This window comes from Pseudomonas sp. fls2-241-R2A-110 (genome assembly GCF_030209165.1).
Taxonomy (GTDB): Bacteria; Pseudomonadota; Gammaproteobacteria; order Pseudomonadales; family Pseudomonadaceae; genus Aquipseudomonas.
The window spans coordinates 173,015-229,624 of record NZ_JARVSN010000007.1 but is presented as its reverse complement, the minus strand read 5'-3'; the positions used below and the strand labels follow the sequence as shown (position 1 = coordinate 229,624).

The window sequence follows — 56,610 nt, the reverse complement described above, 5'->3', positions numbered from 1 at the left end:
TCCAAGGAGATCGCCAAGCGTCTCGGCGTCGAAGCCAAGTTCATCACACCCGATTGGGATGTGATTACCGCAGGCAAGTGGAACGGTCGCTGGGACGTGTCGGTCGGCTCGATGACCGCGACCAAAAGTCGTGCACGGATTCTCGATTTCCCCGGGACTTATTACTACGTGCCCTATGTGTTTGCGGTGCACAACAAATCCATGGTCAACGATCACAAAGCACTGAATGGCAAAACCATCGGTGTCGAAGGTGGCACTACGTCCGAGGATTACTTCAGTCAGGCACTGGCCATCGAAACCACTGACGTGCCCCCTGTCGTTTACGACGTAAAAACCGAAAAAATGAAGACCTACGCTGGCTCTGTCGGACCGCTGGACGATCTGCGTCTGGGCGACGGAACCCGACTGGACGCCATCCTCACCCAACGCAGCACGCTGGATGCGGCCGTCAAGAAAGGCTACCCGCTGCGGGCCGTCGACAACGCCGTGGTGTTCTATGAGCCACTGGCTGTTGCCACCGACAAGGGTGACCCACAGTTGAACGCCAAATTGAGTGAAATCATCGGCCAGATGCACAAGGACGGCACGCTGACCAAGCTCTCGGACAAGTGGTACGGCGTCGACTACTCGACTATCAAGTAAACGCCGCCCTCCTCTGTGGGAGTGAGCCTGCTCGCTCCCACAATGACAACTTTCAAGGATCGACCATGTCCTTCCCCAACACCTGGTATTCCCAAACCTCGCTACCCCGCGCGACCCGGTCCGAGTTGAACACGGACAAAACCTGTGACGTGTGCATCATCGGTGCCGGCATCGCCGGCCTCACCGCGGCCCTGGAACTGACCCGGCGCGGCAAACGCGTGATCATTCTCGAAGCCCACCAGGTGGCTTGGGGCGCGTCAGGTCGCAATGGCGGCGTGGTCTCTCCGGGCTGGGCCGAAGGGTCTGGAGCGATCCGCAAGAAGCTGGGGTTGGAGCACGCCAAAGCGTTGTTTCAGATGTCGGTCGAAGGTGTGGAGATTGTTCGCCGCAACATCACCGAATTATCCTTGAGCGGCTGCGCGCCGTCTGCCGGCACGATCCGGGTCAAGCGCTATGACGACAGCGCGGGTGTGAAAAACCATATCGATACCATGCGCCGTGACTTCGGCTACGAACTCAACTTCCTAGAAACCGCTCAGGTGCGGGAACGGGCGCACACACTGCGCTATTTCCAGGGTGTCGAAGACCCGAACGCGCTGCACTTTCATCCGTTGAATTACTGCCTGGGCCTGGCGCTTGCGATTGAAAAGGCCGGAGGGCGAATTTTTGAAAACTCAAAAATGCTCGCCTGGCGTCGTGAAGGGGCCTACAAAATCGTCCAGACCGCCCACGGCAGCGTGCGCTGTCAGGACCTGGTGTTCTGCGCTGGCGGCTACGGCGGCCCGGAACTGCAAAAACTCAGCCGCGCTTACCTGCCGATCGCCACTTACGTGGTGTTGACCGAGCACCTGGGCGATTCGATTAAAAACGTGCTCGATTGCGCGGCGGCATTCTCCGATGACCGTCGCGCGTCGGATTATTACCGTATCGTCGAAGGCGATCGCCTGCTGTGGGGCGGACGCATCACCACCCGTAATGAACAGAATGAAAAAGCCCTGGCGGCGATGCTGAAGGCGGACATGGTCTCGGTTTACCCGCAACTGGCCGCGGTTAACATCGTACTGGCCTGGTCGGGCCTGATGGGTTATTCCACCAACAAAATGCCCAACCTGGGACTGCTGGAACCCGGCGTATGGGCCTGCACCTCATTCGGCGGTCATGGGCTGAACACCGGCTCGATTGGCGGCCGGGTGATCGCTGAAGCAGTGTGTGGGGAAAGCGTGCGACATGAGTTGTTCAAGCCGTACTTGCTGGACTGGAACGGCGGGCCGTTCGGGCGGGTTGCGGCCAATGCGATCTATCAATCGTTGAAGGTCATGGACTTCGTGCAAGAGCGGTTTCGCGGTTGATCGATATTTCCGCAAACCCTGTTAACCCTGTGGGAGCTTGCAGGCTAGCTCCCACAAGGGTTTATGTTGACCGCTCTTTCTGTGGGCACAAAAAAACCGGCCGAAGCCGGTTTTTTCATTTCAACGATTTCAGAACTTGACGTTCTGCAGATCGTCCAGGTAACGCTCGGCGTCCAGTGCCGCCATGCAGCCGGCGCCAGCCGAGGTGATGGCCTGACGGTAAACGTGGTCAGCCACGTCACCGGCGGCGAAGATGCCTTCGAGGTTGGTTGCGGTAGCGTTGCCGTCACGGCCGCCCTGCACCACCAGATAACCGTCTTTCAACGTCAGCTGACCTTCGAACAACGAGGTGTTCGGGGTGTGGCCGATGGCGATGAACACGCCGTCGACTTTCAGCTCGTCGAAGCTGCCGTCGTTGTTCTTCAGGCGGGCACCGGTCACGCCCATGTTGTCGCCCAGCACTTCGTCCAGGTTGGAGTTCAGCTTGAGGATGATCTTGCCTTCGGCCACTCGTGCGTTCAGCTTGTCGATCAGGATCTTCTCGGCGCGGAAGGTTTCGCGGCGGTGGATCAGGGTCACGGTGCTGGCAATGTTGGCCAGGTACAGCGCCTCTTCGACAGCGGTGTTGCCGCCACCGACCACAGCCACTGGCTTGTTGCGGTAGAAGAAACCGTCGCACGTTGCGCAGGCCGAAACGCCTTTGCCCATGAACGCTTCTTCCGACGGCAGGCCCAGGTAACGGGCACTGGCGCCGGTCGCGATGATCAGGGCGTCGCAGGTATACGTCGCGCTGTCGCCAATCAGGGTGTACGGCTTGGAGGCGAAGTCCACGGCATTGATGTGATCGAACACGATCTCGGTTTCAAAGCGCTCGGCGTGCTCTTTCATGCGTTCCATCAGCGCCGGGCCGGTCAGGCCGTGGACATCGCCCGGCCAGTTGTCGACTTCAGTGGTGGTGGTCAGTTGACCGCCGGCTTGCATGCCAGTGATCAGCAATGGCTTGAGGTTGGCACGGGCGGCATAGACCGCGGCGCTGTAACCGGCAGGGCCGGAACCGAGAATAATCACTCGCGAATGACGGACTTCAGACATGACCTGCTCCTGTTGACCGGCCCGAAACACCTGGCGCGGAACGCCGGGTTGCCGGCGGGAATAAAAAAGGACCGTTGAAAGCACTTGGGGAAGGCTTGAACTCGACAGTCCTGTAAAAAGAATGGGTGCAGCGTATCGAGGGGGCGAAGATTAAGGAAATACGGTTTAACAATCCAGCTCATAGGCGGTCTCTATCCGGTCACGATGGATTTATAGGCGCCTTTGTTACAGTTAATGTCGATGTCGCTGCCGCGCTTTCGCCCGTCAGGCAAAGCCGGTAAGGTCGGCGCGTTTACCCTTTGCTCGGAGCCCGTTATGCCCGCCCCCGTTCTGTCCGGCCCGCAATACCTGCGCGAAGGCCTCAAGCTGGTCCTGAGCCCCAGCCTGCGTTTGTTCGTCTTGTTGCCGCTGGCAATCAACCTGGTGCTGTTCGTCGGATTAATCTATCTGGCTGGCCACCAATTCAGCCTGTGGGTCGATACGCTGATGCCGTCCCTGCCCGACTGGCTGAGTTTTCTCAGCTATATCCTCTGGCCGATTTTTGTCGTGCTGGTGGTGCTGATGGTGTTCTTTACCTTCACGATGCTCGCCAACGTCATCGCCGCGCCGTTCAACGGCTTCCTGGCGGAAAAAGTCGAAGTGGTGGTGCGCGGCACCGACGACTTCCCGACCTTCAGCTGGGGCGAACTGATTGCCATGATCCCCCGCACCCTGTCCCGGGAAATGCGCAAACTCGGCTATTTCCTGCCGCGAGCCATCGGGCTGTTCATCCTCTCGTTCATCCCCGTGGTGAACATCATCGCCGCGCCGCTGTGGCTGCTGTTCGGGGTATGGATGATGGCGATCCAGTACATCGACTACCCGGCCGACAACCACAAACTGGGCTGGAACGAGATGCTCGCCTGGCTGCGGCAGAAACGCTGGCAGAGCATGAGCTTTGGCGGGATTGTCTATCTGGTGCTGCTGATTCCGGTGGTCAACATTTTGATGATGCCTGCCGCGGTGGCCGGAGCGACCCTGTTCTGGGTACGTGAGCGTGGTGCTGACGCGCTGGAAAAAAGCGCCGCCTGAACATCTCCAGCTTTAGCCGTTTTGTATAACCGGCCATTGCTGACAGTAGCCAATATCAGGAAAGACATCTCCAATAGATGATGAGGCCCACCTGCATGAATTCTCATGCGTTCAAGGAAGAGACGTGACCTCATTTCATGGAGATTTTGTTCAATGTTAATACCCGCCAGCCCACCGCTCTCATCTGCCGCGAAGGCAATCCCCCCGACTGCAAACACACTCAGCGAACGCTTTGCCTGGACCGGCCTGAGTCCGGCGGTACGACATGCCCAGCCTGTTGCCGGCGCCGCCTGCACCCTCAACGAAAGCACGCGTATTCTCATCGACGATGAGCGCATTCGCCCGTTGGCAACACGGTTGGCATTCGGGCTTGCCGTTGCTGCCGGTCTCAGCAAATCACCCGTCGTAATGCTCGCCTCAGGCAGTCCGCAACAGAGTCGTGGTGATGTCGTGTTGAATCTGTCTGCGCCAGATACTGCGCAAGTGCCAATACCCGCCAAAGGTCTGAACGAGGCCTACCGCATCGACATTACCGACGCCATTCGCGTCACCGCAAAAACCCTGGAAGCCATGGCCCGGGCGCTGACGACCTTGCATAAAGCGGTACGTGTTTGCACCACACTTGCCCCCGGCGTGGTCATTGATGCCCCCACTTATGCCGAGCGCTCTGTTCTGCTTGATGTCGGGCGCAAGTATTACAGCCCTGAATGGATCAAAAACCTGCTGCGCGAGATGGCGTGGAACCAGCTCAACACGCTGTATCTTCACCTCACCGACAATGAGGGGGTGCGGATTGTCTTCCCGTCTCATCCAGGCCTTTCCAGTGCGGATGCCTGGAGCGCAGAGGAGCTCAAAGAGATACTCGACACCGCCGCCTCGTACCACATCAACGTCATTCCCGGGATTGAATCGCCTGGGCATATGAAATTCATCTTGCGCAACAGGCCCGAATTTCAACTGCACCTGAGCGATGGCAGCGTTGTGCCCAAAGCGCTGGATTTCAGCATTCCGGCCGCACGCCGCTTCGTCAAAGAACTCCTCAAGGATGTGTTCGACATGTTTCCAGACAGCACCCATGTCAATCTGGAAGCCGACGAGTATTTCCTCTCTCCGATCACCTCCTACAACACACCACAACTGGCTGTATACGCACGGCAGGCCTCGGGAAAGCCCGGCGCCAACTCGCGCGATGGCGTCCGACAATTCGTTAATGAGCTGGCGAGTTTCGTACGCGAGAACGGCAAGATTGCGCGCATGTGGAACGATGCTGTCGTTCAGGACAATCAAGTGATCGAGGTCGATACAGCCGTTGAAATACTTTGCTGGAGTATCTGGGGCAGCGTTCGCAGTGAGAAAAACGTACAAGCGCTGATCGACGCCGGGTACACCGTGCTCAATGCCCACGGCGACTTTTACTTTGTCATCCAATCCAACTGGAGCAATCTGGTGGATCGCAAACACTCGCCTTATGGACTTTACGATGTCTGGCGCCCCAACCATTTCATGGACAAGGCCGGTCAGAGCGTGACGATCATTGACGCAAACCACCCGGCGATGAAGGGCGCAGGCATACAAGTCTGGGCCGATGAACCCGATTACCTGTCAGCCGAGAAAGTCTGGTCGCATCTGATTCAATGGATGCAACCGACGGGGCAGCGTTTGTGGGGCTCACTGCACGCGGCCAACACGATGAAGGAGGTAAAACCGATAACCCGTTCGGTTGCCTTCGCTCCACCGGAACGGTGATGACTGGCGCTATCTGCCGCCCCTAAGGGCCTCATCGTCATAAATCCATCATCAAAGCGCCACAATGACGACATGGCCCCAGCCGACACTGAGGTCATGACGACAGCTCTGCATATCACTTTGATCACCGAAACCTTCCCACCGGAAATCAACGGGGTGGCCAATACCCTTGGCCGCTTGTGCGATGGTTTGCGCGCGCGCGGCCATCAAGTGGAGCTGGTGCGACCCCGTCAGGGTGGCGATCTGCTGGCGGCCAGCGATGACGAGTTGCTGCTGTGCCGGGGCTGGCCGCTGCCGGGTTATCCCGGCTTGCAATGGGGTCAGTCGTCGATGCACAAATTGCTCAGGCGCTGGAAGCGGCATCGCCCGGACGTGCTCTACATAGCCACGGAAGGACCGCTGGGATTGTCGGCGTTGCGTGCGGCGCGGCGCTTGGGAATCTCCGTGGTCAGCGGCTTTCACACCAACTTCCAGCAGTACTCCAGCCAGTATGGGCTCGGTTTGCTCACTCGCCTGCTGACCCACTACCTGCGCTGGTTTCACAATCGCTCGACGCTGACACTGGTGCCAAGTGTCAGCCAGCGACTGGAGCTGGAACGTCGGCATTTCGAGCGCCTGGCGCTGCTCTCCCGAGGGGTCGACAGCCAATTGTTTCATCCCTCCAAAAGACTGACGTCACTGCGCGAACAGTGGGGATTGGGCGAGGACGATATTGCCGTACTTCACGTAGGACGTTTGGCCCAGGAGAAAAATCTGGGTCTGCTCAAGCGCTGTTTCGACGCGCTGAAAGCCACTTATCCGCAGCGCACGTTGAAAATGATTGTGGTCGGCGACGGACCACAGCGAGCGATTCTGGAACAGGAACTTCCTGACGCGATTTTCTGCGGCTCACAACGCGGCGAAGCGTTGGCCAGCCATTACGCATCGGGAGACGTGTTTCTGTTTCCGAGCATGACCGAAACTTTCGGCAACGTGGTGCTAGAGGCGCTGGCCTCGGGGTTGGGTGTGGTGGCTTACGATCAGGCGGCTGCGGCTCAGCACATTCGTCATGGCTACAACGGCGTGCTGGCGATGCCCGGGGATGAGGAGGCGTTCTGTGATGCGCTGTGCTGGTTGCTGGAAGAAAGGGAAACCTTGCGTTGCGTGCGCCTGAATGCGCGCCAGCATGCGAGTCGACAGGGTTGGGCGGCGATTATCGATCAGTTCGAAGGGCAGTTGCGGGGGGCTTGTGTGCGGGAGCAGGTGGTGCCGACTGCATCGACTGTCCCCTGAGCTTTCGTTGATTTTAAGTCAGTCATCGCGAGCAAGCTCGCTCCCACAGGTTTTGTGATCGACACAGAACCATCGTGGGAGCGAGCTTGCTCGCGAAGGGGCCCTTCCAGTCGCCGCTTAAACCAAGGTCATCAACGCTTCACGGCTGAACGGCAAGATGTCTTCCTCACGCCCGTCGCGCACTTTCTGCGCCCAGTCCGGGTCCACCAACAGCGCACGCCCTACCGCCACCAGGTCGAACTCGTCGTTGTTAAGGCGTTCCAGCAGTTTTTCCAGGCTGGCCGGCTGCGCGATCTTGTCGGTGTTGACCATGAACTGCAGGAACTCGCCATCCAGGCCCACGCTGCCCACGGTGATGGTCGGCTTGCCGGTGAGTTTGCGCGTCCAGCCGGCCAGGTTCAGTTCGGAGCCATCGAACTCCGGCTCCCAGAAGCGGCGCGTCGAGCAGTGGAAAATATCCACACCGGCATCGGACAACGGCTTGAGAAACTCGCCCAACGCTTCTGGGGTTTGTACCAGGCGCGCGGTGTAATCCTGCTGCTTCCACTGCGAAAAACGGAAGATGATCGGGAAGCCTTCGCCGACCGCGGCACGCACCGCCTGGATCAGCTCAATGGCAAAACGCGAACGACCAGCCAGGTCGCCACCGTATTCGTCGGTGCGCTGGTTGCTGCCTTCCCAGAAGAACTGGTCCACGAGGTACCCGTGGGCACCGTGGATTTCAACGCCGTCCATGCCAATGCTCTGGGCATCTTTGGCGGCTTGGGCGAATGCGGCGATCACGTCCTGGATATCTTGTTTGGTCATGCCATGAACCACGACCTGACCGTCCTTCAGTTTTTCAGATGGACCATAACCCGGCACGCTGGCGTCCGGCTCGGTGCCGATGCGACGCACGCTGCCGACATGCCACAGCTGTGGAACGATCTTGCCGCCCTCGGCGTGGACCGCATCGACCACTTTCTTCCAGCCGGCCAGCGCAGCTTCACCATAGAAATGCGGCACGTTAGGGTAGCCATTGGATGCCTTGTGGCCGACGGTGGTGCCTTCGGTGATGATCAGGCCCACACCGGCAGCGGCGCGACGACGGTAGTATTCGATCACTTTGGAGTTAGGAACGCCGCCCGGCGAAAACGAGCGGGTCATCGGCGCCATGACGACGCGGGTCGGCAATTGGAGAGTGCCGAGATGGAACGGTTTAAACAGGGCTTTGACTGGCATGAGGCACTCCACGAAAACGCTATCGGCGGGACATAAATTTTATGACGGCGATAATATGCGCAGATGCAGAGGATGCACAGCACTATTGATCTGGGTGATTAAGGGTCAAAAGGCAGGCATAAAAAATCGCAGCTCGAAGGCTGCGATTTTTTTTGCGACTCAGCTCAGCGCTTTTTCAATCGCATGAACGATCGTCGGATCATCCGGCGCCGTGCGTGGCGAGAAGCGGGCCAATACACGCCCGTCCTTGCCCAGCAGGAATTTCTCGAAGTTCCAGGTGATGTCTCCCGGAAACTCCGCGCCCTCGCCCGCCAACAGACGGTACAGCTGATGACGATCGTGCCCGTTGACTTCCAGCTTGCTGGACAACGGAAAGGTCACGCCATAGTTGAGGCTGCAGAATTCCTGAATCTCCTGCTCGGTGCCCGGTTCCTGACCGGCAAACTGGTTGCACGGCAGGCCCAGCACACTGAAACCCTTGTCCTTGAATTGCTGGTAGAGGTTTTCCAGTGCCGCGTACTGTGGGGTCAAACCACATTTGGAGGCAACGTTGACCACCAGCACGACACGCCCCTTGAAAGGCGCCAGGGGTAGCTCCTGACCATCCAGGGCTGTCAATTTAAGGTCGTGAAAAGCACTCATGACGAACTCCAAATTCCCGTGTTCTACTCGAAACAGCCACTTGGCGAAGTCACCAAGGACAGCCGCGGACTAAAAAGGCGCCCTCGGGCGCCTCTCCAGTTCTCTGAGCTTAGCGCAGAAAATCAGTGGTGATGGCCACCTTCGCCATGGACGTGACCATGAGCGATTTCTTCCTGGCTGGCATCACGGATGTCGATGATCTTGACCTGGAAATTCAGGCGCTGACCGGCCAACGGGTGGTTGCCGTCGACAGTGACTTCGTCGCCGTCCAGATCACGGATGGTAACAATCTGCATTTGACCATCTGGAGCGGAGGCGTGGAACTGCATGCCCACTTCCAGTTCGTCGACACCTTCGAACATGCTGCGGCTCAGGGTGCTGACCAGTTCGGCAGCGTATTCGCCGTAGGCATCTTCAGGTTCAACGGCCACTTTCAGCTCGTCGCCGACTGCTTTGCCTTCCAGAGCCTTTTCCAGGCCCGGAATGATGTTACCTGCGCCTTGCAGGTAAACCAGCGGCGCGCCGCCGGCGGAGCTGTCGATGACCTCACCAGCGTCGTTGGTCAGGGTATAGTCGATGGAGACAGCCTTATTGGCGGCGATCAGCATGGGGCGAGACCTTTTGCATAAGAATGAAGAAAGACCAAGTTTAGCGAAGCAATCGCCCGAAAGCGAACACAACCCGGACAGACGGATGGCGGCGAAAGGTTCGACGGTCACAGGTTTTCATCAGGATGACGACGGACATTGGGTTGCCGAGCTTTCCTGCGGCCACACTCAACACTTGCGTCACCAGCCGCCGTGGCAATCACGTGCCTGGGTCCTGGACCCCGCGCAACGTATTGAAAAAATAGGCCAGCCCTTTGATTGTGGTTGGTGCGCACAAGGCTCGGTTAGCGATAACCTTGGCGACTGAATTTCGGTAGATCGTCAGCCATAGATGATCGCCTTTGCCATGCTCCCTCAGAGAATTCGCATGCAAACTTTTTTTATCGCACCCACCGATTTTGGTGTGGGTCTGACCTCCATCAGCCTCGGGCTGGTGCGCACCCTTGAGCGCGCCGGCCTCAAGGTCGGCTTTTTCAAACCGATTGCCCAGCCACACCCCGGCGACACCGGGCCTGAACGTTCCACCGAACTGGTGGCGCGCACTCACGGCTTGAAGCCGCCTCAACCGCTGGGCCTGGCCCACGTCGAGCGTATGCTGGGCGACGGTCAACTGGATGAGTTGCTCGAAGAAATCATCACCCTTTATCAGCAAGCGGCCATTGGCAAGGATGTGCTGGTCGTCGAAGGCATGGTGCCGACCCGCAGCGCCAGTTATGCCGCGCGGGTCAATCTGCACCTGGCCAAGAGCCTCGATGCCGACGTGATTCTGGTCTCCGCGCCGGAAAGCGAAGCCCTGACCGAACTCTCCGGCCGCGTGGAGTTGCAGGCGCAATTGTTTGGCGGCCCCAAAGACCCGAAAGTCCTCGGCGTGATCCTCAACAAGGTCAAGACCGACGAGAGCATGGAGGCCTTTGCCTCGCGCCTCAAAGAACACTCGCCGTTGCTGCGCAGCGGCGATTTTCGCCTGCTCGGCTGCATCCCGTTCCAGCCGGAACTGAACGCGCCGCGCACCCGCGACGTCGCCGACCTGATGGGTGCGCAAATCCTCAATGCCGGCGATTACGAAACCCGGCGCATGACCAAAATCATTATCTGCGCGCGCACCATGCGCAACACCGTGGAGCTGCTCAAGCCCGGCGTGCTGGTGGTGACGCCTGGCGATCGTGACGACATTATCCTCGCGGTCAGTCTCGCAGCGATGAATGGCGTGCCGTTGGCCGGCCTGTTGCTGACCAGCGACACCCTGCCCGACCCACGCATCATGGACCTGTGCCGTGGCGCGTTGCAGGCTGGTCTGCCGGTGCTGTCGGTGAGCACGGGTTCTTACGAAACCGCCAACCAGTTAAACGGCTTGAACAAGGAAATCCCGATCGACGACCGCGAGCGCGCGGAAATCATTACCGATTTCGTCGCCAGCCACCTCGACGCCAACTGGCTGCACCAGCGCTGCGGCACGCCACGGGAAATGCGCCTGTCGCCCGCGGTGTTCCGTTATCAATTGATCCAGCGCGCCCAGGCCGCCAACAAACGTATCGTCCTGCCCGAAGGCAGCGAGCCGCTGACCGTGCAAGCGGCGGCGATCTGTCAGGCGCGCGGCATTGCCCGTTGTGTGTTGCTGGCCAAACCGGAAGACGTCGAGGCTGTGGCTCGCGCACAAGGCATCGAGCTGCCGCCGGGACTCGAGATTCTCGACCCGGACCTGATCCGCGAACGCTACGTCGAGCCGATGGTGGCGCTGCGCAAAAGCAAAAGCCTCAACGCGCCGATGGCCGAGCAGCAACTGGAAGACACCGTAGTGATCGGCACCATGATGCTGGCGCTGGATGAGGTCGATGGCCTGGTGTCCGGGGTTATTCACTCCACCGCCAACACCATCCGCCCGGCCCTGCAGCTGATTAAAACGGCGCCTGGCTGCACATTGGTGTCGTCAGTGTTCTTCATGCTGTTTCCCGAAGAAGTGCTGGTCTACGGCGACTGCGTGATGAACCCGCACCCGAGCGCCAGCGAGCTGGCCGAGATTGCCTTGCAAAGCGCCGACTCGGCGGCAGCATTCGGCATCACTCCGCGCGTGGCGATGATCAGCTACTCCAGCGGTGAATCGGCCAGCGGTGAAGAAGTCGAGAAAGTTCGCGAAGCCACGTTGCTCGCCCACGAGCAACAAAACTCGCTGCTGATCGACGGTCCATTGCAATACGACGCCGCCGCCAACGAAACCGTGGCACGGCAGCTGGCACCAAACAGCCAGGTTGCCGGTCGCGCCACGGTGTTCGTGTTCCCGGACCTGAACACCGGCAACACCACCCACAAAGCCGTGCAACGCAGCGCCGACTGCGTCAGCCTGGGGCCGATGCTGCAAGGCCTGCGCAAACCGGTGAACGATCTGCCGCGCGGCGCGCAAGTCGACGACATCGTCTACACCATCGCGTTGACCGCGATTCAAGCTGCCAACCGACCTTTGGATCTTTAAATGCTGGATTTTCTACCTGCACCCGTGCGCGGCGTGATTGCCTCGCTGCTGTTGGCTCTGAACACGATTCTGCTTTGCTCGTTCCTGTTCCTCGTGGCGATTTTCAAAGTGCTGCCGTTTGCCCTCACCCAGCGGTTCACCCGCTGGCTGATGAGCCATACCCATGAAGCCTGGATCAGCAACAACAAAGCCTGGATGAACCTGGTCTGCCGCACCCGCTGGCACCTCAGCGGCCTGCAAGGCCTGGACTATCAGCACTCGTACCTGATCACCAGCAACCACCAGAGCTGGGTCGACATCATGGTCCTGCAATACGTGCTCAACCGGCGCATCCAGCCGCTGAAGTTCTTTCTCAAACAAGAGCTGATCTGGGTGCCGGTGATTGGCCTGGCCTGGTGGACCCTGGGCTTTCCGTTCATGAAGCGCTACTCCAAGGCCTACCTGGAAAAGCACCCGGAGAAGAAAGGCAAAGACCTGGAAACCACCCGCAAGACCTGCGACAAGTTCCGCAGCAACCCGGTGGGGATTTTCAATTTCGTCGAAGGCACGCGCTTCACCGAGGGCAAGCATGCGCAGCAGAAATCGCCGCTCAAATACCTGCTAAAACCCAAGGCCGGCGGCATTGCGTTTGTGCTGGATGCGATGGGTGAGCAACTGGAATCGATCGTCAACGTGACGATTCACTATCCGGGCGGGCGTCCGGGGTATTGGGATTTGCTCTGCGGGAATGTGAAGGATGTGGTGGTGCACTTTCAGGAATTGAAGATCCCGCCACAATTCATCGGCAAGAACTACGACCAGGATGGCGAATATCGGTTGCAGTTTCAGGGCTGGATCAACCAGCTGTGGGATGACAAGGATGCGTTGCTGACGCAGATGCACCGCGAGTATCCCGCCAAACACTGATCCCCTGTGGGAGCCAGCCTGCTGGCGATAGCGGGTCCCATTCAGCAAATTTATTGCCTGAATCACCGCAATCGCTAGCAGGCTAGCTCCCACAGTTGACCGAGTTGACCCACAAAAAAACCCGCCGATGATCACTCATCGGCGGGCTTTTTATTGGAGCGGCGAAGGCTTAGATCGCGCCGCGTTTACGCAGCAGATCCAGCACTTGCTTGACGCTTTCTTCTACCGACAGCGACTGGGTGTCGACCACGAGGTCGGCGTCCAGCGGCACATCGTACGGGAAGGAGTCGCCCGGGATGTTATCCCCGGCTGCCGCGTACAGGCCTTGCGGGTCACGCTCGGCACAGACCGTTGGTGAGGCCTGGACGTAGACCGTCAGCAGACGCTCCTTGCCGATCAGTTCCCTGGCTTGCTCACGACCTTCGGCACTTGGTGCAACGAACGCGGCCAGCGTCAACAGACCGGCTTCGTTGAACTGACGCGCAACGTGCGCCGCACGACGCCAGTTCTCGGTACGACCGGCGCGATCCTGTGGCAGACCTTTATTCAGGTCGTGACGCAGGTTCTGGCCATCGAGTACGAACACTGCACGGCCCATGTCGAACAGCTTGCGTTCAACCGCGTAGGCCAGGGTGCTTTTGCCCGCGCCCGACAAGCCGCTGAACAACACGGTGGCCGGTTGCTGGCCGAAGCGCTGGGCGCGTTCTTCGGTGGCGACGTGGGCCAGTTTGCCGTGGTGCGTGCTGCTGCCATGCGTCAACGGCTGGGCGATGATCATGCCGGCCGCGACAGTGCCATTGGTCAAGCGATCGATAACGATGAACGAACCGGTGGTGCGGTTGCTTGCGTAACCGTCCAGGGCGATGGCGGCGTCGAGGCTGACCTTGACCCGGCCAATCTCGTTCAGGTTCAGCGAACTGGCCGGACCTTCTTCCAACGTGTTCACGTCAACGCGATTGACGATGCTGGTGATCGAGCCCGGCACGTAGGACGTGGCGCGCTTGATGTCGTATTTCTTGCCCGGCAGCATCGGCTCTTCAGCCATCCACACCAGCATGGCATCGAACGCGTCAGTCACTTGCGGCAGGTTGTCGGCGTGCACCAGCAAGTCGCCGCGAGAGATGTCGATCTCGTCTTCCATGGTCAGCGTTACCGCCTGACCCGGGCCTGCGTGTTCCAGTTCACCTTCGAAGGTGACGATGGATTTCACGCGGCTGCTCTTGCCCGACGGCAGCACAACGACTTCGTCGCCCTTGTGCACGATGCCGCTGGCCAGGGTGCCGGCGAAACCACGGAAGTTCAGGTTCGGACGGTTGACGTACTGCACCGGGAAACGCAGGTCGGTGTAGTTGCGGTCGTTGGCGATCTCGACGGTCTCGAGAATTTCCATCAGCGACTGGCCGGTGTACCACGGCGAGCGCTCGGACTTGTTTACCACGTTGTCGCCCTTGAGCGCCGACATCGGCACGAAGGCCATGGTGGTCGGCTTGAAGGCAATGCCATCGGCGAACTTCAGGTAATCGGCCTTGATCGACTCGAAGACGGTTTCGTCGAAGCCATTGAGGTCCATCTTGTTGATGGCGACCACGATGTGTTTGATGCCCAGCAACGAGGCAATGAAGCTGTGGCGACGGGTCTGGGTCTGCACGCCGTAACGGGCGTCGACCAGGATGATCGCCAGGTCACAGGTGGACGCACCAGTAGCCATGTTGCGGGTGTACTGCTCATGGCCTGGGGTGTCGGCGATGATGAATTTGCGCTTGGCGGTGGAAAAGTAGCGGTAAGCAACATCGATGGTGATGCCCTGCTCACGCTCGGCCTGCAGGCCGTCGACCAGCAACGCCAGGTCGATGTCTTCGCCGGTGGTGCCGACTTTTTTCGAGTCGCGGGTGATGGCTTCCAGGTGATCTTCGTAGATCATCTTGGAGTCGTGCAGCAGGCGCCCGATCAGGGTGCTCTTGCCGTCGTCGACGTTGCCACAGGTCAGAAAGCGCAGCATTTCCTTGCGTTCGTGCTGGCCCAGGTAGGCGAGGATGTCCTCGCTGATCAAATCAGATACGTGCGACATGACAACCCCTTAGAAATAACCCTGACGTTTCTTTTCTTCCATCGAGCCTGCGCCATCGTGATCGATGACCCGGCCCTGGCGTTCGGAAGTTCGCGTCAGGAGCATTTCCTGAATGATGTCGGTCAGGCTGGTGGCCTCGGACTCGACCGCACCGGTCAGCGGGTAGTCGCCGAGCGTACGGAAGCGGACCTTCTTCTTGACGATGCGCGCCTTGTCTTCATCGCTCAGGTGATTGAGCAGGCGTTCGTCGTCGATCATGATCCAGGTGCCATTCATCTCGATGACGTCGCGCTCGGCGGCGAAATACAGCGGCACGATCGGGATGCCTTCGAGATAGATGTACTGCCAGATGTCCAGTTCGGTCCAGTTCGACAACGGGAACACACGAATGGATTCGCCCTTGTTGACGTTGCCGTTGTAGACGTTCCAAAGCTCCGGGCGCTGGTTTTTCGGGTCCCAGCGGTGCTTGGTGTCGCGGAAGGAATACACGCGCTCTTTGGCACGGGATTTCTCTTCGTCGCGGCGCGCGCCACCGAAGGCGGCGTCGAAGCCGTACTTGTCGAGAGCCTGCTTGAGGCCTTCGGTTTTCATGATATCGGTGTGCTTGGCGCTGCCGTGGGTCAGCGGGTTGATGCCCTGCGCGACGCCATCGGGGTTGACGTGCACCAGCAGGTCAAGGCCGAGCTCTTCGACCATGCGGTCGCGGAACGCGTACATCTCCTTGAACTTCCACCGGGTATCGACATGCATCACCGGGAACGGCAGTTTGCCCGGGAAGAATGCCTTGCGCGCAAGGTGCAGCATCACGGCGGAATCTTTACCGACGGAGTACAGCATCACCGGGTTATCGAACTCGGCGGCGACCTCGCGGATGATGTGGATGCTTTCGGCCTCCAGCTGTTTCAGATGCGTCAGTTTGTCGACCATGGCTACTCACGAAAACGATCTTATGGACGGCCAGCGGGCCGTGTTCGAGCGGGGAATCCTAGCACAGCGACCTCTTCTAATCAGGCCGCCGACTAGATCGAAAGGGTATATGAATATACCTGCCTGTTCGGGCGCGACCGGGATCTCGTAGGAGCGAGGCTCGCCCGCGAAGACGTGTTGAAATCAGATCGGATTCGGGCAATCGATGAAGATGTGCTCCAGCGCAAAGCGTCGCGCCAGGTATTCACCCAAGGCCTGAACGCCGTAGCGCTCGGTCGCATGGTGGCCGGCGGCGATGAAGCTGATGTCGTTCTCCCGGGCGCTGTGGAAAGTTTGCTCGGACGCTTCACCACTGAGGTACAGATCAACGCCGGCCAACACCGCCTGATCGATGTAACCCTGACCACCACCTGTGCACCAGCCAACCCGACGGATCATCTCGCTGCCTTCAATCAACAGCGGCTCGCGACCCATGACTTCCTGCACACGGCGGGCGAAATCCCGGGGCGTCACCGGTTCGCTCAACGAGCCGACCAGGCCGACGACTTTGAGGTTGTCCGGATCCAGCGGACCTTCGACCGTGATGTCAAGCTGACGCGCCAGTTGCACGTTGTTGCCGACGTCCGGGTGCAGGTCCAGTGGCAAGTGATAGGACAACAGGCTGATGTCGTGCTTGAGCAGGGTTTTCAACCGACGCTGCTTCATCCCGGTGATGCACGGGTTCTCGCCTTTCCAGAAATAGCCGTGATGCACCAGCACCAGATCGGCGTGTGCTTCGACGGCCGCATCCAGCAATGCCTGGCTGGCGGTGACGCCACTGACAATGCGCATCACTTGCGGCCGGCCTTCGACCTGCAACCCGTTGGGGCAGTAATCGGCGATCCTGGCACTGTTAAGGTAACGGTCGGCTTCTTCGACCAGGGTGCTCAGAGCGACGGCCATAAAAGACTCCTAAATATCCCGTTCAGAGGCGCGCTACGCCTCGTATAATGCGCGACATTATGGGCGGTCTCATACCGCCTGCAACCTTTCAGGACGTGCTTAATGCTCAAGGCGCTGCGTTTTTTCGGCTGGCCGCTGTTGGCCGGCGTGCTTATCGCTCTGTTGATAATTCAGCGTTACCCGCAGTGGGTCGGGCTTCCAAGCCTCGACGTCAACTTGCAGCAAGCCCCGCAAACCACCATGACACAACAGGGGCCGGTGTCCTATGCCGATGCCGTGACCATCGCCGCGCCATCGGTGGTCAACCTGTACACCACCAAAGTCATCAACAAACCCAACCATCCGCTGTTCGAGGATCCGCAGTTCCGTCGTTTCTTTGGTGACAATTCGCCCAAGCAGAAGCGCATGGAGTCGAGCCTCGGTTCAGGCGTGATCATGAGCCCGGAAGGTTACCTGCTGACCAACAACCACGTGACCAGCGGCGCCGACCAGATCGTGGTCGCGCTCAAGGATGGCCGTGAAACCCTGGCCCGAGTGATCGGCAGCGACCCGGAAACCGACCTCGCGGTCCTGAAAATCGATCTGAAGAATCTGCCCTCGATCACCGTCGGCCGCTCCGACAACATCCGCATCGGCGATGTGGCCCTGGCCATCGGCAACCCGTTTGGCGTCGGCCAGACCGTGACCATGGGCATCATCAGCGCCACCGGGCGTAATCAGCTGGGCCTGAACAACTACGAAGACTTCATCCAGACCGACGCGGCGATCAACCCCGGCAACTCCGGGGGTGCGCTGGTCGACGCCAACGGCAACCTGACCGGCATCAACACCGCGATTTTTTCCAAGTCTGGTGGCTCCCAAGGCATCGGTTTTGCGATCCCGATCAAACTGGCCATGGAAGTGATGAAGTCGATCATCGAGCACGGGCAGGTGATTCGCGGCTGGCTGGGTATCGAAGTGCAGCCTTTGAGTCAGGAACTGGCGGAGTCGTTTGGTCTGTCGGGACGCCCGGGCATCGTGGTGGCGGGGGTTTTCCGTGACGGTCCGGCGCAGAAAGCCGGCCTGCAATTGGGCGACGTGATCCTCAGCATCGACGGCGAACCGGCCGGCGATGGCCGCCGCTCGATGAACCAGGTCGCGCGGATCAAGCCGACTGACAAAGTCACGATCCAGGTGATGCGCAATGGCAAAGAGCTGAATCTAACCGCTGAAATCGGTTTGCGCCCGCCACCGGCGCCGGTCAAAGAGAAAGAAGAAGAGTAATCAGCCAACACAAAACCACTGTGGGAGTGAGCTTGCTCGCGATGAGGCCATAACATTCAGTATCTATGTTGAATGTAAGATCGCCATCGCGAGCAAGCTCGCTCCCACAGGGTCGAGTTGTTTAGAGGTCGCCGAGACCGTCGATCAGTGCCTGGTTCTGCTCAGGCGTGCCAATCGAAATCCGCAGGAACTGGGCAATCCGCTCCTGCTTGAAGTGCCGAACGATGACACCCTGCTCACGCAGCTTCGCTGCCACGCCAGCTGCGTCGTGCTTGGGATGACGCGCGAAAATGAAGTTCGCCGCCGACGGCAGCACCTCAAAGCCCTTCCCTTCCAATTGCGTAACAACCCACTGACGATTCTCGATGACCAACCGGCAGGTCTTGTCGAAGTACTCGCGATCATCAAAAGCGGCGGCCGCACCGACATTCGCCAGGCGATCCAGCGGATAAGAGTTGAAGCTGTTCTTGATCCGCTCCAGCGCCTCGATCAGGTCCGGATGCCCCACCGCCAGGCCAACCCGCAGACCGGCCAGCGAACGGGACTTGGACAAGGTCTGAGTCACCAACAGGTTCGGATAACGGTCCACCAGGCTGATCGCCGTCTCGCCGCCAAAATCGATGTAAGCCTCATCCACCACCACGACTGAATCCGGGCTGGCCTTAAGGATTTGCTCGACTGCGTCCAGCGCCAGCAGGCAACCGGTTGGTGCATTCGGGTTGGGGAAAATGATCCCGCCGTTCGGCTTGGCATAGTCCGCCGGGTTGATCCGGAACTGCTCGTCCAATGGCACCGCGTCGAACTTGATGCCGTACAAGCCGCAGTAAACCGGATAGAAGCTGTAGCTGATGTCCGGAAACAACAGCGGTTTATCGTGCTGCAGCAAGCCGTGGAAAACGTGCGCCAGGACTTCATCGGAACCGTTGCCGAGGAACACGTGATTGCTTTGCACGCCGTAATACCGGGCAACAGCTTGCTTGAGCACGTCGCTGTTCGGGTCCGGGTACAAACGCAGGTTGTCATTGAGTTCGGTCTGCATCGCCGCCAAGGCCTTGGGCGATGGACCGTACGGGTTTTCGTTGGTGTTGAGCTTCACCAGCTTCGTCAGCTTCGGCTGCTCGCCCGGTACGTAAGGCACCAGATCCTTGACGAACGGGCTCCAGAATTTACTCATCTCAGTTGTCCTTTTGTTCGTCAACGATGCGGTATTCGGCGCTGCGCGCGTGAGCGGTCAGCGATTCGCCACGGGCCAGCACCGAAGCGGTCTTGCCCAGTTCGGATGCGCCCTGCTCAGAGCAGAAGATGATCGACGAGCGCTTCTGGAAGTCGTATACGCCCAGCGGCGAGGAGAACCGCGCGGTGCCGGAGGTCGGCAGCACGTGGTTGGGACCTGCGCAGTAATCGCCCAAGGCTTCAGACGTGTGACGCCCCATGAAAATCGCGCCCGCGTGACGGATCTGCGGCAACCAGGCCTGCGGATCGGCAACCGACAACTCCAGGTGCTCCGGCGCAATACGGTTGGCCACTTCGATGGCTTGCTCCATGTCGCGAACCTTGATCAATGCCCCACGGCCATTGATCGAGGTTTCGATGATCTCGGCACGCTCCATGGTTGGCAGCAGTTTGGCGATGCTGGCGGCGACTTTGTCTAGGAACTCGGCGTCCGGGCTGACCAGAATCGCCTGGGCGTCTTCGTCGTGCTCGGCCTGGGAGAACAGGTCCATGGCGATCCAGTCCGGATCAGTGTGACCGTCGCACACTACAAGGATTTCCGAAGGGCCGGCGATCATGTCGATACCGACCTGGCCAAACACGTGGCGTTTGGCGGTGGCGACATAGATGTTGCCCGGGCCGACCACTTTGTCGACTTTCGGCACGCTTTCGGTGCCGTAGGCCAGCGCGGCAACCGCTTGCGCGCCGCCGATGGTGAACACACGGTCGACGCCGGCGATGCAGGCCGCCGCCAGTACCAGCTCGTTGATTTCACCGCGCGGGGTCGGCACCACCATGACCACTTCGGTCACGCCGGCCACTTTGGCCGGAATCGCGTTCATCAGCACGGAAGACGGGTACGACGCCTTGCCGCCCGGCACGTACAGGCCGGCACGGTCCAGTGGCGTAACCTTCTGGCCCAGCACCGTGCCGTCGGCTTCGGTGTAGGTCCAGGATTCCTGCTTTTGTTTCTCGTGGTAGCTGCGTACGCGGGCAGCGGCTTTTTCCAGGGCTTCGCGCTGGGGCACGGTAATCCGTGTCAGCGCCAGTTCCAGACGCTCGCGCGGCAGGATCAGGTCAGCCATGGAGGCAACGTCAAGGCCGTCGAACTGCCGGGTAAAGTCCACCAGCGCCGCATCGCCACGCTCGCGCACCGCTTTGATGATATCCAGCACGCGCTGATTGACCGAGTCGTCAGACACACTTTCCCAGCTCAGCAGATGATCCAGATGATGTGCGAAATCCGGGTCAGCAGCGTTGAGTCGGCGAATTGCAGTCGGTGCGGTCATAGCGAGAGCCTCATAGGATTGGCAAAAACTCAGGCGCCCGAAGCTACCATCGATCCGCTTGGGCACCTGAGAATTCTGGCTATGAGGCGGATAGACGGGCGCGACTTAACGTCGCGCAGGTGAATCAGCCGCGGTGTCGAGACTCCACTGCCTTGCGCAGGGTGTCGATCAACGCCTGGATACGGGCGTGTTGCATCTTCATCGAAGCTTTGTTGACGATCAGCCGGGAGCTGATGTCCGCAATGAAATCCTGCGGCTCAAGGCCGTTGGCCCGAAGCGTGTTGCCGGTGTCGACCACGTCGATGATCTTGTCGGCCAGACCGATCAGCGGCGCCAGTTCCATCGAGCCGTAGAGCTTGATGATATCGACCTGACGGCCCTGTTCGGCGTAGTAACGCTTGGCAACGTTGACGAACTTGGTCGCCACCCGCAGACGGCCCTTGGGCTCGACATCACCGACACGGCCGGCAGTCATCAGCTTGCAGAGGGCAATTCGCAGGTCCAGAGGCTCGTACAAACCCTGGCCGCCATATTCCATCAGCACATCTTTACCGGCGACGCCCAGGTCCGCGGCACCGTGCTCGACATACGTCGGCACATCGGTGGCGCGCACGATCAGCAGGCGCACATCGGCCTGAGTCGTGGGAATGATCAGCTTGCGGCTCTTGTCCGGATTCTCGGTCGGCACGATGCCCGCTTCAGCCAGAAGCGGCAGGGTGTCGTCAAGGATGCGGCCCTTGGACAGTGCGATGGTCAACATGGGAAACGTCAGTCCTTATCAGGCTACTGATGCCCGGTCGCAAATGGCGCCGGACACACTTCGAGGGCTTTCTCAATAATGAAAAGACACCCTCGACTTGAAACGAAACCAACGGGCGCGTCCTTGCGCCCTGCAGCAGAAACTAGCCCGGTACGCGGCGAATCTTGGCGCCGAGCATTTGCAGTTTCTCTTCGATGCACTCGTAACCACGGTCGATGTGGTAGATGCGGTCGATCAGGGTGTCACCTTCGGCGATCAGGGCCGAGATCACCAGGCTGGCCGATGCACGCAGGTCGGTGGCCATTACTGGCGCGCCTTTCAGCTTCTCGGTACCGGTAACGATGGCAGTGTTGCCTTCGACCTGGATCTTGGCGCCCATACGATGCAGTTCGTACACGTGCATGAAGCGGTTTTCGAAGATCGTCTCGATCACGGCACCAGTGCCTTCGGCAATGGCGTTGAGGGAGATGAACTGCGCCTGCATGTCGGTCGGGAACGCCGGGTATGGAGCGGTACGCACGTTGACAGCCTTTGGCCGCTTGCCGTGCATGTTCAGCTCGATCCAGTCTTCGCCGCAGGTGATTTCAGCACCCGATTCGCGGAGTTTTTCCAAAACGGCTTCAAGGATGGTCGGATCGGTATCCTTGACCTTCACACGACCGCCGGTCACAGCGGCCGCCACCAGGTAGGTGCCGGTTTCGATACGGTCAGGCATCACTTTGTAGGTGGTCGGGTGCAGACGCTCGACGCCATCGATGATGATGGTGTCGGTGCCGGCGCCAGTGATCTTGGCACCCATGGCGATCAGGAAGTTCGCCAGGTCGATGACTTCAGGTTCGCGAGCGGCGTTCTGCAACACGCTGCGGCCCTTGGCCAGAGCGGCCGCCATCATGATGTTTTCGGTACCGGTCACGCTCACGGTATCGAAGAAGAAGTGCGCGCCGCGCAAGCCGCCTTCAGGTGCCTTGGCCTTGATGTAGCCGCCTTCGACGTCGATCACCGCGCCCATCGCTTCAAGACCGCGGATGTGCAGGTCAACCGGACGCGAGCCAATGGCACAACCGCCAGGCAGTGCGACTTCGGCTTCACCGAAACGCGCAACCATCGGGCCCAGCACCAGAATCGACGCGCGCATGGTTTTCACCAGCTCGTACGGAGCGATCAGGGTCTTGATGGTGCGCGGGTCGATTTCGACGCTGAGCTTCTCGTCGATCACCGGCTCGATACCCATACGACCGAACAGCTCGATCATGGTGGTGATGTCGTGCAGGTGCGGCAGGTTGGCCACAGTCACCGGGCCATCGCACAGCAGCGTGGCAGCCAGGATCGGCAGGGCAGAGTTCTTTGCCCCGGAGATGCGGATTTCGCCATCAAGACGAACGCCACCGGTAATAATCAATTTATCCATAAGAATCTCGACGCCCTTGGGCTCAGGTGCGCTCGGCCCAGGCCGCGCTGCTGAAAAATTTCATAGTAACCGCATGGATGCTGCCATCGGTGATCCATGGGTTCAAATGGGCATAGATCTGCTGCTGACGCTTCACCGGGCTTAACGCCGCCAGTTCATCGCTAATCACGTTCAGCTGAAAGTTGCAGCCTTCGCCTTCAACTTCTACCTGCACTGATAAAAAAGTCTCGGACAGCTTTCCTTCAAGAAAGCTCTTCACTTCGGTGGCCTGCATGCTCAACCTCAATCGGCGCCCTGTGCGCGCGGGTCGGACATCATACAAAAAAGCCCCGCGCCTGCGAACCCCGCGAAGCAGGACTCTGACGGGGGGCTTCTTTATAGATGTGGATTAGGGATGCGCCAACAGCTCGGTCAATTCGCTGACCTGAGCAATTTCGCGCATGTCTTCAGGCATCCCGCGGATGCTCAGCGTCTTGCCCGCCGCCTCTGCATCGCGCATGAAGCACAGCAGCAGGGACAAGCCCACGCTGCTGGACTTCAATACCGCCGAACAATCGACCACCAGGGTGCCGGCCTTGCTGGCCTTGATCAGCGCCTCCCCCTGCTTGCGCAGGCCGGGGCCGGTCCGGTAATCCAGCATCCCGCTAAGCCGCAGCTCGCCGGTGTCGCTCATGCGAATGGCCGACACACTCATTGGGCAGGCTTCTCGGTGGCGTCGGCGGTTTTTTCCTTGGCCTTGGCGACTTCCCCGGCCCAACCATTGATGGTCTTGTCCAGGTCGTTGCCATTGCGCTGCATCGCATCCGCGAATTGATCGCGGAATAGCTTGCCGATGTTGATACCGTTGATGATCACGTTACGCAGCTTCCACTCGCCATTGATCTTCTCGAGTGTGTACGACACGGGATAGATCGCCCCGTTATTGCCTTTTACGGTCATGCCAACGCTGGTGCGATCGCCCGACTCATCCTTGGCAGGATCGACGGTGATGCCCTGGTTGTTGTATTCGAGCAGGGCATTGCCATAGAACTGGAACAGGCCCCGCTTGAAGTTTTCTTCAAAGGTCTTCATCTGCGCAGGCGTGGCTTTGCGCGAGTACTTGACCGTCATGATGCTTTTGGAGATGCCCTCGGCATCCACCACAGGTCCGACGATGGTGTTCAACGCCGTGTAGAAATCCTGCGGATCCTTTTTGTATTTCTCTTTGTTGGCCGACAGGTCGGCCAGCATCCGGTTCGTGGTGTCCTGAACCAGTTCGTGCGCGGAAGGCGCTGCCACGGCGTTAGCCATCAACGGCAGGGCCGCCAGTATTACCAACAGGCCACGTCGCAAGGTAGAGATCATTCAAAAGCTCCTCATTTGGCGTCTTTGCTAACGGTATTGAGCAGGAATTTACCGATCAGGTCCTCGAGTACCAGCGACGACTGGGTGTCGTGAATGATCCCACCGTCCTTGAGCAAGGCGGATTCGCCGCCCACGCTGATACCGATGTATTTTTCGCCCAGCAGACCAGCAGTCAGGATAGATGCAGTGGAGTCAGTCGGCAGATTATCTACACGCTTTTCCACTTGCATGGTCACCCGACCGGTGAAACTGTCGCGATCCAGATCGATAGCCGTGACCTTGCCGATGGTCACACCGGCCATGGTCACTTTAGCTCTGACCGTCAAACCGGCGATATTGTCGAAGTATGCATAAAGTTTATAGGTGTCTGTAGTCGCGCTCGGGGACAGGCCACTCACCCGCAACGCCAGCAACAGCAAAGCCAGGATGCCAGCCAGCAAGAAAAGGCCGACACCGATTTCCAGGGTGCGGTTTTGCATCAGAAATCTCCAAACATCAAGGCGGTCAGAATAAAGTCCAGGCCGAGTACAGCCAAAGAGGCATACACCACGGTCTTGGTAGTGGCACGACTGATCCCCTCGGAAGTGGGCTCGCAGTCATAGCCTTGGAATACGGCAATCCAGGTCACGACAAAGGCAAAGACGATGCTTTTGATGATGCCGTTGAGCACATCGTCAGTGAACGTCACGCTGTTTTGCATGTTGGACCAGTAGGAACCCTCATAGACACCCAGCCAGTCGACTGCCACCCAGGAACCGCCCCAGATACCCACCACGCTGAAAATCATCGCCAGCACAGGCAGGGAAATGAAGCCGGCCCACAGGCGCGGGGCAACGATGTATTTGAGCGGGTCGACACCAATCATTTCCAGACTGGACAACTGTTCGGTGGATTTCATGTTGCCGATTTCGGCAGTCAACGCGGAACCGGCGCGACCGGCGAACAACAATGCCGTGACCACGGGGCCCAGCTCACGCAACAGCGTCAGCGCAACCATCTGGCCGACCGCCTGCTCGGAACCATAACTGGACAGGATGTTGAAGCCTTGCAGCGCCAGCACCATGCCGATGAATACCCCGGAGACCACGATGATCACCAGGGACATCACGCCCACCGAATGCAATTGCTTGATCAGCAGGCTAAAACCGCCGCCGATGCCACCGCGGCCGAGCAAGGCATGAAACAGGAAAATCGCCGAACGGCCGAACACCGCCAGTGCATCTATGGCGGAATGGCCAAAACGGCGTACGCGTTCTATCAGTGAAATCTTGCGCATCAACGCTTCCCCAGAAGATCTGCGCGGTAATCCGTCGCTGGAAAGTGGTATGCGACCGGACCGTCGGGATCACCTGTCATGAATTGACGAATTCGCGGCTCCTGCGAGTTCATCAACTCCTCGGGAGTGCCCTGCCCCAATACTTGCCCGTCACCCACTACATAAATGTAATCGGCGATGCTCGCGGTCTCGGCCAGATCGTGAGATACCACGATACTGGTGATGCCCAACGCATCGTTGAGCAAGCGGATCAGGCGCACCAGCACGCCCATGGCGATAGGGTCCTGGCCGACAAAAGGCTCGTCATACATGAGGATCTGCGGATCGAGGGCAATCGCCCGCGCCAGCGCGACACGACGCTTCATGCCGCCGGACAACTCGTCAGGCATCAGGTCGATTGCGCCACGCAAGCCTACGGCCTGCAATTTGAGCAGGACGATGTCGCGAATCATTTCTTCCGGCAGCTCGGTGTGGACGCGCAGCGGAAAGGCGACGTTCTCGAATACATCGAGGTCAGTGAACAGCGCGCCGCTCTGAAACAGCACGCCCATATGCTTACGCGCATCGAACAAATCGCTGCGCGACAGCTTTGGCAGGTTCTGGCCGTTGACCCAGACTTCGCCCTTGGTGGGCCGCAACTGTGCGCCCATCAAGCGCAACAGCGTGGTCTTGCCACACCCGGAAGGCCCCATGATGCCGGTGACCTTGCCGCGCGGGATACGGATATCGACGTTATTGAAAATGCTGCGCGCACCGCGCTTGAAGGTCAGTCCCTTCAGCTCGACCGCGTAGGCGTTATCGGCACTCATCTAAACTCCTTGCGATGCAGCCTCTCACTCGGACGCCTGGCTCTCTGACGAAAGCACATACCTCCCCGGGCAGGCCGAACTGGCGGCGAACTATATCACTGCAATGGGCAAGCGCCCAAGGCCCAAGCCGGGGCATGTTCAGCAAGATGACAGGCAAAAAACCGTCTTCGTCGGGTATTTGGTAACCGGGAACGACAAAGCATGACGAACTAGCGTGAGGGTTTCGATCATTACCGCTATAATCGCCGCCTTTTCATCAGGCTATACGATTTCTGACATGAGCCAATCCAGCGACCTGATTCAATCCGCCCAACGCACCATCCGCCTCGAGCTGGAAGCCGTACAAGGCTTGCTGCCCCATATCGACGCAGATTTCGTACGCGCTTGCGAGATGATTCTGGCCAGCAAAGGCCGCGTGGTCGTGGTCGGCATGGGCAAATCGGGACATATCGGCAACAAGATTGCCGCCACACTGGCCAGCACCGGCACCACGGCCTTTTTCGTGCACCCGGCCGAAGCCAGCCATGGCGACATGGGCATGATTACCCGCGACGACATCATCCTGGCCCTGTCGAACTCCGGCTCCACCAATGAAATCGTGACCCTGTTGCCGTTGATCAAACGCCTGGGCATCAAATTGATCAGCCTCACCGGCAATCCAGATTCGCCGCTGGCCAAGGCTGCCGAGGTCAACCTCAACGTGCACGTCGAGCACGAAGCCTGCCCACTGAACCTGGCACCGACCTCTTCTACCACCGCTGCACTGGTCATGGGCGATGCCCTGGCCGTCGCACTGCTGGAAGCCCGCGGCTTTACCGCTGAAGATTTCGCCTTTTCCCACCCGGGCGGCGCACTGGGCAGACGCCTGCTGCTGAAAGTCGAAAACGTCATGCACGCCGGACAAGAGCTGCCGCAGGTTCAGCGCGGCACCCTGCTCAAGGACGCGCTGATGGAAATGACCCGCAAGGGCCTGGGCATGACCGTGATCCTGGAAGCCGATGGCAAACTCGCCGGTATCTTCACCGACGGTGATTTGCGTCGCACCCTGGACCGCAGTATCGATATCCACAGCGCCACCATCGATCAGGTCATGACCGCACACGGCAAAACCGCCCGCGCCGAAATGCTTGCGGCCGAAGCCCTGAAAATCATGGAAGACCACAAGATCAACGCGCTGGTCGTGGTCGACAGCGACGACCGCCCGGTCGGCGCCTTGAACATGCACGACTTGTTGCGTGCAGGAGTAATGTAATGAGCACCGACCTGCTGCAACGCGGCAAACAGATCAAACTCGCGGTGTTCGACGTCGACGGCGTGCTGACCGACGGACGGTTGTACTTCCTTGAAGACGGTAGCGAATTCAAGACGTTCAACACCCTCGACGGCCAAGGCATCAAGATGTTGATGGCAGCCGGCGTGCAGACCGCTATCATCAGCGGTCGCAAGACCCCGGTGGTCGAACGTCGGGCGAAGAACCTCGGCATTCCACACCTTTATCAGGGGCGCGAAGACAAACTGGTGGTGCTGGACGAGCTTCTGGCCGAACTCAACCTAAGCTATGAACAAGTCGCCTATTTGGGTGACGACTTGCCAGACCTGCCGGTGATTCGCCGCGTTGGCCTGGGCATGGCGGTGGCCAATGCCGCCAGCTTCGTACGTGAAAACGCCCATGGCATTACCCTGGCCCGTGGTGGCGAGGGTGCCGCTCGTGAATTCTGCGAATTGATCCTGCTCGCCCAGGGCCGCCTTGATGCGGCCAACGCCGCGTACCTGTGAGCCCATTATGTTGAGCAAAAAGATTCGTAACATCCTGTTGTTCAGTTGCATCGCGGCGCTGTTCGCCGCGGTCGGCTACTGGAACATCAGCCCGGAACGCTTCCTCGATAAACCCGTAGCCAAGGTCGACGAAAGCGCCATTGACTATTACGCCACCAACGCCCACAGCGTGCAGTACCTGCCGGACGGCAAATTGCAGTACGAAATGACGTCCGACAAGGTTGAACACCTGAAAGCGACCGAGGTGACGTTGCTGACCAATCCCGACCTGAACATGTTTCGCGGCACCCAGTTCCCGTGGCACGTCCAGAGCGAGCGCGGAGAAGTCAATCCCGACGGCACTCAGGTCGAACTGATTGATTCGGTGCGCATCACGCGTTTCGACGAGAAAAACCGCAAAACCCTGATTACCACCACCCGTATGACTGTGTTCCCCAAGGAGCAATATGCGCAGACCGATCAACCCGTTAGAATCGACGGCGCTGGCGGTGTATCGACAGGCAACGGAATGAAAGCGTACTTGAAAGAAAGCAGGATACACCTGCTATCGAACGTAAGAGGACAGTATGAGGCTCGTTAAAACTCTCCCTATTTTGCTCAGTCTGGGCGCAGCACTGGGAAGCGTGAGCGCCTGGGCTCTGCCGAACGATCAAGAGCAGCCTATCCGCATTCAGGCCGACGATGCCCAACTGGACGACAAGAATGGCGTTGCCACCTATAAAGGTGACGTGATCATCACTCAGGGCTCGATGATCGTTAAAGGCAACACCGTGACCATCACCCGCACGCCGACCGGCGACATTGACGTGGTGACCTCGGTGGGCAACCTTGCCTACTTCGAACAATTGCAGACTGCTGGCGATACCAAGCCTGTTCAGGGCTGGGGCATCACCATCCAGTACCACGCTGCGCAAAACCGCATCGTCCTGATCGACAAGGCAAAAGTCATCGACAAGGACAACAACATCACTCAAGGCGAGAAAATCGTCTACGACACCGTCAAAAAGCTTGCGAGCGCCGGTCGCGCCACAGGCAACAAGGTCACCGAAGCGCGCCCACGCATCGACATGGTGATCCAGCCCAAGCCGAAAAACGACGCGAAAAAGGCTCCATAATGGCAACTCTGAAAGCTCAGCATCTGGCCAAGAGCTACAAGAGCCGCCAGGTCGTGCGTGACGTCAGCCTGTCGATCGACAGCGGTCAGATCGTCGGCCTGCTGGGTCCTAACGGCGCTGGCAAGACCACCTGCTTCTATATGATTGTCGGCCTGGTGCAGGCCGATCAGGGTCGCGTACTGATTGATGATCTGGATGTCAGCCACCAGCCAATGCACGGTCGTGCAAAGGCCGGCATTGGCTATCTTCCGCAAGAAGCGTCGATTTTTCGCAAACTCTCGGTGGCCGACAACATCATGGCCATCCTCGAGACCCGCAAGGAGCTCGACAAAGACGGTCGTCGCAAGGAACTGGAAAGCCTGCTGCAGGAATTCCATATCAGCCACATCCGTGACAACCTCGGCATGAGCCTGTCGGGTGGTGAGCGCCGCCGCGTGGAAATCGCACGCGCCCTGGCCACCAACCCGAAATTCATCCTGCTCGACGAACCGTTCGCCGGCGTGGACCCGATTTCGGTAGGCGACATCAAACAGATCATCTACCACCTCAAGGCCAAAGGCATTGGCGTGCTGATCACTGACCACAACGTCCGTGAGACCCTGGATATCTGCGAAACCGCCTACATCGTCAACGATGGACAGCTCATTGCCGAAGGCGACGCCGCCACCATCCTGGCCAATGACCTGGTGAAAGAAGTCTATCTGGGCCATGAGTTCCGCCTGTAAGCACTGAGGTGTCTGGCTGGTCGCCCAAGCGCCTGTCTCGATAAAAAATCAACATTTTTTTATTGTTACGGCGCTCTAGGCAAACGCTGCAGTTTCGGGCATATAATTTGCTTATGTTTGGCGCTCCGGCGCCCTGTAGTGGATGGCGCATGTGCGCCGGCGAATAAGGTGTTTAGCCCCTGCCATGAAACCATCGCTAGTCTTGAGAATGGGCCAGCAGCTGACGATGACACCGCAGCTGCAACAGGCCATCCGCCTGCTCCAATTGTCGACCCTGGACCTGCAACAGGAAATCCAGGAGGCCCTGGAGTCCAATCCGATGCTCGAACGCCAGGAAGAAGGCGACGACTTCGATAACGCCGACCCCTTGGCCGACAAAGCCGAACAACAACCCAACGCCGATGTTTCAGAGCCCTCCTACCAGGAAACCGCCCCGACGGTGGACAACCTCGAGGAAGGTGACTGGAATGAGCGCATCCCCAACGAGCTGCCCGTCGACACGGCATGGGAAGACGTTTACCAGACCAGCGCCAGCAGCCTGCCAAGCAGCGATGACGACGAGTGGGATTTCACTACGCGTACATCGGCCGGTGAAAGCCTGCAAAGCCATTTGCTGTGGCAGCTGAACCTGGCACCGATGTCCGACACCGATCGCTTGATTGCCGTGACTCTGATCGATTGCATCAACAATCAGGGCTACCTGGACGAAACCCTCGAGGAAATTCTCGAAGCCTTCGATCCGGAACTGGACATCGAACTGGACGAGATCGAAGCCGTCCTGCATCGCATCCAGCAGTTCGAACCAGCCGGTATCGGCGCCCGCAACCTGGGTGAATGCCTGCTGCTGCAACTGCGCCAGCTGCCAGCCAAGACACCTTGGCTGGCGGAAGCCAAGCGCCTGGTCACCGACTACATCGATCTGCTCGGTAGCCGCGACTACAGCCAGCTGATGCGCCGCATGAAGCTCAAGGAAGATGAACTGCGCCAGGTGATCGAACTGGTGCAGAGCCTCAACCCGCGTCCGGGCTCGCAGATCGAGTCCAGCGAAGCCGAATACGTCGTCCCTGACGTGATCGTGCGCAAGGACAACGAGCGCTGGCTGGTCGAGCTGAATCAGGAATCGGTGCCACGGCTGCGGGTCAACGCCCAATATGCCGGTTTCGTGCGCCGCGCCGACACCAGCGCCGACAACACTTTCATGCGCAATCAGTTGCAAGAAGCACGCTGGTTCATCAAGAGCCTGCAAAGCCGCAACGAAACCCTGATGAAAGTGGCCACCCAGATCGTCGAGCATCAGCGCGGCTTCCTGGAGTACGGCGACGAAGCGATGAAACCGCTGGTCCTGCACGACATCGCCGAAGCAGTGGGCATGCATGAGTCAACCATTTCACGGGTGACCACACAGAAATTCATGCATACCCCTCGGGGCATATATGAACTGAAATACTTTTTTTCCAGCCACGTCAGCACCTCCGAAGGCGGCGAATGCTCGTCCACGGCGATACGCGCGATCATCAAAAAACTGGTTGCGGCGGAAAATCAGAAAAAGCCGTTGAGTGACAGCAAGATCGCTGGTTTACTGGAGGCACAAGGCATTCAGGTGGCTCGCCGCACCGTCGCCAAGTACCGCGAATCCCTGGGAATCGCGCCTTCGAGCGAACGCAAGCGGTTGATGTAGAGCCACGCCACAGCGTTCCAGTGGTAGATCATCTGGTCTACCGCTTTATGCACTGGCAACGAAGGAGAAGCTGTATGCAAGTCAACATCAGTGGACACCAACTGGAAGTGACCGAACCTCTTCGCACCTACATCGGCGAAAAACTCGAACGATTAGAGAGGCATTTCGACAAGATCACCAACGTGCAGGTCACGATGACTGTCGAAAAGCTTAAGCAGAAAATCGAAGCCACGCTGCATATTCCCGGGAATGAAGTGGTCGCCAACGCGGAACATACCGATATGTACGCGGCGATCGACGCACTCACCGACAAGCTCGATAAACAACTCAAAAAGCATAAGGAAAAGACCCAAAGCCTGCTCCAGGGCGCTACCGGTCGTTAACACTCCCAACCCATGATCCGACTTGAAAACATCCTGACCCCCGGCCGTTCTCTCGTGAACGTGCCGGGCGGCAGTAAAAAGAAAGCCCTTGAGCAAATTGCCACCCTGATTGCCCGGGAAGTGCCGGATCTGGAGATGCAAGATGTCTTCGAGGCTTTGATTGCCCGTGAAAAACTAGGTTCGACCGGTTTTGGCAACGGCATCGCCATCCCCCACTGTCGCATCAAGGGCTGCAATTCACCCATCAGCGCCCTGATACACCTTGAAGCCCCCATCGATTTCGACGCCATCGACGGCGCCCCGGTTGACCTGCTGTTTGTACTGCTGGTCCCGCAGGCCGCTACCGATGCGCACCTGGAGCTACTGCGCCAGATCGCCAGCATGCTCGATCGCAAGGAAGTGCGCGAAAAACTGCGCAGCGCCCCGAGTAATGAAGCCTTGTATCAGGTCGTCCTGAGCGAGCAAAACGGTCATTAATCATGCGTTTGATCATTGTCAGTGGCCGCTCCGGCTCAGGTAAAAGTACCGCACTCGATGTTCTCGAGGACAACGGCTACTACTGTATCGACAACCTGCCCGCGGGCTTGCTGCCGGAACTCGCCGAGCGCGCGCTGATTCATACCGAGCTCGCACAACCGCTGGTCGCGGTATCCATCGATGCCCGCAACCTGCCCAGTCATCTGTCGCGATTTCCGGAACTACTGGAAGAAGTGCGCAGCCGGCACATCAAATGCGATGTGCTGTACCTGGACGCCGACGAAGAAACGCTGCTCAAACGGTTTTCGGAAACCCGTCGTCGCCACCCGCTCAGCAACCCCCACCGCTCCTTGGCAGAGGCGATTCAGGACGAAACCAGTTTGCTGGGGCCGATTGCCGACCTGGCCGACCTCAAAGTCAACACCACCAACCTGAACCTGTATCAGCTGCGTGACACCATCAAATTGCGCCTGCTGAACCAGCCGGACAGCGGCACTGCGTTCCTGGTGGAGTCGTTCGGGTTCAAGCGAGGCATGCCGGTCGACGCAGACCTGGTGTTCGACGTGCGCTGCCTGCCCAACCCTTACTGGAAGCCTGAGTTGCGCGAACTGTCCGGGCTTGATCAACCGGTGGCCGAGTACCTGGCGGCGCAACCGGACGTCGAAGAGATGTTCCAGGACATTTCCTCCTACCTGCTAAAATGGCTGCCGCGCTTCGCCGCGAGCAACCGCGCTTATGTCACCATTGCCATTGGCTGCACCGGCGGGCATCACCGCTCCGTCTACCTGACCGAACGTCTGGGCCAGGTTCTGCAACAATCCCTGAAGAACGTCCAGGTCCGCCACCGCGACCTCAGCTAAAGGATTCACATCGCGATGCCTGCTCTGGAAATCGAAATCATCAACAAGCTGGGCCTGCATGCGCGCGCTTCGGCAAAATTCGTTGGCGTTGCTGGTCAGTTCAAGGATTGCATGATCAGAGTAGGACGCACGCCAGAATCCACCGTCGACGGCAAAAGCATCATGGCCATGATGATGCTAGCTGCCGGCAAGGGCACGAAGATCCACCTGAAAACTGAAGGCGAGCAAGAACAGGAAGCGCTGGATGCCCTAGTGAAGTTGATCAACAACTACTTCGACGAAGGCGAATAACCGCCCCCTTTATGTCGTAGTTCGCTCCCACGGGGGGGGGCGGTGCAAGACGCAAAAAAAGGCGCGCCACCCAATCGGGTGGCGCGCCTTTTTATTGCCCGGCGATAAGCGTTAGCTACCGGCCACGGTCATCCGCTCAATCAACACCGAGCCTGTACGAATGTTGCTGCGCAGTTCCAGGTCATTACCCACCGCGACGATCTGCTTGAACATGTCGCGCATGTTGCCGGCAATGGTCACTTCCTGGACCGCGAACTGGATTTCGCCGTTCTCAACCCAATAACCGGCCGCGCCACGGGAATAATCGCCCGTGACCATGTTCAGGCCCTGACCCATCAACTCGGTTACCAGCAAGCCGCGCCCCATGCGGCGCAGCAACGCTGCCTGATCTTCATCGCCATGCGTCACGAACAGGTTGTGTACGCCGCCTGCGTTGGCGGTACTTGGCATACCCAGCTTACGGCCGGAATAGGTGCCAAGGATGTACGACACCAACTCGCCCTTTTCGACGAACGGCTTGGCATAGGTCGCCAGGCCATCACCGTCGAACGCCGAACTGCCCATGGCGCGCATCAAATGCGGACGCTCATCAATGGTCAGCCATTCCGGGAACAGCTTCTGCCCCAAAGTGCCTTCAAGGAACGACGATTTGCGATACAGGCTGCCACCGGAAATCGCCGACAGGAAGCTGCCGAACAAGCCACCGGCCAGCTCAGCCGAAAACAACACCGGCACTTCGCAAGTCGGCACCGGACGCGCGCCCAGGCGGCTCGCGGCGCGTTGTGCGGCGCGCTGGCCAATGCTCTCCGGACTGGCCAGCAAATTGCCCTGACGGTTCACGTCATACCAGTAATCGCGCTGCATCTGTCCGTCGGCCTCGGCGATCATGACGCAACTCAGGCTGTGACGAGTCGACGCGTAGCCGCCGATAAATCCGTGGCTGTTGCCGTAAACACGGCAGCCTTGATGGGTGCTGAGGGTCGTGCCATCGGCATTCTTGATCCGGCTGTCGGCCGCAAACGCCGCCGCTTCACAGGTCAGCGCCTGCTCGATGGCCTGCTCTGGGGTAATGTCCCATTGGTGGAACAGGTCGAAATCCGGCAGATCCCTGGCCATCAGCGCGGCATCAGCCAAGCCAGACGCTTCGTCTTCCGAGGTGTGCTTGGCGATGGCCAACGCCGCAGCGACGGTTTCGCGAATGGCTTCCGGGCCACTGGCCGATGTACTGGCCGAACCTTTGCGCTGGCCGACGTACAAGGTGATGCCGAAGCCCTGATCGCGGTTGAATTCGACGGTTTCGACTTCGCGCTGACGCACCGAAGTGGACAGGCCCTGCTCCAGCGACACCGCCACTTCACAGGCACTGGCACCCTGGCGCTTGGCTTCAGCGATGATCTGCTCGACTTGTTCTTGCAGTGCCGGCAACGCTTGTGGGCCGACGCTTTCAACTGCACTCATGCTGTTCTCCACTCAAATTCTGCTTTCGGCTAGGGCCTTCGAGCGACCGGGCCGGACAAGCGGCCCCCGACTGGTTATCATGGCGGCGTTTCTTTGCGGACGGCCACCATGGTTGATTCTTACGACGACTCCCTCGATACGGGAGAAAAAAGCAAATCCCAGGTCAAACGCGAGCTTCATGCTCTGGTTGACCTCGGCGAGCGCCTTACAACGCTCAAGCCTGACTTGCTGGCAAAACTGCCGCTGACCGACGCTATGCGCCGGGCACTGGCCGATGCGCCCAAGCACACCGCGAATATCGCGCGTAAACGGCACCTTATGTTCATCGGCAAACTGATGCGCGATCAGGACACTGACGCCATTCTGAGCTTGCTCGATCAACTCGATGCCTCCACCCGGCAGTACAACGAACGTTTCCATGGCCTGGAACGCTGGCGCGATCGCTTGATCGCGGGCGACGATGCAGTCCTGGAGAAGTTCGTGCTCGACTACCCGGAGGCTGATCGTCAGCAGTTGCGCTCCCTGATCCGTCAGGCCCAGCACGAACTGGCGACCAACAAGCCACCGGCATCGAGCCGTAAAATCTTCAAGTACATCCGTGAGCTGGACGAGACTCAACGCGGCCTGCGTTGATGCTCGAATCGGGTGAGTCGCCAAGCGGCTCACCCGAAGCTCCATCCTGTTTACGATCCTGTGCCACCCACAGTGATCGCATCGATTTTCAGCGTTGGCTGGCCGACACCCACCGGCACCGACTGCCCATCCTTGCCGCACGTCCCCACACCACTGTCCAGCGCCAGATCATTGCCGACCATCGACACCTTGCTCATCGCTTCCGGGCCGTTGCCGATCAACGTCGCGCCTTTGACCGGGGCGGTAATCTTGCCGTCTTCGATCAGGTACGCCTCGCTGGTGGAGAACACGAACTTGCCGCTGGTGATGTCTACCTGACCGCCGCCGAGGTTGGCGCAGTAGATGCCGCGCTTTACCGAGGCAATGATTTCCGCCGGGTCGCTTTCGCCCGCCAGCATGTAGGTGTTGGTCATGCGTGGCATCGGCAAGTGCGCGTACGATTCACGGCGACCGTTACCGGTGCGGGCAACGCCCATCAGGCGCGCGTTGAGCTTGTCCTGCATGTAGCCCTTGAGTACGCCGTTCTCGATCAGCGTGGTGCACTCGGTCGGGGTGCCCTCGTCGTCGACACTCAGGGAGCCGCGACGGCCCGCCAACGTACCGTCATCGACGATGGTGCAGAGCTTGGACGCGACCATCTCGCCCATGCGCCCGCTGTAGGCGGAACTGCCCTTGCGGTTGAAGTCGCCTTCCAGGCCGTGGCCGACCGCTTCGTGCAGCAGCACGCCGGACCAACCCGAACCCAGCACCACCGGCAACGTACCGGCCGGTGCCGGAATCGCTTCAAGGTTGACCAGCGCCTGACGCAAGGCTTCACGGGCGTAACCCATGGCGCGGTCATCGCTCAGGAAATAACGGTAATCGGTTCGACCGCCACCGCCATGGCCACCGCGCTCGCGGCGACCGTTCTGCTCGACGATCACGCTGACGTTAAAGCGCACCAACGGCCGTACATCCGCCGCCAGACTGCCATCCGTCGAGGCCACGAGGATTCGCTCCCAGACGCCGGCCATGCTCACGGTCACTTGCTGAATACGTGGGTCGAGGGCGCGCGTCGCGACGTCGATGCGTTTAAGCAACTCGACTTTCTCGGCGCGCGTCATCACTTCCAAAGGATTGTCCGGCCCGTATAACTGGGCGACATCTGCCGTGGTGAACGCTTGCACCGTGCCATTTTGCCCTGCGCGCGAGATCGAGCGCGCAGCACGTGCCGCCGCGCCCAGGGCTTCCAGCGTTATCGCATTGCTGTAGGCAAAACCGGTTTTTTCACCCGATTGCGCACGAACGCCAACGCCCTGATCGAGGTTGAAGCTGCCTTCCTTGACGATTCCGTCTTCCAGCGCCCAGGACTCGGAGATCTGTCCCTGGAAATACAGGTCGGCGGCATCGATGCCCGGGCCGGCCAGATCGCCGAGTACACCCTGCAGGCTTTCGATGGTTACGCCACCAGGCGCCAGGAGGTGTTCACTGACTGAGGACAACAACTCGCTCATATGCTTTACGCCTTAAATTCATCGTTCTGAGGCAGGTCGCTGGGCGCCCTGCGAGAAAAAGCGCCGGTGACTGGACACCGGCATCCGCGCCCTGATGGACGCCTGTTCGCTGCTATCGCGTTCGGCCAGCAGCACGACCTCGCCTTGATCCTGTTGCGCCAGCACGCGGCCCCACGGGTCGATGATCGCGGCATGGCCAAAGGTTTCTCGCGGCCCCGGATGCGTCCCACCCTGAGCGGCTGCGAGTAGGTAACATTGAGTCTCGATGGCCCGCGCGCGAATCAGCACATCCCAATGCGCCGCGCCGGTCACCGCCGTAAAAGCCGATGGCGCGGTAATCAGCTGCGCACCGCCAGCCCGTAATTCGCTATACAACTCCGGGAAACGCAGGTCATAACACACCGTCAGGCCAACCCGGCCGACCGGCGTATCGGCTAACACAACGCCACTGCCATAAGCATAGTCATCGGACTCGCGATAGCGCCCGCGATTGTCCGCAACGTCCACATCGAACAGGTGCAGCTTGTCGTAACGCGCCACTGTCTCGCCCTGGTCGTTCACCAACAGCGAGCAGGCATGCACCTTCGCCATCGGTTGATCCATCGGCGGCAACGGCAATGTGCCGGCCACTATCCATAACTTGAGGTCGCGGGCGGTCTGTTTCAACCACGGCAGGATCGGGCCTTCACCCAAGGCCTCGGCGCGACCGATATCGGCAATGTCGCGACGGCCCATGGCGGCGAAGTTTTCTGGCAGCACCGCAAGCTGCGCACCACCGGCTGCCGCCTGCTCGAGCAGATGGCGGGCCCGGGCAAGATTGGCCAGCACATCGCTCTGGCTGACCATTTGAATCACCGCAAAAGACATGGCGCGCTCCTGGGTCGCTTTTTATAAAGACTGCTTGCCATGCTACTCCATAGCCTTTGGCAGTGCCTTTTCAAAAAAGAACTCAAAAAGGTTTGTCGTAGGTGATTTTCGGCTCTTTCCACGGACCTTTGACCGTGTATTTCACGCTGGCGAAACGTGCCACGCGGTCTCCGATCAACTTGTCGATCAAGAACAGCGCGCCGCCAACCGCCGGTGCGCCGACGATCAACGCGGCAATCGGCAAGTTGTTGGTCACCGGCAACGTCACCAGCAACTTGGCATCGATCTGGTCACCGACCAGGTTCAGCGTGCCGTTGAGCTCAACATTGCTCGAAGGTCCGGTCATCTGGATGGGCTCCTTGGTCACGTAGACGCCGTTGGTCGCGACCAGCAGGCCTTTGACCCGGTCATAACTCAGGCCTTTTCCAAACAAGTCGGAGAAGTCCAGGCGCAGACGGCGACCGATGGAGTTGAAGTTGAGCAGGCCGAAAACCCGCAGGGCCTGGGCACCGCCCTCGACTTCAACGAACTGGCCTTTGCTCAGCGATGCATCCAGGGTGCCGGAGAAACGCTTGCTCGCCAGCCAGGCCGGGGAGCCCGGCCAGCGACCGTCGACGTCCATATGAAACTCTTCGCTGGTGACGCTCGGCGCAAAGCCCCAGCCTTTGAGTACATCGGCGAGATTCTTGCCGCTGATTCGTCCCTTGAACCAACTGCTGGAACTCCCCGGTATGCCTTCCCAGCCGCCATTGCCCTGCAACAGAATGCCCTTGAGCCCCAGGTCCAGGGTATTGAGCGCGATGCCCCTTGCAGTCGGACGGACTTTTAAATACCAGGCACCGACCAGGTCTTGCCCCTGGAACAGCTGATTGATGGTGATATCCAGTGCAGGAATTTTCGTCGGGTCTACGGAGGCCAGCGGATCCGGCGAATTTTCGTCGGCCAGCACTTTAGGATCCGGTGCCGGCAAGCGCACGGTCAGCAGATTGATCGCAATCGGCGCGCCTTGCGCATCCGGGATACTCGCGCTGCCCTTGACCTGCTGACTGTCGAGCTGCAGGGCCCACGCGGCGGATTTGCGGTTCAACTGCACCGACGCCTGATCGAGCGTGGTGCCGACGCCGCTCAGCTTGCCGACCTTGAAGTCCGCGCTGCTGAGCAGCTGCTTGGCACTGCCGCCCGGATCCTGGCCGGCGTACTTGTCCGCCAGATCTTTCCAGGGACCGACATCCAGTTCCGACAGCACGCCACGCACCCGAAGGCCTTTCGCGCCGGGCAGCACGGCAGCGCCGCCGCCGAGGAACAACTCACCGCGACCATCGGCAAAATTGCCGGGCGGCGCGGCGAATGTGAAGTTTGCCAACTCGCCATAGTTGACCCAATAGCGCCGCTCCTGTCCCTGCAGGGTCATGCGGAACGTGGTGTCGCGTCCGACATCGGCAGTCATGCCGAACGGGGCCGGCAAATCGATTGCCACGCCTTTGAGACTGGAATTGACCATCAATTGGCTGTCAGGCCCATCGAGGTTCAGTTGCAACTGATACGGGATCAAACCGGACACCGGCAGCGGTTGGGTCACGTTCAACCAATCCGTGAGCTTCTTGACCTCTACCTGACCAGACGCGCTGACACGGGTCTTGATATTACCCGGGCTGCCATCGGCAAAAATCTGCGCGGTGACCGGCCTGTCGAAGGCCCGAGCAGTAATGTTTTGTCCGCTCACCCCCTTGGCGCTGTCAAAACGGAAATCGCCTTTGAGTTGAGTCAACTCAAGCACAGGCTCGGCCAGTTTCAGACGGGACTTGGCTGTCTTGAAGTCGACGAGAATTTTCGGCTGTTCGCCTTTTACCAAGGGAATGTCCAGTTTCAACTTGCCTTGCAGATCGCCCTCGCCTTCCCATCCAGCAAAGGTGTCCGCCGTGCCGATCGGCGCTTCCTGAAGAATCTTCAAGCCATCGCCCAATCCGCCGGCGAACCCGCCGTCGAGGAACAGGTGAACGCTTTGACCGGCCGGCACATGGGGAATATTGACGTAGATGTCGCTGACCTGGGTGTTGAGCAACTGGCCCTTGCTGGCCAGGATCCGCACACCGCTGTCTTCGACAAACACATCACCGCTCACCTTGCTGACATGTGGCCAACCTGGCTGAAACGCCAGTTCGGCGTCATGCACCTTGAAGAACAGGCTGATGCTGCGGGCAGCGTCCTCGGCGCCATGGTTCAGCGAGCCTTGATACTGGAAGAAACCCTGGTCTACCGCACCTTTGAGAATCGCAGTGCGCAGCCATTCGTCGAGTGCCGGGCTGAGCATGCTTGGCAGGTATTTGGCGGTGTAACGACCGTCGCCATCCACCAGGCCAACCCGCAGGTCCATGTAGTCTTCCTGGGTATGGTCGAAATGCAGGCGGATCAGGAAGTCACCGGCAATCTTGCCCTCTTCGCCCAGCACCTTGAGGTACGGCGCGATCAGGGTGAAGCCTTCTTTGTCGAGCTTCCAGGTCAGCCGGGCATTGGCCTGGATGTATTGCCATGGCTTGGCAAAGATCGGGTCCAGGTGCAGGACAAAGTCCTTGCTGTCCATCCGCAGTTCACCCTGACCAAGGTCACCACTGATGCTACCGCTGACATTTCGCGCCGCCGGTGCACCGTGATAGGCGTCGAAGCCGACCTGCTCGAGGTTGGCGGCAAAGCTGAACTTGCTGTCGTCGGTGGCATTGGGCCGCAGATCGATCAGCACGTTGCGTAGACTGCCGGTGACCTTGAGTCGCTCGATGGCGGTGGCAACACCTTCCGGCAGCGGCCCCAAGGCATTCATCAGCGGTGTGAGCGGTGTGAGATCGAGGCGGTCGGCTTGCAAGTGCCAGACTTCGTCAGCCGTATCGGTCGCGATGCTCTGGCGCAGTTGCAGATGCGATTCCCAGCGGCTCGCGCCAAGGTTCATGGCCAGGGAGTCCAAAGTCACCAGCATGCCTTCGGAACTGCGCTGGAAATAGCCGTTGAGCGCCAGGTTGTTGATCTGGATCGGTTTACGTTCGGCGTAAGCGCCCTTGAGCTGTGGCGCGTTCAAGCGAATGGCAGCGCTTTGCAGCTCGCCCTTGCCCCAGGTCACCCAGAGTTCGCCACCGGCCTTGATCTCGGAGAAATTCCATTGCCGGGTCAGGCTCGCGGGCAGCCATTTCGACCAGTCGCTTTGCGGCAGGCTCAGGTACGCCTCGGCTTCGCCATCCTTCCATTCGCTGGCGCGAATACGGGTGCGCACACTCATGGCCAACGGTTGGCCATCGGGCAGGGTCAAACGGGCATCGAGTCGCTGGCGGGACACGCCGGTTTTCAGGTTCAGGCCCACGTAGGTCAATGTCAGTGGCGGCTGATCCAGTGGCTGCAAGGTCACCTGGCTGTCGATCACCGACAACTGCGCAACCATTTGCATGCGATTGAGCAACTGCTCCGGGTCGAGCGGCTGGTCCTGTTGCACCGGCAAACCTTCCAGCGCCCACTGCCCGTCCTGGCCTTCCTTGAGGCTGATCTTCAGGCCATTGAGTTCCAGATGAGCGATGCGCACTTCGCGCGCTAGCAAGCTTTCCCAAACGTCAGGCACCGCCCGCACCTGGTCCAGACGCAGGGCATTGGAGCCCTCGCCAACCGTGACGTCGTGCGCCAGGAGGATCGGCGCGAAACCGCTCCAGTTGCCCTCCAGCTTACCGATCTGCAACGGCATGCCCAGGGCGGCGCTGGCTTTGGTTTCGACGTCGGCACGATATTCGGCCACCAGAGGCGTCAACTCGCGGCCGAGGCTGACGTATAACGCCATCAACACCAATACCAACGCGCACAGGCCAAGACCCCAGCGGGTCAGTGCGGCCAAAATGCGTGTCAGACGTTCCATGTCAGTTGGCTCCCATGGCAAAAATACTGCAAAAAGCTGAGGCCAGCCGATTTAGTGAGGTTGAAACAAAACGATTCAGAGCAGCACCACGTCGTATTGTTCCTGGGAATACATGGTTTCCACCTGAAACCGGATGGTCCGCCCGATAAAGCCTTCCAGTTCGGCGACATTGCCCGACTCCTCGTCGAGCAAACGATCGACGACTTTCTGGTTCGCCAATACACGATAGCCTTCCGCTTGATAGGCGCGTGCCTCGCGGAGGATTTCGCGAAAAATTTCATAGCAGACCGTTTCCGGCGTCTTCAATTTGCCGCGTCCCTGACAGCTGCTGCAGGGTTCACAGAGCACTTGTTCGAGACTTTCGCGGGTGCGCTTGCGGGTCATCTGCACCAGGCCCAACTCGGTGATGCCGATGATGTTGGTCTTGGCGTGATCGCGCTCAAGTTGCTTCTCGAGGGTACGCAAGACCTGGCGCTGGTGCTCTTCGTCTTCCATGTCGATGAAGTCGATGATGATGATTCCGCCCAGATTGCGCAGGCGCAGCTGGCGAGCGATGGCGGTCGCGGCTTCGAGGTTGGTCTTGAAAATGGTTTCTTCGAGGTTGCGATGCCCGACGAATGCGCCCGTGTTGACGTCGATGGTGCTCATGGCTTCGGCCGGATCGACCACCAGATAACCGCCGGACTTGAGCGGCACTTTGCGCTCGAGGGCTTTCTGGATTTCGTCTTCGACGCCGTACAGGTCGAAGATCGGCCGCTCGCCCGGGTAATGCTCCAGACGATCAGCGATCTCCGGCATCAGTTCTGCGACAAACTGCGTCGTTTTTTGGAAGGTTTCCCGGGAATCGATACGGATCTTCTCGATCTTCGGGCTCACCAGGTCACGCAAGGTGCGCAGCGCCAGGCCGAGGTCTTCGTAGATTACACTCGGTGCGCTGATGGTCTTGATCTGTTCGTTGATCTGATCCCAGAGACGGCGCAGGTAACGAATGTCCATCAGGATTTCATCGGCACCCGCCCCTTCGGCGGCGGTGCGCAGGATGAAACCGCCCGCCTCCTTGATGCCCTCTTTGTCCACGCAATCGGTGACCACTTGCTTGAGACGTTCGCGTTCCGCTTCGTCCTCGATCTTCAGCGAAATGCCGACGTGGGCCGTGCGCGGCATGTACACCAGATAGCGCGATGGAATCGATAACTGAGTGGTCAGGCGCGCGCCTTTGGAACCGATCGGGTCCTTGGTGACTTGCACCACCAGGCTCTGGCCTTCATGGACCAACGCGCTGATGCTTTCTACCGCCGGCCCTTCACGCAAGGAAATTTCCGAGGCATGAATGAACGCGGCGCGGTCCAGACCGATATCGACGAACGCGGCCTGCATGCCCGGCAACACCCGCACGACCTTGCCTTTGTAGATATTGCCGACGATCCCGCGCTTTTGCGTACGCTCGACGTGGACCTCTTGCAGAACACCGTTTTCGACCACCGCCACGCGCGATTCCATCGGCGTGATGTTGATCAGGATCTCTTCACTCATGGCAGGGTCTCGTTCAGGCATGTTCACGATAATGGCCGCATCTTGTCAGAACGACGCTCAGCGCGCGTTAAGGGTTTGCCAACAGGGTATGCCGAAATGGCCCAGCAGCTCGCAGGTTTCGCACAGCGGCAACCCGACCACAGCCGAGTAGCTGCCATTGAGCCCGGCGACAAACACCGCGCCCAGTCCTTGAATCCCATAGCCGCCAGCCTTGTCACGGGGTTCGCCGCTAGCCCAGTAGGCCGCGGCTTCTTCGCGACTGATGTCGCGAAAGCGCACCAGGCTGCGCACAACCCGGGACTCACAGCGTTCGCCGTCGAGCACCGCAATGGCGGTCAATACTTCGTGTTCCTGACCGGCCAACAACATAAGCATGGCGCACGCATCGGCTTCGTCCACCGGTTTGCCAAGAATTTTCCCGTTGAGCACCACGGCGGTATCCGCACCCAACACACAAGAATCTTCACCTGACGCGAGCGTGCCGCGCCCGGCTTCGGCCTTGCCACGCGCGAGGCGTTCGACATAAGCCGACGGGGATTCATGCTTCAAAGGGGTTTCATCGATGTCCGCACTGATGGCGGAAAACGGCACGCCGATCTGCGTGAGCAGCTCACGCCGACGTGGCGAGCCTGAGGCGAGGTATAACTTCATCAAGACATCTCCCTTGTCTACCGCCAATACGGGCCAATGCCTGACCGAATCAAGTGATTTTGTAGCGTCGACGCAACCCGCGCAAACCGTAGCTGACCCAAGGCCAGAGCAAGGCACTGACCAGTGCCGGCAAGACCAGCGCCAGTGTCGGCTGGCGGTTGCCGGTCAAGGCGCTCAACCACAGCTGAACAAGCTGGGCGAGGCCGAAGATCACCAGGATCACCAGGCTCTGTTGCCACATCGGGAACATGCGCAGGCGCTGTTGCAGCGACAGCACCAGAAAGGTGATCAGTGTCAGGATTAACGCGTTCTGGCCCAGCAGTGTGCCGTAGAGCACGTCTTCAGCCAGACCCAGGCACCACGCGGTGACCATGCCGACTTTTTGCGGCATGGTCAGCGCCCAGAATGCCAGCAGCAAGGCCAGCCACAACGGACGCAGGATTTCCATGAACTGTGGCAGCGGCGAAACGCTGAGCAACATGCCGATGGCAAAGGTCAGCCAAACGATCCAGCCGTTTCGCGATGCAGTCGTACCGACCATTATTCTCGTCCCCCAGTGGAGGCTGGCGCGGAGACAGGCGGCTTGGCAGCAGGCTTCACGGCAGCGGGTTGAGTCGCAGGCGGCTTGGCGGCCGCCGGCTGCGTGGCGGGAGGCTTGGCGGCCGAATGCCGTGTGGTCGTGGGCTTGGCCGGGGTTGCCGCAACCGGTGCTGGTGCCGTTGCCGGAACAGCCGGAGCCGCCACGGGCGCAGCTGCCGGCGTCGGGACCAGGGCAGGCTTCGAAACGGTCGCCGGGAAGATCGGGCCGCCGCCGTGCTGATCAAGGGCTTCCTGAGCCTGGGCGGCTTCATTGGCGCGCTCTTCAGCGGTACGACCGTCGCTGAACACCAGCAGCAGGTAACGGCTGCGGTTCAGGGCGGCGGTCGGCACGGCACGCACGATGGCAAAGGGCTGGCCGGAATCGTGGATCACTTCCTTGACCGTTGCCACCGGGTAACCGGCCGGGAAACGCTGGCCCAAACCTGAGCTGACCAGCAGATCGCCTTCCTTGATGTCCGCCGTATCGGCCACGTGGCGAAGTTCGAGGCGTTCCGGGTTACCGGTGCCGCTGGCAATTGCGCGCAGCCCGTTGCGGTTTACCTGCACCGGAATACTGTGAGTCGTGTCGGTCAGCAGCAGCACGCGAGAGGTGTACGGCATCAGTTCAACCACCTGCCCCATCAGGCCGCGGGCATCGAGCACCGGCTGACCGAGGATCACACCGTCGCGCTCGCCTTTATTGATGATGATGCGATGGGTGAAGGGATTGGGGTCCATGCCGATCAACTCGGCCACTTCGACCTTCTCGTTGACCAGCGCGGAGGAATTGAGCAACTCGCGCAGCCGAACGTTCTGCTCGGTGAGGGCCGCCAGCTTTTGCATGCGCCCCTGCAACAACAGGTTTTCGGTCTTGAGTTTTTCGTTTTCGGCGACGAGTTCGGTACGGCTGCCAAATTGGCTGGCCACACCCTGCCATAGCCGCTGCGGCAGGTCGGTGATCCAGTAAGACTGCATCAGCACCAGCGACATTTGGCTACGCACTGGCTTGAGCAGTGTGAATCGGGCATCGACCACCATCAGGGCGACCGAAAGCACGACCAGCACTAATACGCGCACGCCCAGTGAGGGGCCCTTGGTGAAAAGCGGTTTAATAAGCCGCTCCTCCCAGGCAAATTTTTTCTTTATTCATACGGCATCAAACCGGCCTGGATGCAGAGTGACAGAAGATAAACGCCAACAGGCAGCACTGCAAAGTGCCGCCTGCGCGCTCAACAGCATAGATGCGATCCGGCGACTTACTCGCTGGAAAGCAGGTCCATGGTGTGCTTGTCCATCATCTCCAACGCACGACCACCGCCGCGAGCCACACAGGTCAGCGGGTCTTCGGCGACGATCACCGGCAGACCTGTTTCCTGGGCCAGCAACTTGTCGAGGTCACGCAGCAAGGCGCCACCACCGGTCAGTACCAGGCCACGCTCGGCGATATCGGAAGCCAGCTCCGGAGGCGATTGCTCCAGGGCACTTTTGACCGCCTGAACGATGGTCGCCAGAGACTCTTGCAGAGCTTCCAGCACTTCATTGGAGTTCAGGGTGAAAGCGCGTGGAACGCCTTCGGCCAGGTTACGGCCGCGAACGTCGACTTCACGCACTTCGCCGCCCGGGTAGGCTGTACCGATTTCCTGCTTGATACGCTCGGCAGTGGATTCACCGATCAGGCTGCCGTAGTTACGGCGCACGTAGGTGATGATCGCTTCGTCGAAGCGGTCGCCGCCAACCCGTACGGATTCGGCGTAAACCACACCGTTCAGGGAGATCAGTGCGATTTCAGTGGTACCACCACCGATATCGACGACCATCGAACCGCGCGCTTCTTCAACCGGCAGGCCGGCACCGATCGCAGCGGCCATCGGCTCTTCGATCAGGAACACTTCACGCGCACCGGCACCAAGGGCCGATTCACGGATGGCACGACGCTCAACCTGGGTGGATTTGCACGGAACGCAGATCAGCACACGAGGGCTTGGCTGCAGAAAGCTGTTTTCGTGAACCTTGTTGATAAAATATTGCAGCATCTTTTCGCAGACGCTGAAGTCGGCAATCACGCCATCCTTCATCGGACGAATGGCAGCAATGTTGCCCGGCGTTCGGCCGAGCATGCGCTTGGCTTCGGTGCCGACAGCGACGACACTTTTCTGGTTACCGTGTGTCCGAATAGCCACAACCGATGGCTCATTCAGGACGATACCGCGCTCGCGCACGTAAATAAGGGTGTTGGCAGTGCCCAGGTCAATGGAAAGATCGCTGGAAAACATGCCACGCAGTTTCTTGAACATGGGAAAGGGACCCTAGGCAACGCGTGGGTAAAAAAGTGCGGCAAACTCTAACAACGACAGGGATTTTGGGCAAGGCGCCAATATGTTAAATTGGCCGCTTTTCTGTGCACCAACCCCCACAATCGCGGCCTTATGACCGTAGAAATGCGGTAGTGTTCCGACAATCTAACACACGGACGACGTCCGTTCTGTTTTCCACTGGAGATTCCCATGGCGCTTGAACGCTCCGACGTGGAAAAAATCGCTCATCTGGCCTGCCTTGGCCTTAATGATGCCGATCTTCCACATATTACTTCGGCCCTGAATAGCATTCTCGGGCTGGTCGACGAAATGCAGGCGGTCAATACCGACGGTATCGAGCCGCTCGCCCACCCACTGGAAGCCAGCCAGCGCCTGCGTGCAGACGTCGTGACCGAGACCAATCATCGCGAGGCCTACCAGTCCATCGCACCAGCGGTCGAAAACGGCCTGTACCTGGTTCCGAAAGTCATCGACTAAAGGGAAAGAGCCTGCAATGCATCAAATGACTCTGGCCGAGATCGCCCGCGGTCTCGCCGATAAAAAGTTTTCTTCCGAAGAGCTGACCAAAAACCTGCTGGCGCGTATCGCCAAGCTCGATCCTCAGCTCAACAGCTTCATCACGCTCACCGAAGACCTGGCGCTCCAGCAGGCGAAAGCCGCTGACGCACGCCGTGCCAACGGTGAGACCGGTGCCCTGCTCGGTGCGCCGATCGCGCACAAAGACCTGTTCTGCACCCAGGGCATCCGCACCAGCTGCGGCTCGAAGATGCTCGACAACTTCAAGGCGCCGTACGACGCCACTGTCGTCGCCAAGCTGGCCGCTGCCGGGGCCGTGACCCTGGGCAAGACCAACATGGACGAATTCGCCATGGGTTCGGCCAACGAGTCGAGCTACTACGGCCCGGTGAAAAACCCGTGGAACCTGGAACACGTTCCGGGCGGTTCGTCCGGCGGTTCGGCGGCGGCGGTTGCCGCGCGCCTGCTGCCAGCGGCCACCGGCACCGATACCGGCGGCTCGATCCGTCAGCCCGCAGCACTGACCAACCTCACCGGCCTGAAACCGACGTACGGTCGCGTTTCGCGCTGGGGCATGATCGCTTACGCCTCCAGCCTCGATCAGGGCGGCCCTCTGGCCCGTACCGCCGAAGACTGCGCGATCCTGTTGCAAGGCATGGCCGGTTTCGACCAGCAGGATTCCACCAGCATCGACGAGCCCGTGCCTGATTACAGCGCCAGCCTCAACGGTTCGCTGCAAGGCCTGCGCATCGGCGTGCCGAAGGAGTATTTCGGCGCCGGTCTCGACCCACGCATCGCCGACCTGGTCATGGCCAGCGTCGAAGCACTGAAAAAGCTCGGTGCCGTGGTCAAGGAAATCAGCCTGCCGAACATGCAGCACGCGATTCCCGCGTACTACGTGATCGCTCCGGCAGAAGCGTCTTCCAACCTGTCGCGTTTCGACGGCGTGCGTTTCGGCCATCGCTGCGAAAACCCGAAAGACCTGATCGACCTGTACAAACGCTCTCGCGGCGAAGGGTTCGGCCCGGAAGTGCAGCGCCGGATCATGGTCGGCGCCTACGCGCTGTCGGCCGGTTACTACGACGCCTACTACCTCAAGGCACAGAAAATTCGTCGCCTGATCAAGAACGACTTCATGGCCGCCTTCAATGAGGTCGACATCATCCTCGGCCCAACCACGCCGAACCCGGCCTGGAAGCTTGGCGCCAAGAACAGCGACCCGGTCGCTGCGTACCTGGAAGACGTCTACACCATCACCGCCAACCTCGCCGGCCTGCCGGGCTTGTCCATGCCCGCCGGTTTTGTCGATGGCCTGCCGGTCGGCGTGCAATTGCTCGCCCCGTATTTCCAGGAAGGTCGCCTGTTGAACGTTGCCCATCAGTATCAGTTGAACACTGACTGGCACACCCGCACCCCAACCGGCTTCTGAGGAGAAACACATGCAATGGGAAGTCGTGATCGGGCTGGAGATTCATACCCAGCTCACCACCCGGTCGAAAATCTTTTCCGGTAGTTCCACCACTTTCGGTTCTGAGCCGAATACCCAGGCCAGCCTGGTAGACCTGGGCATGCCCGGCGTTCTGCCGGTGCTGAACCAGGAAGCGGTGCGCATGGCGGTGATGTTCGGCCTGGCTATCGATGCCGAAATCGGCCAGCACAACGTGTTCGCCCGTAAAAACTATTTCTACCCGGACCTGCCCAAGGGCTACCAGATCAGCCAGATGGAGTTGCCGATCGTCGGCAAGGGCCACCTGGACATCGCCATGGAAGACGGCACGATCAAACGTGTCGGCGTTACCCGTGCACACTTGGAAGAAGACGCTGGTAAAAGCCTGCACGAAGAATTCAACGGTGCCACCGGCATCGACCTGAACCGTGCCGGCACGCCGCTGCTGGAAATCGTTTCCGAGCCGGACATGCGCAGCGCGAAGGAAGCCGTGGCTTACGTCAAGACGATCCACGCGCTGGTGCGTTACCTGGGCATCTGCGACGGCAACATGGCCGAAGGTTCGCTGCGTTGCGACTGCAACGTGTCGATCCGTCCCAAAGGCCAGGTTGAGTTCGGCACCCGCTGCGAGATCAAGAACGTCAACTCGTTCCGCTTCATCGAGAAGGCGATCAACAGTGAAGTTCGCCGTCAGATCGAGCTGATCGAAGATGGCGGCAAAGTGATCCAGCAGACCCGCCTGTACGATCCGAACAAGGACGAGACCCGTCCGATGCGCAGCAAGGAGGAAGCCAACGACTACCGTTACTTCCCCGATCCGGACCTGCTGCCCGTGGTCATCGAAGACTCGTTCCTCAATGAGGTGCGCGCCACCCTGCCGGAATTGCCACCGCAGAAACGCGAGCGCTTCCAGGCGCAGTTCGGCCTGTCGGTCTATGACGCCAGCGTCCTGGCCACCAGCCGCGAGCAAGCCGATTACTTCGAAAAAGTCGTGGGCATCAGCGGCGACGCCAAGCTGGCGGCGAACTGGGTCATGGTTGAGCTGGGCAGCCTGCTGAACAAGCAAGGCGTGGAAATCGACCAGTCACCGGTCTCGGCCGAGCAACTGGGCGGCATGCTGCTGCGCATCAAGGACAACACCATCTCCGGCAAAATCGCCAAAGTAGTGTTTGAAGCGATGGCCAACGGCGAAGGCAGCGCGGACGAGATCATCGACAAGCGTGGCTTGAAGCAAGTGACCGACAGCGGCGCGATCTCGGCGGTGCTGGACGAAATGCTCGCGGCCAACGCCGAGCAGGTCGAGCAATACCGTGCGGCAGACGAAGCCAAGCGCGGCAAGATGTTCGGCTTCTTCGTCGGCCAGGCCATGAAAGCCTCCAAAGGCAAGGCCAACCCGCAACAGGTCAACGAACTGCTCAAAAGCAAGCTCGAAGGCTGATGAAAATGGAGCCAGCCCTCAAACCTGGCTCCACTCCTTGTGGGAGCCAGCCTGCTGGCGATAGCGGTCTGACATTCAACATATCCGTGTCTGACACTCCGCAATCGCCAGCAGGCTGGCTCCCACATTTGTTTTCGGGAAACCTTCAATGAAGCGTCTGCTCAGCCTTTGCGCCCTGCTCTCCCTGCTGGCCGGTTGCGCCAGCAACGACATCATCGATCCGCACGGCTATGACAAGACCGGCGTGGCTTCGTATTACGGCGCCAAACATCAAGGTAAACGCACCGCCAGTGGTGAGCGTTTCAACAAGAACTCCCTGACCGCCGCCCATCGCCAGTTGCCGTTCGGCACGCGGGTGAAGGTCACCAATCTGAATAACGACAAATCCTGCGTCGTCCGCATCAACGATCGCGGGCCGCATGCCCGTGGGCGTCTGATCGACGTGTCACATGCTGCGGCCGAGCGGTTGGGCATGCTCGGCAGTGGTACCGCGCGCGTTCGCGTGCAAGCCCTCGACGATTAACAGCCGGAGCCCAAAACCATTTTCGGACTTGACGACTTACCCCTGATCAGCCTGATTGAATTGTTCGTTGGCCTGCTGCTGCTGATCGCGGGTGCAGAACTGATGGTGCGCGGCGCTGTGCGCCTGGCGGCGCGCCTGCAGGTGCGGTCGCTGATTATCGGGCTGACCATCGTCGCCCTCGGCAGCAGCGCCCCGCAGATGGCGGTCAGCCTGCAAGCCACCCTGGCGCAAAACGCCGACATCGCCGTCGGCAGCGTGATTGGCAGCTGCATCTTCAACATCCTGGTCACCCTGGGCCTTTCGGCGTTGATCATTCCGCTACGGGTTTCGCGGCAGCTGGTGCGCCTGGATATTCCGCTGATGATCGGCGCCAGCCTGCTGGTGTTCGCACTGGCCTGGAACAAAGAGCTGGATCGTGTGGACGGCTTGATTCTATTGGCTGCGCTGGTGTTGTACCTGGGCTTGTTGCTTCGCCAGTCGCGGTATTCGACTCGCCCGCCCTCCCACGACGAAACACTGAAGGCACCGTGGGTCAGCAGCGTGCTGATGATCGTCGCCGGACTGGCCATGCTGGTGTATGCCGCTCACTTGTTGCTGGGTGCCGCCGTGGCGGTCGCCACCGATCTGGGGCTGTCGGAGCGCATCATCGGCCTGACCATTGTCGCCGTCAGCACTTCACTGCCGGAGCTGGCCACCTCATTGATCGCCGCGTTGCGCGGTCAGCGCGATATCGCCGTGGGCAACGTCATCGGCAGCAATCTGTTCAACCTTCTGGGCGTGCTTGGCCTGACGGCGCTTGTCGCGCCTTCGCCACTGTCAGTTTCGCCCAACGCCCTGGATTTTGACTTGCCGGTGATGCTCGGCGTCGCGGTGCTGTGCCTGCCGCTGTTTTACACCGGCTACCGGGTGACCCGCGCCGAAGGCTTGCTGTTTCTGGGGCTGTACCTCGCTTACGGCTTGCACGTGGTGTCATTCACCACCGGCATGCCGCTGGCCGGCAAACTTGAACACCTGATGCTGTTTTTCGTCCTGCCGGCGCTGGTGGCGTATCTGCTGTTTACGTCGCTGCGCGCCTGGCGTCGCCAACACCACAAGAGGGAAATGCCGTGACCGACAATAAGAAGCCTGGCGTTGAAGTCCGCCGCCAAGTGATGGGCGACGCCTTCGTCGACCGCGCTCTGGGCAATGCCACCGAGTTCTCCCAGCCGCTGCAGGATTTCGTCAATGAGCACGCCTGGGGCAGCGTGTGGAATCGCGAAGGCCTGCCGCTGAAAACCCGCAGCCTGATCACCCTCGCCGCACTGACCGCGTTGAAGTGCCCGCAGGAATTGAAAGGTCACGTGCGCGGCGCGTTGAACAACGGTTGCACCGTGGAAGAAATTCGCGAGGCGCTGCTGCATTGCGCGGTGTATGCCGGTGTGCCAGCGGCGATCGATGCGTTTCGCGCGGCGCAGGAAGTGATCGACACTTACCAGAAGCCGGAGTGAGTCATCGGCATTTGTGGTGAATGATCTGCCGCCATCGCGAGCAAGCTCGCTCCCACACTAGGCCGAGTCGTACACAAATTTTGTGTCCACTGGAGATCCCCTGTGGGAGCGGGCTTGCCCGCGAAGAGGCCCCCAAAAAAAACCAAAGATTCCGAAGCTAGATCCAACCTCCCCACTGCAATAAAAAGATCCCGACGTTGGTGGTAATCGCCGCCATCAACGTCGTAATGACGATGATCGCCGCCGCCAGTTCATGATTGCCATTGGCCTGACGGGCCATTACAAAACTGGCCGCTGCAGTCGGGCTGCCGAAATACAGAAACAGAATCCCCAACTCCGCTCCGCGAAAACCCCATAACCACGCTCCCAGCGTCGCCAGCACCGGCAGGCCGATCATCTTCACCAGGCTTGAGCTGAGCGCCATCGTGCCGCTCTTGCGCATCGCTGCCAGCGACAACGTGCCGCCGATGCAAATCAGCGCCAGCGGCAAGGTGGTTTGCGCCAGGTACTGACCGGAGGTTTCCAGCCACCCCGGCAAGCCGATCTTGAAATAAGCAAATGGCGCCGCCGCAAACACGCTGATGATCAACGGATTGACCATCACGCTTTTGAAGATGCTCCACGGATCGGACTTGATCACCGGGCTGTAGACCGCGAGCACGATGGTTGAGAGCGTGTTGTAAAACAGGATCACCAGCGCTGCGAGAATCGCCCCGAGGGAAATGCCGTAATCGCCGTACATGCTCGCCGCCAGTGCGAGGCCGATGACACCGTTATTGCCGCGAAACGCACCCTGGGTGTAGATCCCCCGGTCTTCACGCGGGCACTTCCAGATTGCCCAGCCCCAGGCAATGGCGAAACACACCAGGGTGGCGAGCGCGAAGTAGATCAGCAGCGCCGGTTGCAGCGCGGCGTGCAGGTCGGCATGCAGGATGCCCAGAAACAGCAACGCCGGCATGGTGACGTTGAACACCAAGGCCGACGCAGTGTGGATGAAGTTGTCGTTGATCCAGTTGATGCGCTTGAGCAGCACACCCAGAAACAGCATGGCAAACACCGGCGCGGTGATGTTCAGGGTTTCGAGGAAGATAGCCAGCATGCCGGGAGAACCTTGGGTGGGCGTCGTTAGGGGGCTAATGATAAGCCACCAAGTCCTCTGGCGTCTGTTAGACCGCTATCGCGAGCAGGCTCGCTCCCACATTTGTTCAGTGCCGAACACAAAATCTGTGTACGGCGAAAATCCAGTGTGGGAGCGGGCTTGCCCGCGATGCAGGCGACTCGGTCTTACGTGATCGGCGCAGGGTTAAACAAGGTGATGTCGTTATGCAGCTTGTGCTGCTCGGCCCACGTCTGTTTTTTCCCGCTCGCCACGTCCAGGTAGTAGTGGAACAACTCCCAGCCGAGGTCTTCAATCGAAGCCCGTCCGGTGGCAATCCTCCCGGCATCGATGTCGATCAGGTCCGGCCAGCGCTGCGCCAGTTCTGTACGCGTCGAGACCTTCACCACCGGCGCCATCGCCAGGCCATACGGCGTGCCGCGCCCGGTGGTGAATACATGCAGGTTCATCCCGGCCGCCAGTTGCAACGTCCCGCAGACAAAATCACTGGCCGGGGTCGCGCAGAAAATCAGCCCTTTGCGCTTGAAGCGTTCGCCAGGGCCCAGCACGCCGTTGATCGCGCTGCTGCCGGATTTGACGATCGAGCCCAAGGACTTCTCGACAATGTTCGACAACCCGCCCTTCTTGTTCCCCGGCGTGGTGTTGGCGCTGCGATCCGCTTCGCCCTTGGCCAGGTACCGGTCGTACCAGTCCATTTCCCGCACCAGCTCCTCGGCGACTTCCTTGGTTTCGGCGCGGGACGTCAGCAGGTAAATCGCGTCACGCACTTCGGTGACTTCGGAAAACATCACCGTCGCACCGGCCCGCAATAGCAAATCCGAGGCATAGCCCAACGCCGGGTTGGCAGTGATGCCGGAAAAGGCATCGCTGCCGCCGCACTGCATGCCCAGAATCAGCTCGGACGCCGGCACGGTTTCCCGGCGACGCTGATCGAGTTTCTTCAAACGGACCTCGGCCAACGCCATGATCTGCTCGATCATCTCGGTGAAACCGTGACTGGAATCCTGCAAGCGATACAACCACGGATCGCTCAGGTCCACCGAGCTGTCGTTCTCGTGCATCACCTGCCCGGCCTGCAATTTCTCGCAACCAAGGCTGATGACCAAGGCTTCGCCACCCAGGTTCGGGTTGCGCGCCAGGTTGCGCACGGTACGGATCGGGATGTAGGCGTCGGTGGCGGTAATGGCCACGCCGCAACCGTAACTGTGGGTCAGCGCCACCACGTCATCGACGTTCGGGTAGTGGGGCAGCAACTCTTCCTTGATGCGCTTGACCGCATGGTCGAGCACGCCGGTCACACACTGAACCGTGGTGGTGATCCCCAGAATGTTGCGCGTGCCGACGGTGCCGTCGGCATTGCGATAACCCTCGAACGTAAAACCTTCCAGCGGTGCCTGCGCGGCCGGCACATCGGTGGACAGCGGCAGGCTGTCCAGCGGCGGCGCGGTGGGCATGCGCAGTTGATCTTCCTTGACCCAGCTGCCGCGTGGAATCGGCTGCAACGCGTAGCCGATGGTCTGGCCGTAACGAATGACCTGGCCACCCTCGGGAATATCTTCCAGGGTGACTTTGTGGCTCTGCGGCACGAAGTCCACCGTCACCAGGCCATCGGGAAATTCAGTGCCGGCCGGCACGCCCTGGTCATTGACCACGATCACGACATTGTCCCGCTCGTGCAGGCGGATGTAGCGCGGCGAGTCGGAATGTTCAATCAACTGCATGACGCCGCTCCTCAGGAATGCGCTTGAGATAATTTGTTGTTGGTTTCAGGGCCATTGACTGGCGGCTCCTTGAGCACCACACGTTTGATCGGACCGACGATCACCAGGTAGCTGAACACTGCGACCAGTGCGTTGCAACCGACAAACACCAAGGCCCATTTGAACGAACCGGTGGAGCTGATGATGTAGCCAATCACGATTGGCGTGGTGATGGACGCGATGTTGCCGAACATGTTGAACAGGCCGCCACTCAAACCGGCGATCTGTTTTGGCGAGGTGTCGGACACCACCGCCCAGCCCAATGCGCCAACGCCTTTACCGAAGAACGCCAGGGCCATGAAGCCGACCACCATCCATTCGATGTCCACATAGTTGCAGGCCACGATGCTGCTGGAAACCAGCAAACCGGCAATGATCGGTGCCTTGCGGGCGAAGGTCAGGGAATGGCCCTTGCGCAGCAGGTAGTCGGAAATCACCCCGCCGAGCACACCACCGATGAAGCCGCAGATCGCCGGCAACGAAGCGATGAAACCCGCCTTGAGAATGGTCATGCCGCGTTCCTGCACCAGGTACACCGGGAACCAGGTCAGGAAGAAGTAGGTGATGCCGTTGATGCAGTATTGGCCCAGGTAAACGCCGAGCATCATGCGGTTGGTCAGCAACTGGCGAATGTAGTCCCACTTCGGCCCGTCGGTTTTCTTGCCTTTGCCTTTGTCCTGGTCCATGTCGACCATGCCGCCGTTGTCGGCGATGTGCTTGAACTCGGCTTCGTTGATCATCGGGTGCTGACGCGGACTGTGGATAACTTTCAGCCAGATCAGCGAGAACACGATGCCGATGCCGCCCATCACCACAAACACATGCTGCCAGCCGAAGCTGTAGACGATCCAGCCCATCAGCGGCGCGAACAGCACGGTGGCAAAGTATTGTGCCGAGTTGAAGATCGCCGAGGCAGTACCGCGTTCAGCCGTCGGGAACCAGGCCGCCACGATGCGCGCGTTACCGGGGAAGGATGGCGCTTCGGCCAGGCCCACCAGGAAGCGCAGCATGAACAGCGCAACGATTGCCGTGGACATGCCGAACTCACCGACATAGCCCTGCAAGACGGTGAACAGCGACCAGGTGAAGATGCTCAGTGCGTAGACTTTTTTCGAACCGAATCGGTCCAGCAGCCAGCCACCGGGAATTTGCCCGGCCACGTAGGCCCAACCGAATGCAGAGAAGATATAACCGAGAGTGACCGCGTCAATGCCGAGGTCTTTTTGCAGGCTGGAGCCCGCGATGGCGATAGTGGCCCGGTCGGCGTAGTTGATCGTGGTCACCAGGA

At 59.6% G+C, this 56,610-nt stretch carries 55 protein-coding genes (2 of these 55 only partly in view); 26 read left to right on the top strand and 29 right to left on the bottom strand.

The window, feature by feature from the left end:
* Nucleotides 1-642 carry the 3' portion of a transporter substrate-binding domain-containing protein gene (locus tag QRN31_RS06440; RefSeq protein WP_502942451.1) on the top strand. 192 nt of this gene lie to the left of the window's left edge, so the window shows 642 of its 834 coding nt (coding positions 193-834); its start codon lies beyond the left edge, outside the window; its stop codon occupies nt 640-642.
* Between the two features lie 65 nt (nt 643-707).
* Complete coding sequence (locus QRN31_RS06435) at nt 708-1,991, top strand: NAD(P)/FAD-dependent oxidoreductase (protein WP_285430877.1); 1,284 nt, start codon at nt 708-710, stop codon at nt 1,989-1,991.
* 129 nt (nt 1,992-2,120) lie between these two features.
* On the opposite strand, the gene trxB is transcribed toward QRN31_RS06435, so the two are convergent.
* Nucleotides 2,121-3,083, bottom strand: coding sequence for a thioredoxin-disulfide reductase (gene trxB / locus QRN31_RS06430; RefSeq protein WP_222589808.1), 963 nt, complete (start codon nt 3,081-3,083; stop codon nt 2,121-2,123).
* Nucleotides 3,084-3,398: 315 nt separating this feature from the next.
* Between trxB and cysZ the strand changes: the two genes are divergently transcribed.
* The 3 genes from cysZ to QRN31_RS06415 all read left to right on the top strand — a co-directional run bounded on the left by cysZ (nt 3,399) and on the right by QRN31_RS06415 (nt 7,172).
* Complete coding sequence (gene cysZ / locus QRN31_RS06425; RefSeq protein ID WP_090175420.1) at nt 3,399-4,154, top strand: sulfate transporter CysZ; 756 nt, start codon at nt 3,399-3,401, stop codon at nt 4,152-4,154.
* Nucleotides 4,155-4,259: 105 nt separating this feature from the next.
* The gene (locus tag QRN31_RS06420; protein WP_285430875.1) at nt 4,260-5,900 is read left to right on the top strand and encodes a beta-N-acetylhexosaminidase; all 1,641 of its coding nucleotides are present in this window, start codon (nt 4,260-4,262) and stop codon (nt 5,898-5,900) included.
* Nucleotides 5,901-5,972: 72 nt separating this feature from the next.
* A complete protein-coding gene (locus QRN31_RS06415) occupies nt 5,973-7,172 on the top strand; it encodes a glycosyltransferase family 4 protein (protein ID WP_285430874.1) in 1,200 nt (399 codons plus the stop codon).
* A gap of 117 nt (nt 7,173-7,289) precedes the next feature.
* Here QRN31_RS06415 and QRN31_RS06410 read toward each other — a convergent pair whose 3' ends face one another.
* From QRN31_RS06410 to QRN31_RS06400, 3 genes are all read right to left on the bottom strand, one after another.
* On the bottom strand, nt 7,290-8,393 hold the full coding sequence (locus QRN31_RS06410) for an NADH:flavin oxidoreductase (protein ID WP_285430872.1): 1,104 nt from the start codon (nt 8,391-8,393) through the stop codon (nt 7,290-7,292).
* Nucleotides 8,394-8,552: 159 nt separating this feature from the next.
* Complete coding sequence (locus tag QRN31_RS06405) at nt 8,553-9,035, bottom strand: glutathione peroxidase (protein WP_208669973.1); 483 nt, start codon at nt 9,033-9,035, stop codon at nt 8,553-8,555.
* A 122-nt stretch (nt 9,036-9,157) separates the two neighbouring features.
* Complete coding sequence (locus QRN31_RS06400) at nt 9,158-9,643, bottom strand: FKBP-type peptidyl-prolyl cis-trans isomerase (RefSeq protein WP_208669974.1); 486 nt, start codon at nt 9,641-9,643, stop codon at nt 9,158-9,160.
* Between QRN31_RS06400 and QRN31_RS06395 the strand changes: the two genes are divergently transcribed.
* From QRN31_RS06395 to yihG, 3 genes are read left to right on the top strand one after another with little or no spacing between them, the layout of a single operon-like run.
* The gene (locus QRN31_RS06395) at nt 9,612-9,950 is read left to right on the top strand and encodes a DUF3565 domain-containing protein (RefSeq protein ID WP_285430869.1); all 339 of its coding nucleotides are present in this window, start codon (nt 9,612-9,614) and stop codon (nt 9,948-9,950) included. The genes QRN31_RS06400 and QRN31_RS06395 overlap by 32 nt on opposite strands.
* 60 nt (nt 9,951-10,010) lie before the next feature.
* Entirely contained in the window at nt 10,011-12,110 is a 2,100-nt protein-coding gene (gene pta, locus QRN31_RS06390) for a phosphate acetyltransferase (RefSeq protein WP_285430868.1), read from the top strand.
* A complete protein-coding gene (yihG, locus tag QRN31_RS06385) occupies nt 12,111-13,016 on the top strand; it encodes a 1-acylglycerol-3-phosphate O-acyltransferase, YihG family (protein ID WP_285430866.1) in 906 nt (301 codons plus the stop codon).
* Between the two features lie 169 nt (nt 13,017-13,185).
* Here yihG and cysN read toward each other — a convergent pair whose 3' ends face one another.
* The 3 genes from cysN to QRN31_RS06370 form a co-directional block, all read right to left on the bottom strand.
* On the bottom strand, nt 13,186-15,084 hold the full coding sequence (gene cysN / locus QRN31_RS06380; RefSeq protein WP_285430865.1) for a sulfate adenylyltransferase subunit CysN: 1,899 nt from the start codon (nt 15,082-15,084) through the stop codon (nt 13,186-13,188).
* A 9-nt stretch (nt 15,085-15,093) separates the two neighbouring features.
* Nucleotides 15,094-16,011, bottom strand: a complete 918-nt coding sequence (cysD, locus tag QRN31_RS06375; RefSeq protein WP_010463281.1) for a sulfate adenylyltransferase subunit CysD — start codon at nt 16,009-16,011, stop codon at nt 15,094-15,096.
* Nucleotides 16,012-16,194: 183 nt separating this feature from the next.
* The gene (locus QRN31_RS06370) at nt 16,195-16,953 is read right to left on the bottom strand and encodes a Nif3-like dinuclear metal center hexameric protein (RefSeq protein WP_285430863.1); all 759 of its coding nucleotides are present in this window, start codon (nt 16,951-16,953) and stop codon (nt 16,195-16,197) included.
* A 102-nt stretch (nt 16,954-17,055) separates the two neighbouring features.
* Here QRN31_RS06370 and algW point away from each other — a divergent pair, with 102 nt between their 5' ends.
* Entirely contained in the window at nt 17,056-18,216 is a 1,161-nt protein-coding gene (gene algW / locus QRN31_RS06365; RefSeq protein ID WP_285430861.1) for a Do family serine endopeptidase AlgW, read from the top strand.
* A 121-nt stretch (nt 18,217-18,337) separates the two neighbouring features.
* Here the strand turns inward: algW and hisC are convergent, their stop codons facing one another.
* From hisC to QRN31_RS06315, 10 genes are all read right to left on the bottom strand, one after another.
* Nucleotides 18,338-19,390, bottom strand: a complete 1,053-nt coding sequence (gene hisC / locus QRN31_RS06360; protein WP_285430860.1) for a histidinol-phosphate transaminase — start codon at nt 19,388-19,390, stop codon at nt 18,338-18,340.
* Between the two features lies 1 nt (nt 19,391).
* Nucleotides 19,392-20,717: a histidinol dehydrogenase gene (gene hisD, locus QRN31_RS06355; RefSeq protein ID WP_222589797.1), complete on the bottom strand. Its 1,326-nt coding sequence runs from the start codon at nt 20,715-20,717 to the stop codon at nt 19,392-19,394.
* A gap of 124 nt (nt 20,718-20,841) precedes the next feature.
* On the bottom strand, nt 20,842-21,477 hold the full coding sequence (gene hisG / locus QRN31_RS06350) for an ATP phosphoribosyltransferase (RefSeq protein WP_007901570.1): 636 nt from the start codon (nt 21,475-21,477) through the stop codon (nt 20,842-20,844).
* 142 nt (nt 21,478-21,619) lie between these two features.
* Nucleotides 21,620-22,885, bottom strand: coding sequence for a UDP-N-acetylglucosamine 1-carboxyvinyltransferase (gene murA, locus QRN31_RS06345; protein WP_222589796.1), 1,266 nt, complete (start codon nt 22,883-22,885; stop codon nt 21,620-21,622).
* Between the two features lie 22 nt (nt 22,886-22,907).
* Nucleotides 22,908-23,159: a BolA family protein gene (locus tag QRN31_RS06340; RefSeq protein WP_201195781.1), complete on the bottom strand. Its 252-nt coding sequence runs from the start codon at nt 23,157-23,159 to the stop codon at nt 22,908-22,910.
* Between the two features lie 114 nt (nt 23,160-23,273).
* A complete protein-coding gene (locus QRN31_RS06335) occupies nt 23,274-23,579 on the bottom strand; it encodes an STAS domain-containing protein (RefSeq protein WP_285430855.1) in 306 nt (101 codons plus the stop codon).
* On the bottom strand, nt 23,576-24,229 hold the full coding sequence (locus tag QRN31_RS06330) for an MlaC/ttg2D family ABC transporter substrate-binding protein (protein WP_285430853.1): 654 nt from the start codon (nt 24,227-24,229) through the stop codon (nt 23,576-23,578). Before QRN31_RS06330 ends, QRN31_RS06335 begins: the two co-directional genes overlap by 4 nt.
* Nucleotides 24,230-24,240: 11 nt before the next feature.
* Nucleotides 24,241-24,708 (bottom strand): outer membrane lipid asymmetry maintenance protein MlaD, encoded by a 468-nt coding sequence (gene mlaD, locus QRN31_RS06325; RefSeq protein ID WP_222589793.1) that lies wholly within the window; start codon nt 24,706-24,708, stop codon nt 24,241-24,243.
* Nucleotides 24,708-25,505, bottom strand: coding sequence for a lipid asymmetry maintenance ABC transporter permease subunit MlaE (gene mlaE / locus QRN31_RS06320; RefSeq protein WP_285430852.1), 798 nt, complete (start codon nt 25,503-25,505; stop codon nt 24,708-24,710). Before mlaE ends, mlaD begins: the two co-directional genes overlap by 1 nt.
* The gene (locus QRN31_RS06315) at nt 25,505-26,314 is read right to left on the bottom strand and encodes an ATP-binding cassette domain-containing protein (RefSeq protein ID WP_017336546.1); all 810 of its coding nucleotides are present in this window, start codon (nt 26,312-26,314) and stop codon (nt 25,505-25,507) included. Before QRN31_RS06315 ends, mlaE begins: the two co-directional genes overlap by 1 nt.
* Before the next feature lie 277 nt (nt 26,315-26,591).
* Here QRN31_RS06315 and QRN31_RS06310 point away from each other — a divergent pair, with 277 nt between their 5' ends.
* From QRN31_RS06310 to QRN31_RS06265, 10 genes are all read left to right on the top strand, one after another.
* A complete protein-coding gene (locus QRN31_RS06310; RefSeq protein ID WP_222589792.1) occupies nt 26,592-27,566 on the top strand; it encodes a KpsF/GutQ family sugar-phosphate isomerase in 975 nt (324 codons plus the stop codon).
* Nucleotides 27,566-28,090, top strand: coding sequence for a KdsC family phosphatase (locus tag QRN31_RS06305; protein WP_285430849.1), 525 nt, complete (start codon nt 27,566-27,568; stop codon nt 28,088-28,090). Before QRN31_RS06310 ends, QRN31_RS06305 begins: the two co-directional genes overlap by 1 nt.
* 7 nt (nt 28,091-28,097) lie before the next feature.
* Nucleotides 28,098-28,670 (top strand): LPS export ABC transporter periplasmic protein LptC, encoded by a 573-nt coding sequence (gene lptC, locus QRN31_RS06300; RefSeq protein ID WP_208669982.1) that lies wholly within the window; start codon nt 28,098-28,100, stop codon nt 28,668-28,670.
* Nucleotides 28,657-29,205 (top strand): lipopolysaccharide transport periplasmic protein LptA, encoded by a 549-nt coding sequence (gene lptA, locus QRN31_RS06295; RefSeq protein ID WP_285430847.1) that lies wholly within the window; start codon nt 28,657-28,659, stop codon nt 29,203-29,205. The genes lptC and lptA overlap by 14 nt, the downstream gene beginning before the upstream one ends.
* The gene (gene lptB, locus QRN31_RS06290; protein ID WP_285430845.1) at nt 29,205-29,930 is read left to right on the top strand and encodes an LPS export ABC transporter ATP-binding protein; all 726 of its coding nucleotides are present in this window, start codon (nt 29,205-29,207) and stop codon (nt 29,928-29,930) included. The genes lptA and lptB overlap by 1 nt, the downstream gene beginning before the upstream one ends.
* A gap of 184 nt (nt 29,931-30,114) precedes the next feature.
* Nucleotides 30,115-31,608 carry an RNA polymerase factor sigma-54 gene (locus QRN31_RS06285; RefSeq protein ID WP_090175476.1) on the top strand — a complete coding sequence of 498 codons (1,494 nt, stop codon included), beginning with the start codon at nt 30,115-30,117 and terminating at the stop codon, nt 31,606-31,608.
* Nucleotides 31,609-31,682: 74 nt separating this feature from the next.
* Nucleotides 31,683-31,991, top strand: a complete 309-nt coding sequence (hpf, locus tag QRN31_RS06280; protein WP_007941242.1) for a ribosome hibernation-promoting factor, HPF/YfiA family — start codon at nt 31,683-31,685, stop codon at nt 31,989-31,991.
* A gap of 12 nt (nt 31,992-32,003) precedes the next feature.
* Nucleotides 32,004-32,468 (top strand): PTS IIA-like nitrogen regulatory protein PtsN, encoded by a 465-nt coding sequence (gene ptsN / locus QRN31_RS06275; protein WP_259155234.1) that lies wholly within the window; start codon nt 32,004-32,006, stop codon nt 32,466-32,468.
* A 2-nt stretch (nt 32,469-32,470) separates the two neighbouring features.
* Nucleotides 32,471-33,328 (top strand): RNase adapter RapZ, encoded by an 858-nt coding sequence (gene rapZ / locus QRN31_RS06270; RefSeq protein ID WP_285430837.1) that lies wholly within the window; start codon nt 32,471-32,473, stop codon nt 33,326-33,328.
* 15 nt (nt 33,329-33,343) lie between these two features.
* A complete protein-coding gene (locus QRN31_RS06265; protein ID WP_285430835.1) occupies nt 33,344-33,619 on the top strand; it encodes an HPr family phosphocarrier protein in 276 nt (91 codons plus the stop codon).
* Between the two features lie 111 nt (nt 33,620-33,730).
* Here the strand turns inward: QRN31_RS06265 and pmbA are convergent, their stop codons facing one another.
* Nucleotides 33,731-35,077 carry a metalloprotease PmbA gene (gene pmbA / locus QRN31_RS06260; RefSeq protein ID WP_222589787.1) on the bottom strand — a complete coding sequence of 449 codons (1,347 nt, stop codon included), beginning with the start codon at nt 35,075-35,077 and terminating at the stop codon, nt 33,731-33,733.
* Between the two features lie 108 nt (nt 35,078-35,185).
* Here pmbA and yjgA point away from each other — a divergent pair, with 108 nt between their 5' ends.
* On the top strand, nt 35,186-35,710 hold the full coding sequence (gene yjgA / locus QRN31_RS06255; protein WP_090175492.1) for a ribosome biogenesis factor YjgA: 525 nt from the start codon (nt 35,186-35,188) through the stop codon (nt 35,708-35,710).
* A gap of 50 nt (nt 35,711-35,760) precedes the next feature.
* Here yjgA and tldD read toward each other — a convergent pair whose 3' ends face one another.
* The 8 genes from tldD to mreB form a co-directional block, all read right to left on the bottom strand.
* Entirely contained in the window at nt 35,761-37,203 is a 1,443-nt protein-coding gene (tldD, locus tag QRN31_RS06250; RefSeq protein ID WP_222589786.1) for a metalloprotease TldD, read from the bottom strand.
* A gap of 18 nt (nt 37,204-37,221) precedes the next feature.
* Nucleotides 37,222-38,070 (bottom strand): carbon-nitrogen hydrolase family protein, encoded by an 849-nt coding sequence (locus tag QRN31_RS06245; protein ID WP_285430831.1) that lies wholly within the window; start codon nt 38,068-38,070, stop codon nt 37,222-37,224.
* An 82-nt stretch (nt 38,071-38,152) separates the two neighbouring features.
* A complete protein-coding gene (locus QRN31_RS06240) occupies nt 38,153-41,956 on the bottom strand; it encodes a YhdP family protein (RefSeq protein ID WP_285430829.1) in 3,804 nt (1,267 codons plus the stop codon).
* Between the two features lie 75 nt (nt 41,957-42,031).
* Nucleotides 42,032-43,489, bottom strand: coding sequence for a ribonuclease G (gene rng, locus QRN31_RS06235; RefSeq protein WP_090175503.1), 1,458 nt, complete (start codon nt 43,487-43,489; stop codon nt 42,032-42,034).
* A gap of 57 nt (nt 43,490-43,546) precedes the next feature.
* Nucleotides 43,547-44,143, bottom strand: a complete 597-nt coding sequence (locus QRN31_RS06230; protein WP_285430828.1) for a Maf family protein — start codon at nt 44,141-44,143, stop codon at nt 43,547-43,549.
* A gap of 46 nt (nt 44,144-44,189) precedes the next feature.
* The gene (gene mreD / locus QRN31_RS06225) at nt 44,190-44,681 is read right to left on the bottom strand and encodes a rod shape-determining protein MreD (RefSeq protein ID WP_090175508.1); all 492 of its coding nucleotides are present in this window, start codon (nt 44,679-44,681) and stop codon (nt 44,190-44,192) included.
* A complete protein-coding gene (mreC, locus tag QRN31_RS06220; RefSeq protein WP_285430977.1) occupies nt 44,681-45,832 on the bottom strand; it encodes a rod shape-determining protein MreC in 1,152 nt (383 codons plus the stop codon). Before mreC ends, mreD begins: the two co-directional genes overlap by 1 nt.
* A 143-nt stretch (nt 45,833-45,975) precedes the next feature.
* Nucleotides 45,976-47,013: a rod shape-determining protein MreB gene (gene mreB / locus QRN31_RS06215; RefSeq protein ID WP_002555108.1), complete on the bottom strand. Its 1,038-nt coding sequence runs from the start codon at nt 47,011-47,013 to the stop codon at nt 45,976-45,978.
* 210 nt (nt 47,014-47,223) lie between these two features.
* On the opposite strand from mreB, the gene gatC reads away from it, so the two are divergent.
* The 6 genes from gatC (at nt 47,224) to QRN31_RS06185 (ending at nt 52,445) form a co-directional block, all read left to right on the top strand.
* The gene (gatC, locus tag QRN31_RS06210) at nt 47,224-47,511 is read left to right on the top strand and encodes an Asp-tRNA(Asn)/Glu-tRNA(Gln) amidotransferase subunit GatC (RefSeq protein WP_007901429.1); all 288 of its coding nucleotides are present in this window, start codon (nt 47,224-47,226) and stop codon (nt 47,509-47,511) included.
* Between the two features lie 16 nt (nt 47,512-47,527).
* Nucleotides 47,528-48,979: an Asp-tRNA(Asn)/Glu-tRNA(Gln) amidotransferase subunit GatA gene (gene gatA, locus QRN31_RS06205; RefSeq protein WP_285430826.1), complete on the top strand. Its 1,452-nt coding sequence runs from the start codon at nt 47,528-47,530 to the stop codon at nt 48,977-48,979.
* Between the two features lie 10 nt (nt 48,980-48,989).
* Nucleotides 48,990-50,435: an Asp-tRNA(Asn)/Glu-tRNA(Gln) amidotransferase subunit GatB gene (gene gatB, locus QRN31_RS06200; RefSeq protein WP_208669991.1), complete on the top strand. Its 1,446-nt coding sequence runs from the start codon at nt 48,990-48,992 to the stop codon at nt 50,433-50,435.
* Between the two features lie 148 nt (nt 50,436-50,583).
* Nucleotides 50,584-50,958, top strand: coding sequence for a septal ring lytic transglycosylase RlpA family protein (locus tag QRN31_RS06195; RefSeq protein WP_285430824.1), 375 nt, complete (start codon nt 50,584-50,586; stop codon nt 50,956-50,958).
* A 51-nt stretch (nt 50,959-51,009) separates the two neighbouring features.
* On the top strand, nt 51,010-52,068 hold the full coding sequence (locus tag QRN31_RS06190) for a calcium/sodium antiporter (protein ID WP_285430976.1): 1,059 nt from the start codon (nt 51,010-51,012) through the stop codon (nt 52,066-52,068).
* Between the two features lie 41 nt (nt 52,069-52,109).
* Nucleotides 52,110-52,445, top strand: a complete 336-nt coding sequence (locus QRN31_RS06185; RefSeq protein WP_414924099.1) for a carboxymuconolactone decarboxylase family protein — start codon at nt 52,110-52,112, stop codon at nt 52,443-52,445.
* 157 nt (nt 52,446-52,602) lie between these two features.
* Here QRN31_RS06185 and QRN31_RS06180 read toward each other — a convergent pair whose 3' ends face one another.
* The 3 genes from QRN31_RS06180 to QRN31_RS06170 all read right to left on the bottom strand — a co-directional run.
* Complete coding sequence (locus tag QRN31_RS06180; RefSeq protein WP_285430822.1) at nt 52,603-53,544, bottom strand: AEC family transporter; 942 nt, start codon at nt 53,542-53,544, stop codon at nt 52,603-52,605.
* Between the two features lie 185 nt (nt 53,545-53,729).
* Nucleotides 53,730-55,283: a galactarate dehydratase gene (gene garD, locus QRN31_RS06175; RefSeq protein ID WP_285430820.1), complete on the bottom strand. Its 1,554-nt coding sequence runs from the start codon at nt 55,281-55,283 to the stop codon at nt 53,730-53,732.
* 11 nt (nt 55,284-55,294) lie between these two features.
* Nucleotides 55,295-56,610, bottom strand: partial view of an MFS transporter gene (locus QRN31_RS06170; RefSeq protein ID WP_259155310.1) — the 3' portion only. Its footprint extends 52 nt past the window's final position; 1,316 of the gene's 1,368 nt are visible here — the last part of the coding sequence; its start codon lies off the right edge, out of view; its stop codon occupies nt 55,295-55,297.

Coding starts and splice junctions, on each gene's coding strand:
- QRN31_RS06420 (WP_285430875.1), top strand. CDS start 4,260: ATGCGTTCAAGGAAGAGACGTGACCTCATTTCATGGAGATTTTGTTCA.
- QRN31_RS06395 (WP_285430869.1), top strand. CDS start 9,612: ATGGAGACAGCCTTATTGGCGGCGATCAGCATGGGGCGAGACCTTTTG.
- pmbA (WP_222589787.1), bottom strand. CDS start 35,077: ATGAGTGCAGTTGAAAGCGTCGGCCCACAAGCGTTGCCGGCACTGCAA.
- QRN31_RS06245 (WP_285430831.1), bottom strand. CDS start 38,070: ATGTCTTTTGCGGTGATTCAAATGGTCAGCCAGAGCGATGTGCTGGCC.
- QRN31_RS06285 (WP_090175476.1), top strand. CDS start 30,115: ATGAAACCATCGCTAGTCTTGAGAATGGGCCAGCAGCTGACGATGACA.
- QRN31_RS06415 (WP_285430874.1), top strand. CDS start 5,973: ATGGCCCCAGCCGACACTGAGGTCATGACGACAGCTCTGCATATCACT.
- mreB (WP_002555108.1), bottom strand. CDS start 47,013: ATGTTCAAGAAACTGCGTGGCATGTTTTCCAGCGATCTTTCCATTGAC.
- lptA (WP_285430847.1), top strand. CDS start 28,657: ATGAGGCTCGTTAAAACTCTCCCTATTTTGCTCAGTCTGGGCGCAGCA.
- mreD (WP_090175508.1), bottom strand. CDS start 44,681: ATGGTCGGTACGACTGCATCGCGAAACGGCTGGATCGTTTGGCTGACC.
- QRN31_RS06340 (WP_201195781.1), bottom strand. CDS start 23,159: ATGCAGGCCACCGAAGTGAAGAGCTTTCTTGAAGGAAAGCTGTCCGAG.
- mlaD (WP_222589793.1), bottom strand. CDS start 24,708: ATGCAAAACCGCACCCTGGAAATCGGTGTCGGCCTTTTCTTGCTGGCT.
- gatC (WP_007901429.1), top strand. CDS start 47,224: ATGGCGCTTGAACGCTCCGACGTGGAAAAAATCGCTCATCTGGCCTGC.
- QRN31_RS06240 (WP_285430829.1), bottom strand. CDS start 41,956: ATGGAACGTCTGACACGCATTTTGGCCGCACTGACCCGCTGGGGTCTT.
- lptC (WP_208669982.1), top strand. CDS start 28,098: ATGTTGAGCAAAAAGATTCGTAACATCCTGTTGTTCAGTTGCATCGCG.
- hisD (WP_222589797.1), bottom strand. CDS start 20,717: ATGACCGCACCGACTGCAATTCGCCGACTCAACGCTGCTGACCCGGAT.
- QRN31_RS06185 (WP_414924099.1), top strand. CDS start 52,110: ATGGGCGACGCCTTCGTCGACCGCGCTCTGGGCAATGCCACCGAGTTC.
- QRN31_RS06370 (WP_285430863.1), bottom strand. CDS start 16,953: ATGGCCGTCGCTCTGAGCACCCTGGTCGAAGAAGCCGACCGTTACCTT.
- trxB (WP_222589808.1), bottom strand. CDS start 3,083: ATGTCTGAAGTCCGTCATTCGCGAGTGATTATTCTCGGTTCCGGCCCT.
- QRN31_RS06410 (WP_285430872.1), bottom strand. CDS start 8,393: ATGCCAGTCAAAGCCCTGTTTAAACCGTTCCATCTCGGCACTCTCCAA.
- rng (WP_090175503.1), bottom strand. CDS start 43,489: ATGAGTGAAGAGATCCTGATCAACATCACGCCGATGGAATCGCGCGTG.
- murA (WP_222589796.1), bottom strand. CDS start 22,885: ATGGATAAATTGATTATTACCGGTGGCGTTCGTCTTGATGGCGAAATC.
- hpf (WP_007941242.1), top strand. CDS start 31,683: ATGCAAGTCAACATCAGTGGACACCAACTGGAAGTGACCGAACCTCTT.
- yjgA (WP_090175492.1), top strand. CDS start 35,186: ATGGTTGATTCTTACGACGACTCCCTCGATACGGGAGAAAAAAGCAAA.
- garD (WP_285430820.1), bottom strand. CDS start 55,283: ATGCAGTTGATTGAACATTCCGACTCGCCGCGCTACATCCGCCTGCAC.
- rapZ (WP_285430837.1), top strand. CDS start 32,471: ATGCGTTTGATCATTGTCAGTGGCCGCTCCGGCTCAGGTAAAAGTACC.
- lptB (WP_285430845.1), top strand. CDS start 29,205: ATGGCAACTCTGAAAGCTCAGCATCTGGCCAAGAGCTACAAGAGCCGC.
- yihG (WP_285430866.1), top strand. CDS start 12,111: ATGCTGGATTTTCTACCTGCACCCGTGCGCGGCGTGATTGCCTCGCTG.
- hisG (WP_007901570.1), bottom strand. CDS start 21,477: ATGTTGACCATCGCACTGTCCAAGGGCCGCATCCTTGACGACACCCTG.
- QRN31_RS06330 (WP_285430853.1), bottom strand. CDS start 24,229: ATGATCTCTACCTTGCGACGTGGCCTGTTGGTAATACTGGCGGCCCTG.
- QRN31_RS06315 (WP_017336546.1), bottom strand. CDS start 26,314: ATGAGTGCCGATAACGCCTACGCGGTCGAGCTGAAGGGACTGACCTTC.
- pta (WP_285430868.1), top strand. CDS start 10,011: ATGCAAACTTTTTTTATCGCACCCACCGATTTTGGTGTGGGTCTGACC.
- algW (WP_285430861.1), top strand. CDS start 17,056: ATGCTCAAGGCGCTGCGTTTTTTCGGCTGGCCGCTGTTGGCCGGCGTG.
- cysD (WP_010463281.1), bottom strand. CDS start 16,011: ATGGTCGACAAACTGACGCATCTGAAACAGCTGGAGGCCGAAAGCATC.
- QRN31_RS06405 (WP_208669973.1), bottom strand. CDS start 9,035: ATGAGTGCTTTTCACGACCTTAAATTGACAGCCCTGGATGGTCAGGAG.
- QRN31_RS06310 (WP_222589792.1), top strand. CDS start 26,592: ATGAGCCAATCCAGCGACCTGATTCAATCCGCCCAACGCACCATCCGC.
- gatB (WP_208669991.1), top strand. CDS start 48,990: ATGCAATGGGAAGTCGTGATCGGGCTGGAGATTCATACCCAGCTCACC.
- cysZ (WP_090175420.1), top strand. CDS start 3,399: ATGCCCGCCCCCGTTCTGTCCGGCCCGCAATACCTGCGCGAAGGCCTC.
- QRN31_RS06195 (WP_285430824.1), top strand. CDS start 50,584: ATGAAGCGTCTGCTCAGCCTTTGCGCCCTGCTCTCCCTGCTGGCCGGT.
- cysN (WP_285430865.1), bottom strand. CDS start 15,084: ATGTCGCACGTATCTGATTTGATCAGCGAGGACATCCTCGCCTACCTG.
- hisC (WP_285430860.1), bottom strand. CDS start 19,390: ATGAGTAAATTCTGGAGCCCGTTCGTCAAGGATCTGGTGCCTTACGTA.
- ptsN (WP_259155234.1), top strand. CDS start 32,004: ATGATCCGACTTGAAAACATCCTGACCCCCGGCCGTTCTCTCGTGAAC.
- QRN31_RS06400 (WP_208669974.1), bottom strand. CDS start 9,643: ATGCTGATCGCCGCCAATAAGGCTGTCTCCATCGACTATACCCTGACC.
- QRN31_RS06335 (WP_285430855.1), bottom strand. CDS start 23,579: ATGAGTGTGTCGGCCATTCGCATGAGCGACACCGGCGAGCTGCGGCTT.
- gatA (WP_285430826.1), top strand. CDS start 47,528: ATGCATCAAATGACTCTGGCCGAGATCGCCCGCGGTCTCGCCGATAAA.
- tldD (WP_222589786.1), bottom strand. CDS start 37,203: ATGAGCGAGTTGTTGTCCTCAGTCAGTGAACACCTCCTGGCGCCTGGT.
- QRN31_RS06435 (WP_285430877.1), top strand. CDS start 708: ATGTCCTTCCCCAACACCTGGTATTCCCAAACCTCGCTACCCCGCGCG.
- QRN31_RS06265 (WP_285430835.1), top strand. CDS start 33,344: ATGCCTGCTCTGGAAATCGAAATCATCAACAAGCTGGGCCTGCATGCG.
- QRN31_RS06180 (WP_285430822.1), bottom strand. CDS start 53,544: ATGCTGGCTATCTTCCTCGAAACCCTGAACATCACCGCGCCGGTGTTT.
- QRN31_RS06305 (WP_285430849.1), top strand. CDS start 27,566: ATGAGCACCGACCTGCTGCAACGCGGCAAACAGATCAAACTCGCGGTG.
- mlaE (WP_285430852.1), bottom strand. CDS start 25,505: ATGCGCAAGATTTCACTGATAGAACGCGTACGCCGTTTTGGCCATTCC.